Here is a 57671-nt window from a genome sequence, read left to right on the forward strand (position 1 = left end):
TTTGTCATTCTCAATGATCGGTTACGTCAAGTACCTTCGGAACAGCTACGAGATACGGCGACCTACAAATATAATCGTTATGGTGAGATTCATCCAGGGATGATGAGTGAACGTACGTATCAGGAGTATTACCGCGATAAATTCACGAAGATGAAAACCCCTGTAGGCGGATACAGTCTGCTGCTGATGCCGGAGCAATTACGTACGTTTATCGGACCCAAAACGAATATTCCGACGAACGCAAGTGCGGATGTACTCCGTGCAAATGCTGCCATTCAGCAGTGGTATGGAGAGTATAGTCTGCCCGCCGAGCCTTACGTGGTTCAAGCAGGAACCAATTTGGCAGAGTATGGGCGTACCCATGGTGGTTTGGATGCAAAGTCACCCATCTTCTTGAAGAACGGTTATATTGTTGTGAACTTTAACTTGGAGTCGATCCAGGAAGGGAACCTGGGGGCTCCGCATCTGCAATATATCCATGCACCGCTGATGAACCAATGGTTGCTGGAAGGATTTCAGCGTCAAGTCGAAGATAGCTACGGCAACTCGTTCACTTTAAGGGACGGAGACGTGGTGTTCTACCATGCTGATCGTTCCAGCCGAGATGATTTCAGTGCACAGGTGCCACATTAAGCGAGAATATACAGTTAAAATAAGCCCGAAATAGGCTGAACGTTTAGAACACAATAGGTTGAAATAAGCAAGAAATAGAGTCCGGCATCGGACAGATGGAGAACGCGATGAGTAGAATACAAGTAACCCCGGAGCGTTTGTTTGAAGCCTCACGAGAGGTTGAACGGACTCGCGCGCAAATGGGAGATACACGAGAGGAACTCGTTCGATTGATCCGCTGGATGGAATCGATGTGGTCCGGGATGGTACGAGAACGGTTTTTAGAACGATTTGAAGAAACCCAGCCTCGCATGATCGAAACGCTGGAGCATTTGACCCACATCGCGAAAGAACTTCGAGACATTGGTGTCCGTTTTCAGCAGGCAGATGAGATGAGCGGGGCAGCAGTGGCAGGTAGCGTAGCTACGATGTCGATCGGGCTGAAAGCAGCGAATAGTCCTAGCAATAAGGGATATCGAATGGTGTATAATTCTCAGTGGCATATGTGGCTGCCGGTTAATGAGAAGGGTGTGACGGACCAGGCAGCTCTTCAGGCGTTTGAAAAGGATAAGGGTAATTTAGATATTAGTACGTTGAATCAAGGCCCCGGTCCTGTCGAACCAATAGATCAGGATCTGATCCAGTTACAGATTGAAGCACTGGAGTTGCGGGTTAACCCGTTTACGGGAGAGCCTGTCACGGACTCTTACGCTAAGATGATGATCGCATCTCTGAAATGGAGCCAAATCGTAGGCGGGATTGGGCTGGTCGTTGGAAGTGCGAAAGGCAGCAAAGGTCCATATAAAGGTCGCGGAACCAGTGCAGCATTGGACAAAGTGAAGCAAACGATTCGGGATGCGAAGGTTAAGAGAGAGAAGTCAAGCAAGGGTGCTAACGGGATGGGGAAAAGTGTAACTCCCTCCCCAGTGTATCAAAAGGTAAACTATGGCGATCAATTTACAAAGAAAGGTAGAAAAAAGGTTTTAAAAACGAATGTGGAATACACATCACCAGATGGTTATACTTATCGTACGGATAGCCAAGGGCGTATTATTGAAAGTGAAGGAACACTTGTGCTTGGCAAAGGAGACCGCAGCGAATATGCACAGAGGACAGTAGGAAAAGGACAAGGCAGACAGCTTGACGATGACGGTGGACATTTAATAGGAGCACAGTTTAAAGGACCAAAAGATATTGATAATCTAGTCCCGCAAAATAGTCAAATTAATAGAAGTGGTGGGAAATGGTATGAGATGGAGACTGAGTGGTCGAAGGCTCTTCATGAGATACCACCTAAGAAAGTTACAGTGAAAATTGAACCAATTTATTCAGGTAGTTCAATGAGACCAGATTCATTCAAAATTATCTATCAAATTGGTAACAAAAGGCCAGTTACTAAACGAATATTAAATAAAGTTGGAGGTTAATTAATGGAACAAAAAATGAACGAATTATATAGAACAATTGCAGAAATCATAGATCAAATGATACCAGTTAAGTGGGAGGACTTTTATTTTAATGGTGAAGTGGAAAATGGAGAAGGCGGAGTCTTTTTTTTCTTTAAGCCTGAAAATGGGAGAGAGTATATTTATTCTCTTGATATTTTAAATAGATACAATGTTAATTCAGAAGAATATAATCATTTAGAGACTAAATTGTTTGAAGTTACAAATGAGTTGAAAAATTTATTTTTAAACGAAGGACAGGATCCATGGTTTTCAATAACCATGAAGCTTACATCTAAAGGGAACCTAAATATAGAATACGATTACACGAATTGGGGCGAATCCAACTTTGGCCCTTCAGACAGGTTAGAATATTGGGAAAGTAAATATCTGAATCATATTCCACAAGAAGAGAATGACAGAGTGAAAATTGAGAAAATGAAAGAGTTCGAAGAAGTGAATTAGATTATTTTTCTTTGGTAGTAGGGGGTTACACAGTGCTGAGTAACTAAGTGTCAAACAGCAGTTTTAAATTCGATTGTGCGCACATCAAATCCTTTAAGTTTACAACATAAATAACGTTATCGTGCTTTATTAGCAGGTTAATTATGGTATTTAATACCGTGATTAATCTTTTTTATTTTGTATTTGGAAACAAGCACAACTTAAAAATATAATCGAATAGCGAAATTCCTCCGAGGATGATGAGTGAACGTATGTATTCAGGAGTATTACTGGGATAAATTTACGAAAATGAACCCCACGTAGAGATACAGTCTGCTGTTGATGCCGGAGCAATTACGTACGTTTATCGGACCAAAAACGTTGAAGGGACGGGAAAAGGCCATAAGCCCGACCTTTATGATAAGGATGGAAATTATACGGGCGGTAGAACGCAAAAGGAATTAGATAATTTAGCAGGCGATCCTTCACATGGCGGAAAAAATAGGGATCAGGGTTTGAAAGAAAGAGAAATAGGACTAGACTTGGCACAACGAGGAAAACTAGGGAAGATAGTACGTGATCCACAAGGAGACGGATGGGCAGAATTTATTGATACAACAAATAACGTTAAATGGGACGTTGTAAAGTTTCGTATCATTTCCAAATGGTCATACTTCACCTAAGGAAGGCGCTTTTACAGTAAATAACGGAATGAAGGCAATCAATAAAGAAATGAATAAAACTTACAATGTCATTGTGGATAGAAGAGACGTGATTCCTGAACATGTAGAACAGTTAAAAGAAGCAATTAAAAAGCTGGAATATCAGATAGGATTAGCTGGTATCCATAGGGGATTAGGTATGACAGATGATATTAAAGAAACTATGACTCGATTAGAATCACACCGCCTTTGGCTTGAAACTGTTGGGAAACAAGGCGAAAAACTAGGTATAGATGAAATTGATTTGCGAAATATGGATTTGTCACAATACCCATTAGACCAAGCATATATAACAGCTTGTACCTTTGATGGCATGAACTTAAATCACAAAGATTTCTCTTCATCTTTACTAAGTTCATCAACTTTTATATCTACATATTTGGAAGGGGCAGACTTTTGTAAATCTAATGTCTCGTATGCGGACTTCACAAATGCCAATCTTAAAGCTGCTAGACTTTCTGATAGTGAATGTATCGAGACTGTGTTTGTTCAAGCAGATCTATCAGATGCTAATTTAGTAGCTGGTCTTTTTGATGAGACAGATTTTCGCAATGCAATATTTTTTAATGCTGATTTGCGGTTAGCTACGTTTGAAAATGTATTGCTAAAAGGAGCTAAATTAACCGGGGTTCGGGGGCTGGAAGAGGCTTTTATAAAAAGCATCAATATTGGGACGCCAGAACAACCAAAAATTCTAGTAGGTGAAGAAGCTAGAAAATGGTTACAAGATAATAAGTAGACCCTTTACAACAGTAAAGATTAGTCGTACAATAAACGACCAACAATGCCATAATATGAGCTAGCCGCCCGTATTGTGGTCTTTTTTTATCCTCTATAAGCACTATAATGAAATTACTAATAACCTTATAGCATTGAACAGGTCAATTATAATTAGATACTCCCATAATTGACCTGTTTTAGTTAGCGTCGTTTTATACAAAACAAACTCAGCAAACAGCGTTTTGATTAAACTTTACTTTCACACAATGTAGCTGACCATGGCGACGATGGATATCTACTCAGTTACCCCATCTTCCGCCCAAGCAGCTCAATCTTATCCAGCCAATTCTTTCTCTGTTCATCTGACTTCTTACCGACTTGATCTACAGTTGTTATCTGCACAGGTTTGATGCCTGTCAGCGCAAAGGTGGAGATTTTCATCATTTTGTGTGCGGGCTCACCTTGGAACCATTTGAAGTACCAGCTAGGACCATCCATCGTGGTGATCATGCGAGCGGTGCGGCCTTTGAGCAGCTGATCCGGGAAAGGTTTTCCTTTTTGATACTTGAAGGCATAACCTGGCATAAAGATCCGGTCGATGAAACCTTTCAGCAGGGCAGGCGGTCCTCCCCACCATATTGGGAACACCCATACGAGATGCTCAGCCCACTTGATTGCATCTTGAGCTTGTAGCAAATCTGGTTCAAGTGGAAGTTTATTACGATATCCTCCCTCCAGATTCATGTTGAATGCCAACTCGTTCAGGGTGATCATGCGGACGTCGGCACCAGCCTGCACCGCACCTTTGCGGTACGCCTCGGCGATTGCGCCGTTGTAACTGGGTGAGACGGGATTGCCTTGAATAATTAATATTTTTTTCATGGAAGATGACACGTCCTGACTATTTTAGTTAATGAACACTAACCTCGTGTGCAAAAAGAAAAGGTCACGTATGACCCGGTGATCCATCGGTATATCCTGATGGTATGTTGACGATTCTCTTTTTATAACGTGCAACTCTGAACCTTACTTGGTGTTCTGCGAGGTCAGAATGGTTGCCCCTCTCCAGTTCTACTCTTGAGGTACTTGCCCCAACATCAATGAGAGTCGGTGAACGGTTTCCCCGGTGTAGGGTACCAACGACTCTGGCAATTCACCTTGCATACTCGAGACTGCCATACGTGTAATCGCACCGATCACCAGAACGGCTGTGAGCCGTGAATCCTGCTGAGGAAGTTCGCCCCGCATCATTCCCTGATCGATGAGATCCATTAACGCATCCAATGGTTGACGGTAATCATCACTGCTTCCTACTTCAATGAATATTTCATGATTCTGTGAAATCAACAGCAGTCCATAGGGATCTTCATCATGCAGATGGAGAACCTCAGTAACCAGTTGCTTGAAGCGTTCCAGCACCGGACCTTCCTGGCGAACATACCCGTCAATCAGTGAAGTATAGTCCGCGCAGTATTGGGTGAAGGCTTCCAGGGCAACGGCATCTTTGTTTTTAAAATGTTTGTAGATCGCCGCATCGGTCACTCCGGCGGCGTCACCGATCTCTTTGACGGATATGCCGTCAACGCCTTTGGTTGCGAACAAGCGCATCGCCGCTTGTAAAATATCTTTCTTTTTACTATCCACATGAGGTTTGTTCTTCATAATCGTATAGTAAGTGATTACTAACTAAAATGCAACAAGCAATATTGAAACTCTAAATGGAGACAATGAATAAGCGCTTACGAACAAAGCTTGCAGGCTTGAGAGAGGCAACGTATGATGAATAGAAATTAACATCGGAGCAGCAGGAAGAACGAAACGGATGGTGGATTGCGTGAACGAAGAGTTGGATGCATACAGCTGGGTGACGCCCGAAGGAATGCTGAATGATCACTATATAACAAGCCGCGAACAGTTGTATAAAGGAATGAACGGACGATATGTGGAGCGATTCACTATTCCTACCGGGGGGAGTTATATTTTCAAGCCGCTGACGAATCCTGCACAGCATGGACGGGAACGATGGATGTACGAGCGCGTATTATCAGGGTTAGCACAGATCTATCCGCAACTCATTGCAGCGTCGGATCTTACTATTGCACCGGCACAGAGTTGGATGATCTATGAGGATCTGGGGCAACTGGTGCATGATTCGCGAGAGGCGACGATGCTTGATGCAGCGGCACATATGGCAGCATGGCATGCATTGCCTGTTACGGATTGGAGTGAGCTGCCTCGCGTAGGTCAGAAACCGCCCATTCGCACGATGCTGGATGAGTTGCAAATGCATAGGCAATTTACCGATGAACTGTTATCTAGATTGGGTATGCAGCTATCCGCATCCGATTGGGACAAGATCTCAAGGTTGATCCTCACGGCAGAAGAAGAGCTTCCTACTGTTCTGTGTCACGGAGACCTGCATCCCGGAAATATGGCGGAGGTGGACGGCAGACTGGTCATATTGGACTGGGAGCATGCCCATCTGAATACGCCGCTGTGGGACATGTACCATCTGGTAGATCTCTCGCATCCGCTGTTTCCCAGAACGATTACGCCTGCTTTGCGAGAGCGGGTCATAGACATTTATTTGGACAAACTAGAGAGCCTGGGCGTGCAGATTGAACGGGATTCTTTTGCAGGATGGTACAACGCCTATGCTATTGTATTCTCACTCTGGATGCTGCGTTTGATTGATGGTGACCTGAGAAGTGAGGAATGTGTGTGGCCGAAGGAACAGTTGCGTAACCAGTGGCATGAGGCGGCAGCGACGCTGGAACAGTGCATGAAGCACATGGGTGAGGAATAGAAATGAGGGGTGAGAAGCTTGCGTAAAGTCGGACTTGTTATGCGTAAAATTCAATTCACAGAAGCACAGGGGCCGCGCGTATTTGCGGATCGACTGAAGCAGATTGGTCTGGAGCTGGGCGTGGATATTGTTTTCATCTCGCCGGAGCGTCATGTCAGCGGATACGACTGGTTGCCAGGTTACGAGCATGAGAAAGGTGACCTGGTGAACTACGATATCGTGCTGGATCAGATTCATAGCCAAAATATAGAGCATGTCATCTACACCGTATCCGGGTTTACGTTTTTGAAGATGTTCTTACCGAAAAGCGTGTTGTTCCCCCACAGTTTTCCCGATCCCGCGCTGACGGGATATGAGATGATGAAGCCATTTTATACGATGGTAGACAAAGCAATTGTGCAGACCGAGTTTTTGAAAACAGAACTGGGTCGCAATTTCGGTGTACATGACGTGAACGTCATCCCGATTGGTTTTAGCGAAGAGCTGGCGAACCGACATTATGACCCGAGCCAGGTCGTGCATAATCGGGTGCTCTGGATCGGGCGGGATGAGGCGAACCGTCGCCCGGATCTAGTTCTGGAATATGCTCGGCAGAACCCGGACAAGGAAGTATATATGGTGTTTGGCGGTGTACGCTATAAGGAAACCATGAAGAAGTACGACATTCCTGCCAACGTGAAGCTGAAGTTTGCGCTCACACAGGATGAGATATTTACGTTGATGAACTCATCCAAGGTGTATTGGAACTGTTCAGCCTTTGATACGTTTGCGATGCCGCTGACGGAAGCGATGGCGATGGGCAAAATGGTTGTGAAGCCGGAGCACGCTTGCTACGGTCACATTCGATCCACGCATGCCTTTGCAGGCAACGAGGATAACTGGTTTGAACTGGTGAACATGGCTGCGGCTGCGCCGCGCAGTGTGTCAGAAGACAACCGGGAGTATGCCTTTGGTGCTTTTTCGCGCACGAAGATGAAAGAAGGGTACCGCGAATTTTTTGCTAACTGGTTGAAGTGATGCCATATGTATGCAGATATAAACGGCTTGAGGCTCCGGTAAATCAACTTGAGTAATAAGGGTAGGACGAGCAACGTAACACATTCAGTCGGTGAATCGAAAACAGAGACGAAAAGGCTTCTAATCGGGTAGGTATTCCGATCAGGAGCCTTTTCGTTATACCTAAATCAACGGGTGCTCTGATAGCGATCAACAGGGGGGTATATTATTTTGACCCGAATGAAATGGACATATTTTAGTATTTAACAAAAAAAATACGAGTGTTATGCTGTGAGCGTAAGGAAGGAGTGATCCTCAGATGAAAGCGCTATCTCCGAGAGAATATCAGATTTTGCATTTTCTATTGGAGCGTAGGGATTTCGTTCCGGTCAAAGAAATAGCCGGTCACATGAACTGGTCGGAAAAAACGATTTACAGGGAACTAAACGCCTTGGAACACAATTTGCATATTCGCGGCATTCGCCTCGAACGGAAGCCGGGAAGAGGTATTGCGCTGGCTTTAACCCAAGAACAGACGATGGAGCTGAGAAGAACGCAATGGGCTTCGGGAAAAAGGGTGGTGACAACCCTTTCCGTAGAGGCGAGGAGAATCAAAATATTGACGAATTTATTATATGATTCTCCTGAGGAAACCTCGATTAACAAGCTGTCAGAAGAATACTTTATCGGCAAGGCATCGATTGTGAATGATCTCAAGGCCATTGAAGAACGAATTGAACCCTTTCAGCTCCGACTGGAAAAAAGCCAGCTCGGTACCCGTCTGATCGGTTCAGAGATTAACATTCGCAAAGCCATGGCTTCTCTCATTAATGAACTTGTGAGTGAAGAACGGGCGGGAGAACAAGAGCATGAATCTCGGATTGATGGTAACACACTAGTTGAGTTGATAGAACATTTTGGCTGCGATTCAGTTCAAGGGATTCAACGTATTCTGGAAGAAACCGAGCAGCAATTAGGATATACCATAGGCGATCCATATTATATCAACCTGCTGACTCACCTGCTGATTTGTATCCGCAGACTGAAGAGTGGCAAGGTCATTCGATTGGCTGACGGCATTCCTGATCATCCCGTAACTGATCCTCATGTGCATTCCATCGCAAAAGCCATGGCCAAGCGAATCAGTGAGCTATGCGGATTGGAATTACCAAGTGAAGAGATCTATTTCATCTATCAATATCTGATTTCATCAGGCATGAGTGTTCCGTCCCTTAATCTTGAGTTGTCTGGTCTGATGGACAAGGTTTGTCCAGAGTCTAAAGTGATGGTCAAGGAATTAATTCAGACTGTATCCGGGATGATCCGGCGTGATCTCACAACAGACGAACAATTGTACAAGGGTCTGATCATTCATTTCAAACCGATGCTGAATCGTCTAAAATACAACATTTCCATTAATAATCCTCTGCTGGAGGATATACGTAAGGCGTATGCCGAGATATTCTCTCTGGTCCGTTTGGGGATGCTGCCCATGGCCCAAGCCTGCGGATTGAATTCGTTTAGTGATGACGAGATAAGTTACCTGGTCCTTTATTTTCAGGCATCCATTGAGAAAAGCAGTAAAAAGAAAAGAGTTATTCTGGTCTGCTCCACTGGAATAGGGACATCTCACTTGCTGAAAAGCCGGATCAATCGTTCATTTCCCGAATGGGAAGTCGTTGATGTCATTTCGACAAGCTGGTTCAAGCGTATGGAGGATTGGACGGACATTGATCTGATTATATCAACCGTGAAACTGGAGCATCATGACTTGCCAGTTGTGTATGTCTCGGCGCTATTAAATGACGCGGATGTCAGCTTAATAAAGGCGAAATTTAACGAGGAGAGGTTGAATCAACATCAAAACAGGGTGTTTTCGTTTCCACTGCTCAGGGCCTACATCCACCCATCTTATGTACAGATTGAAACGAATACGAAGGAACAATATACAGAAGGTACAGCATCCCGTCTGAAGCTGTTTGCATCCATACTCCAACACGTAGGCGCTAATCTGGAGAACCGGACATTTGCCGAGGCTAAGCTGAATAACCATTTGTCGGTTTTCCTGATCCGCAGTGATGTGAATGTCAATCCCATCGTCGGTTTTAATGTCATTCAAGGCGAACCGACCAATTGCAAATTGGAAATTGTAATCGCTTTCTTCCAGGATGGGCCACTAACTGAATTATTGATAGAAATACAGAGCTTGTTGATGTGCAGGCGCATGTATGAACAGATCATGAGAGTAACTACACCACAGGAGCTTTTCGAGATATTACAGTCCAAGCACGATCAGGAGGAGGACCATTATGGATATAACCAAGATTATCAACGAACGGTTGATTAAGCTGGATCTAAAAGCACGAACCAAGGATGAAGCCATCGAGGAATTGGTGGATTTGCTTGCAAAGGAAGGTGTCCTTTCCTCCAAAGAAGAGTTTATCAAAGACGTCTATTTAAGAGAAGAAGAGGGTCAGACTGGCCTGGAGAACCACGTTGCTATCCCTCATGGCAAATCGGCGGCGGTCCTCAAGACCTCCCTCACCATCGGACGAACAGAGCATCCGCTTGAATGGGAGACCCTGGACGGCAAACCTGTCCATGTCGTTATTTTGTTTGCTGTAAGGCTTGTAGACCGGAATACAACCCACATGAAGCTGTTGGTCCAAGTTGCGAGTATGCTCGCTGATGAAGAGGTACTGGAACGTTTGATGCATGAGTCGGACTCGGCCCAGATTATGGAGCTGTTTGCTAGCAGAGAGAGCGTATCGTAGAACATGGCAATTCAGGATTTTAATATGGAGCACAATACATCATTTGGAGGGATTCTGATGAACATTGTAGCCGTAGCCGCGTGCACTGCTGGTATTGCCCACACGTATATTGCCAAGGAAAAATTGATCAAAGGTGCAAAAGCGCGTGGTCATGAGATTAAAGTAGAGACCCAAGGCACCATAGGAACAGAAAACGAGCTTTCCAGGGAAGAGATTGGGGCAGCTGATGTTGTCATTGTGGCTGCAGATATCAAAATCGGTGGAGAAGAAAGGTTCAAAGGCAAACGGATCATTCGAGTCAAAACCGAGACGGTCATTAAAGCCCCGATTAAATTCATTGAAAAGGTGGAGCAGTCTTTAGGGGTATCCTCATAACAAGGGAGGCAGGGCGATGAGCGCAAAATCCAATCACGCAGGTTCAGTCATCAAAGGTCATCTGTTAACAGGCATTTCCTATATGATTCCTTTGATCGTTGCTTCAGGGCTGTGTATCGCGCTGGGACAAATTCTGGGAGGAGCCGATGTGGGCAAGGCGGAAGGTACCATTCCGTATATGATTAACCAAATCGGCGGTTGGGGCATGGGGCTGGTTGTCCCTTTAATTTGCGCAGCGATTGCTTATTCGATCTCGGACCGTCCCGGAATTGCTCCAGGATTAATTGTTGGTTTTATATGCAGTCAGATTCAAGCGGGGTTCATTGGTGGGATGCTGGGCGGATTTCTGGTGGGTTATGTCGTACTCGGTATCCGTAAATATGTGAAGCTGCCAAAGTCCATGCAAGGATTAATGCCTGTTCTCGTTATTCCGTTTCTGGCTACATTGATCTCTGGTTTAGGTATCTTTCTTGTCATTGGTCAGCCAATTGTCTGGTTACAGGACAGTCTTACCCATGTGCTTGAATCGATGCAGGGGGGGTCCAAATTTGTTTTAGGTGCCATTCTGGGCTTGATGGCCACCTTTGATTTCGGGGGGCCTGTTAATAAAACGATGTCACTGTTTGCTGATGGGATGCTGGTCCAAGGTATCTATGGGCCTGAGGCTGTCAAGTTTGTCGGCTCCATTATTCCACCATTAGGGATTACCCTATCGTATTTCCTGACGAGAAACAAATATACGGCAGCAGAAAAAGAATCGTTAAAGGCCGCATTCCCGATGGGAATCTGCATGGTCACGGAGGGTGTCATTCCGATTGCGGCAAGGGATCTGATCCGGGTGGTGACTTCCTGTGTCATCGGCTCAGCGGTAGCTGGTGGATTGATTATGATCTGGGGCGTTGAGGCTCCGGTGCCACACGGGGGATTATTCGTTGTTCCCCTCTTCACCCATCCATGGTTGTTTATGTTGTCTCTTCTCATTGGAACCGGAATCTGCGGTGTAACCTTATCTTTATTAAAGAAGCCAGTTACGGTGATGGATGAAGAATTCGACGATACCGAAGACGAAAGCGTAACCTTCGATGACATTGTGTTCAAGGTGGAGTAATACCCGCCATATAGATAGCGCTTACATTTTATTAAACCAATCTAAAGGAGATGTGTTTCATGTTGATTACGATGAAGGAGCTACTTAAAGTAGCCAAGGAACACCAATTCGCGGTGGGAGCATTTAACGTGGCAGACAGTACATTTTTGAGAGCTGTGATTGAGGAGGCGGAGCACTCCAATTCCCCGGCAATCATCGCCATTCACCCGACGGAGCTTGAATTTTTGACGGATGAATTTTTCGCATATGCCAGCCAGCGTGCACATGCCAGCCATGTTCCACTGGTGATCCATCTGGATCATGGGGGGTCCATTGCTGATATCATCCGGGCGATCAAGTGTGGATTTACTTCTGTCATGATTGACGGTTCTCTGCTCCCTTATGAAGAAAATGTGGCTATTACTAAACAGGCGGTGGAGCTTGCACACGCCGTCGGCGTATCTGTTGAGGGGGAATTGGGAACGATTGGGCAGACCGGTAATTCTATCGAGGGCGGTGTATCTGTAGTAACTTACACAAATCCGGCCCAGGCGGAAGATTTTGTGGCACGTACGGGTATCGATACATTGGCGGTGGCCATCGGTACAGCCCATGGCATATATCCCAAACATATTAAACCGGAGTTGCAAATGGATATTCTGAGAGAAATCAATCAATTGGTAGATATCCCTCTCGTTCTGCACGGGGGATCCGCAAATCCTGATCAGGAGGTTTCCGACTCTGTTCAGTTGGGGATATGTAAAATCAATATTTCCAGCGATATGAAACATGCATACTTCAAAAAAGCCCGTGAAATTCTAAGCACGACGGAATTATGGGACCCAAATGCCATTTACCCGGACTGCATTGTTGAGGCTCAAAACGTCATTCGTTATAAAATGAATCTGTTCAATTCCGTGGGTAAGGCAGACTTGTATAAAGGACTGCTTTATGAGCAACGTCAGGCTGAAAGTGTGAGCCTTTACTAAGCCTGCTGGCAGGAACAAGGCATCATAAGAAATATGCCAATTGGATATCATGAAACCTTCCTGAAGCCCACCATTTACGAATTTCATTTATCGTGAATGGTGGGCTTCATTATATGATAAACTCTACACGTATCAGAATGCCCAGCGTCCATGTGTATTCGGAGAATGTGTGAAGAAGGAGGGGAGCATGAGTGAAAGGCCTTATTATATTAACACTCCTTGTTTGGGTCGCATTATTGCTGATTGAATGGCTTATCTACCGGTTGCAAGGACGCCGAATGACGTGGGTACAATATATATTGCCATGTGTGGCCTTGCTCGGCGGTGCCGTCGTAATCATGATCAGCATCGATATTGGCGGGTGGAACGGCATCGGATATGCCCTGCTTGGCGTATCGCTGGGTACGGCGGGAATGTTAACACTCATTACGGTGGCGATCAGGGATGTGGTGCTTCGGCGACGGGGCAGAAATTAATCAGAGTAGTAGCTGCTGTGCAGTACGGATGAATTGGGCGATGGGATGGTTGCAGGAATGCATTCGTCTGTGATATATTGACATTAATTATGACAAGGGAGGTGAAGACAGGTGAATCACGAGATGCTTAACAACCGTATTAGCCAGCTGCCGATTGCTATGGCTGGCATTGTTCATACTTTTCTGACCAACGGGAGAAGTCTGTCCAATTTTGAATATACGGAAGTTAACATTTGCGAGAAGATGCCTGCCTTGACCTCATTCGGACGATAAGCGATATTGCTTGAATTCTGAAGGGCCGCGGAGCTAACCTCCTGCGGCTCTTTTTGTGTTGCGGTCAGGATCTTCCATACCATAGGAGGAACCTTATTATGATGATGATTAGCGCGCAACAACTGACTCAATACCACGGAGCACATCTGGTGCTGGATGGCATTACGTTTGAAATTATGGAAGGTGACAAGGTCGCCCTGATCGGCCGTAACGGAAGCGGCAAGACCACACTTATGCGCCTGATGGCAAGACTGAACAAGCCGGATGAAGGGCAATTGATGATAAAGAAAGATACACGAATGGGATATGTGGCTCAGGTTCCAGAAGGATTGGATGAACATACCGTACTGGATGTACTGAGTCTTGGATTCAAGGAGCTTATGATATGTCGCACGCAAATGAAGGAAATGGAGCAGCAGATGTCCGATCCGGCATGTGCAGCAGACCCTAATCAATTGGAGCGCTTGTTGAAACGTTATGCGGCACTGCAAGACCAGTTTGAGCGTGAGGGTGGATACGAAATGGATGCCCGGATCGATCAGGTGGCGAACGGTCTGGATATCGCCAAGGCACACTATGGTTGGCGCTTCGGTTCCTTGTCCGGTGGGGAGCAGACTCGGGTGGTGCTGGCCTCGCAGCTAATCGTAAAACCCGATCTGTTATTGCTCGATGAGCCAACGAACCATCTCGATCTGGAGCGGGTCGAGTGGCTGGAAGGATTTTTACGAGAATATCCCGGCACCATTGTCCTGATCTCGCATGATCGCTATTTTCTGGATCGGGTCGTGAATCGAACACTGGAGCTGGAGGATGGAGAAGCGGAAACGTCTGCTGGCGGTTATACGGAATATATGAAAGTGAAGGAACAACGGCTGTTGCAGCAATTCGAGGAGTTCAAGGAGCAGCAGAAGGTTATCAAAAAAATGAAGGAAACAATCCGCCAACTGGAGGAATGGGGTCGTGTGGGCGGCAATGAAAAGTTCTTCCGGCGGGCCGCTTCCATGCGCAAGGCGCTGGAGCGGATGGAACAGGTGAAGCGTCCTGTCCTGGAGCGCCGCAATGCCGAATTCGATGTGCGTCCTACGGATCGAACGGGTAAGCGGGTAGCGGTATTGGAACAGGTCGAGAAGAGCTATGGTGAGCGTGAAATCCTGCGCGGAATCTCGGGTCTGCTGGAATATGGAGATAAAATTGCACTCATTGGACGCAATGGCTCCGGCAAGACAACCCTGTTCAAGCTGTTGCTTGGTGACGAGCAGCCCAATGCGGGCAGGCTGGAGTGGGGGGCACGCGTGGATGTAGGGTATCTGGCTCAACAGGAGGAACCTACGAATCCGAAGTTGAACGTACTTGAATACTTCCGTCTGGAAGCAGGCGTGGAAGAGGGAGAAGCTCGCGGAATACTGGCTCGATACCTGTTCTATGGAGCAGATGTATTCCGCTCTGTCGGGCAATTATCTGGTGGGGAATGGACGCGTCTGCGGCTAGCTCTTCTGGTGCAACGCAAACCCAATGTACTGCTGCTCGATGAGCCAACCAACCATCTTGATATCGCATCGAGAGAAGCGCTGGAAGAGTCGCTGGGTGATTTTGAAGGTACCGTACTTGCCATCTCACATGATCGGTATTTCGTCAATCGCCTCGCTTCCCGTGTCTGGGAACTGGAGGACGGTCAGATGACCGCTTATCTGGGAGATTATGAGGCGTATCGTGAGAAGAAACTTGATTTGCAAGCTCGTGCGGCGGCGACAACTCAGGCTACAGCAGGCGTGGGCGTTTCTTCTCGTGGGAACGCCAAATCAGAATTGAAGTCAGGTTTAACGTTCGCGTCGAGCGGGACTGCCAGATCAGGGAAGCAACCAGAAGCAACCTCGACATTGAACGGTTCCACTGTTGCGGCTACCGATGGAAGTCGTGATTATGAAGTTTCTACTAAATCAGGTAAGGCGTTGACTCCTTCAGCAGCAGTATCGAAACATAGAAGTGGCAATGGTAACAACCAGTCTGCAGAGAAGCTGGAACAGACGTTGGCTCGTCTTGAGGCAGAGATTCAGGTGCTGGATCAACAGTTGGAAACGGTGCAGAACAATCCGCTTGAACTGGAACAAATCTGGAATGACCGGGAGCAATTGTCCACTGAATACAATAATGTATTGGCCCAGTGGGCTGAGTTATAAGTCCGAATGGCATGAGCATAAGATTGAACAAGCGAGGTCGGAGAATCTTCTCCGGCCTTTTTGAACTGAATTGCGTACCAAAAGTAGAAAACAGTATGTTATTTCCTGCTTCGTTAATCGGAGAACGAAGGTAGCCAACATGTTCTTTATTACATGTCATAGTGAATAGTGTAACTTTTTTCCTTCTGATGCGTTAAATACGTTTGTATGAATTGAAACGGCTCACCTAAGAGCTCGCAAAAAGGGAGGTTAACGGTATCTATTATTCATTGACGTATCGGAGTTGGTCAGATGATCGACAGGCGGAGACAGGGGTGCTGGAACAGACTTCAGTCACGCGTGATGAACTATTCATGCGCAAACTGGTGGATGCCACCTTGGTGAGAAACAAACTCTGGGCGCATCTGTCCAATGAATGCCAGGATGGGCGGGAACATGCAGTATATGTAACGGCATATGAGCAACAGATGCCGGACGAGTACGGTGCAGCCATTGCGGATGCTGCGCTGGCCATGTGCAAAATGTCTTCCATGTATAGTGCAGAGTACATGTTGTGGAATGGAAGTTCATTTCAGGAGTTGGAACTCACAGTATCCTCCACCTATACGATGGAGCTTGCAGAGCAACTGCTGGATCATTACATGGTTCGCGGTGGCAAGACGTATGAATTCCTGTATTCCGTGCTGGATGCGGATCGCAAGAAAGTGTTGTTTTATATGAAAGAGGTGGATCTGTAATGAGTGACCAAGAGCGGGGGCAAGCATCGAAACCCGGATCAAAAGCAAAACTGGTTGCTTTCTCCCTGATGCTGGCGGTTCCTGCCGTGTTATCCGGTTGTGGCAGCAACAATGATGAATGTGACCCGGAATATGATACCGGATGTGAATATGATTCCAGCAGTGGGCACTATTACTACGGCGGGTCGTCGTATCGAAGCAACAAGGACAGTAACAGCTCCTATAGCAAATCCAAGTCCAAATCAAGCGGCTTCGGTAGTTTCTTCCGCAGTTCGGGAGGATAACCGGATGAGGCAAGTGGTTCAACTGCCGTTTAGTCACGAAGAGGTATTTCAGGGCGAAACGGAACAACAGATTCCATATCATCGAATGTATGGGAAGCAGTATTGTGTGCCTGCATTGACGGTCTATTCTCCCTCGGAGGTAGAAGAGCTGCGTGCCGCAGCCGAGGCGGTAGACGGCATTTACTGTAAAGTGATGCGATTTATCCAGCAATATATGCCGGATTCCTTTTTGGAGCATCAGCTGGGTATCCATCCCGGGCTTATTCCGACGGCACGTATGGAGATGGTGACTGGAGGAATTACCCGCCAGGACTGGATTATCGGAGAAGCTGGGCCCAAGTGTATTGAAAATAATACGGACACTCCAACGGGCATACCGGAGGCTGCTGCATTGGAAAATATCCTGGTCGGTCTTGCTGAGCCTGCCGCGTTGATTGCACCATCTGCCGAGATGGATGCACGTATTCAGGCGTGTTTCAAGATGTGGCTGGAATTCTATGCAGAGCAAGGATTGCAGGGTCCGGTGACGTTCACTTCTTTTGGTGAACATGTCGAAGATCGAACAAATACGGAATACCTGATGAGACGTTGTCAGGAAGCGGGATACGAAGTTTTCTATGCTCCACTGGAGGAACTGGAGATTGTCCCTGGGGAGGCGCTTTACCATCAGGCTCGGGAGATCAACCTGCTATACCGTCTCTATCCGCTGGAGTATCTAATCGATGATCGGGATGAGACGACAGGCGTGGAGATTGGTGCTGCGCTGCTTGATCTTGTACGGGAGGGACGACTAGGTCTAATGAATCCGGTTCAGCATGTACTGATGCAGAGCAAAGGCTTCATGGCGGCAATCTGGTCGCTCTACGAGCGTAACGAGCAAACCCCGGAATATTGCGGGTTTACCCTCTTTAATGAAGCAGAGATGGACGTGATTTCCCGATATCTGCTGCCCACCTATTTTTCAGCTGAGCCTTTCGAACTGAACGCTATACCATATGTAGCCAAAAGCTATTGGGGGCGCGAAGGCAGAGGAACTCTTTTGCTGGATGGAGGAACGAACAATGCCTTTGGAAAGCAGGATATGGAGCATCCTCTTAACGAGACGCTGGAATCCAATCTTGCAACTGCGACAACAGACGAGGATGAAGAGGTTACAGCTTATTACGAAAACCAACCCAAAATCTATCAGCAGCTGGTTCCGATGGAACAGGTCGTGATTGAGACGGAAAATGGAGCGTACAGCGGTTATCTGCTTACAGGGGTGTTTGTTATCGGTGGGCGTTTGGCTGGGGTGTTACCCAGGGTCGGGGAGAAAGTAACCGGAGATATGGCCTATTATTGCGCGGCTGCGGTTCGTGAACGGATGAATGATGAGGAGGAGAAGAAGGAATGGAGAACTTGGGATTGAACTTGCTGAATGTTGTGGTGGGTATAGGCATTTTGCTGGTGGTATTGGTATGTGGATATTTTGCTTTTAGCAGATTGACCCGGTATAACGATAGTGAAGAGATCGCGAAAGGAAACGAAGCGGCAGGCATGTACATGGGCAGCAAATTGCTGGGACTGTGTATTATTGTGGGCATGGTATCTTTCTCAACGCATTCGTGGTTGGATATGCTGCTGTGGTCGGCGTTTGGAATTATTGTGCTGTGCCTGGTCTATATTATATTTGACTTCCTCACGCCCAAAATGCGAGTTTGCGATGAAATCGCACGAGGAAATATGGCGGTAGCGCAGCTGCTGCGTTCGATTATCATCGGCGTTTCCATCGTCATTGGTACGTTTTTGATGTAAAATAAGACATAGTGTTTTATAGAATGTACTATATAAATGGAAGAAGGAGCGCGGCATCATGAGAAGAGTCATCATCGATACAGATACAGCAGGAGACGATACGATTGCGATCCTGACGGCATTGCATCACTTTCAGGTGGAAGGCATCACGATCACGGGCGGTAACGTACAATTCGACCAGGAGGTTGAAAATGCCCTGTACACGGTACAGGTTGCTGGACATGGCGGCAAGGTGCCTGTGTATAAAGGATGCGAGCGTCCGTTAATGGCCTACGGTAAAGCTCAGCACCGCACAGTGGAAGACGTGCATGGCGATGATGGCATGGGCGGCGCGCATTTCCCGAAGGCGGATCAGCGTCCCGAGAGCGGGCATGCGGTTGATTTTATCATTGAGAAGGTGCATGCACATCCGGGTGAAATTGAACTTCTGGCAATTGCCCCGCTGACCAATATTGCGATGGCGATTCAGAAAGACCCCACGATTATTCCGGAGATTGCTCACCTGTACATCATGGGCGGAACGAATAATGCACTGGGCAATATCACACCGGCGGCGGAGTATAACTTCTACGTGGACCCGGAAGCAGCGAAAATTGTACTGCATGCAGGGATCCCGATCACGATGGTTGGCTGGGAGATGTGCACGCAATATTCAGTGATGGATGATGACGATCATGCAGAGATTGCAGCTCTCGGTACATCAGGTGCAGATTTCTTTACAGCCATTAACAAAGTGGTTATGCAGTTCAACAAGTCGGTACATAAACTCAATGGCACCACTCATCCCGATACGTTGCTGATGGCTGTAGCCGCGGATGAATCCATCATGACCAAGTCGGGTCAATATTATGTGGATGTCGAAGCGGCAGGAGAGCTGACACGCGGATACAGTGTGGTTGATATTAACGGACGTTTTGGCAAAGAGCCGAATGTACGTGTCTGTGAAGCCATTGATCGGCCGAAATTCAAATCTATGCTTCTGGACGTTCTCTCAGCGATCCAATAAACGCAGTAATTAAACTGCAGGAAAAAGAAGAAAATCCGTGCCTATCCCAGGTACGGATTTTTTTTGCTCATTTTAATCTAACCTTGCTGCAACAAAAACGTGCGAATTCCTGTCGTGACCAGATCATGGTCTTCCTCATCAGGCAGACCCGATACTGTAATGGTGCCGACCTGTCCCTCATTTTCCAGAATCAGCGGGAAAGCGCCACCAGCCAGGACATAATCAGATGCAGGCAGATTGAAGTCTTGCTCAAGTGTCTGATTTTCGCTTCTCAACCGCAGAGCTGTATGCCAAGAGCTGGAGGAGAAATGATTCACCACGTTGTTCTTGCGGCGAATCCAGTCTTCGTTGTCGGGATGAGTGCCTTCCATAGCATGCAAAAAGAGACGATGTCCTTTCAGGGTTATGTCGATGGTCACGGCTTGGGAACGACGCTTCCCTTCTTCGACCAGATGCAGGCCAAGGTTAAGCGCCGTTTCAGAATCAAATGTGCCAAATACCAAGTTCTTTTCTTCCTGCTGCATTTCCTTTAATTTCTCTGTCATGATCAGGTTCAAATTACAGGCAGCCCCTTTACATATTGATTGATGTCTACATTCGACATAGATTGGTGTAGTCCCTTCTGGATGCAGTCTGATCGATGTTAGTGGACGTTATTTGCGTGGTTGAAGACGGCTCATTTGGAGACCGTACATCGGCTGTGTTAAAGTGAAAGGAACCTAATATACTCAAAACTCTTAAAGTTAAAATAAGTTATCGCTAAGTAGGCAGGAGGAGAAGCGCGATGCTGTTTTATTTTGTAGCACTGCTGGTGACTTTGGTGGACCAGGGAACCAAGATTGCAGTGAGGATGTATATGGAAGTTGGCGACGTCATGAGACTGGGTAACTCGGGCATGCAGTTACAGCATTACGAGAACAGTGGAATGGCGGGCAGCATGTTTCAGGGAAATGCGCGTTTGTTCGGTGTGATTGCTGTTATGTTCATAGCGGGCATGCTGTATTATCGGAGTAAAGGTGAGATTCGCGGTTTCTGGATGCAAGCTGGCGCGGGTTTTATGGTCGGTGGGGCTTTAGGAAATGCGATCGATCGATTTATCTATGCGCGGGTAACGGATTTTCTCGTGTTTCCGTCAGGACGCGGGATTTTGAATCTCGCGGATGTCGCAATTAACATCGGTGTGGTCATGATCATCATCGGCATGTTGATTCGTGCATATCAGAGTTATCGAGCCAAGCGTTTACGCAATGCTTTGCCGAAAGCAGAACGTTCGTAACACGTGGATAAAAGCGTTACAGTGGGTGAATATAAGCTTAATAAATAAGGGACATTGGATATCATCCAGTGTCCCTTATTTATGCCCAATTCAGGTCGTGGGAAGAAATGCCTTGATTCATTTTTACCGAAACCGTTTTAGGAATAATAAAGGCTTGTATAGCCAACGCTCATAGTATGAGTTGGTGGAAGGATTAACCAAATGGTTATTTCACCACCTGAATGGGTAAATCTTTACGTATATAAAGTGAAACTAAGATATACACGAACACGGAGAGTGCAGAACCAATCTGAAGAAGCGAAGCGTGCGTGTTTATCACCGGATTTTCCCTTTGAGGAAGGGAATCAAAAAAATCTGGTGATAACAACGATCGGAAGATGGTGCTGCAATCGGAGTGACACCGTGTAAATCACATTAGTTCAATTTTTAAAGCTGAGGGAGGTACAACATGAGAACAACGCTTACCAAGGCTCTCGGGACAATGTTGCTATGCGGAATGATGGCTGTACTTCTATCTTCCTGTACCAGTGGGGATAGTGCGAATGGCAAAGTGCAGATTGAATTTTTCCAGAACAAGCCTGAAGCCAAAACAACCTTTGACGAATTGATCAAAACGTTTAATGCCGAGCATGACGATATTCAGGTGACACAGGTGAATCCGCCAGATGCGGAGACGGTCTTAAAAACGCGTGTCGTCAAAAATGATATACCGGATATTATGGCCATGGGTGCAACCGACACCTATTCCATTCTTGCCCAGAGTGATATTTTCACCGATCTGACGGATAGTTCATTACTCCAGACGGTTGATCCGAACTACATACAAATGCTGAAGGATCTCACAGGCATGGACGAAGTGACAGGTATTCCTTACGCGACTAATGCAAACGGCATCATGTACAACAAAACGTTGTTTAAGGAAATGGGATTGGACGTACCCAAGACGTGGGATGAACTCATTGCGACCGCCCAAAAGATCAAGGATGCAGGTGAGATTCCATTTTATTTCACATACAAGGATGATTGGCAGACGAGTCTGCCCTTCAATGCACTGGCCTCCAATCTGGTCGGTATTGATTTCTACCAGGAGCGGCGCGATAACAAAGTGACGTTCAAGGAGAAGTACCGCGAGGTAGCTGAGAAGCAACTGGAACTCATGAAATACGGTCACGGCGATAACTTTGGTAAAGCTTATTCGGACGGTAACCGTGCTTTCGCTAATGGTGAAGCTTTCATGTACATCCAGGGAACCTGGGCCATCTCGGAGATTCGCAAAGCGAACCCAAATGTAGACATCGGTTTCTTCCCATTCCCAACGGGCAACGATGCAAGCGAGATCAAGCTGGTGAACGGGATCGACTCCCTTTTTACCATTGCAGCAGATACGCCTAATCGCGAGCAGGCAGAGACGTTTATTGCATTTCTATTAGAGCCTGAAAATATCGGAAGATATATTGACGAACAGACGCTGTTCTCTGCGGTAGAAGGCGTGAAGCAGGATGATCCTGCGGTACAGGAATTGATGCCATATATCGAGCAGGGCAAGGTTATTGACTTTCCCGATCACTATATTCCGGCTGCGGTGCAGCTGAATTCCATCGTACAGTCCTTTTTGCAGAACCAAAACATCGACAACTATCTAGATACACTCGACAAAGAATGGGACAAGGTTGCTAATCGGCGCTAAGCCTTGTCTGAAGGAGGATGGAGTATGAACAAGCGTATCGCACCTTATTACTGGATGACGGTTCCGGCGGTTGTATTGTTCTTTGTATTTATGACCCTGCCGGCCCTCCAGGGCATCTATTATTCATTTACGAATTATAACGGATTCGGGAAAGAGTATGATTTTGTTGGTTTTAAAAACTATTTCAACTTGTTCCAGGACGACAATGTAGGTAACGCCTACTGGTTTACGTTCAAATTCGCGATCGTTGTGACGATCCTGACCAATATTCTGAGCCTGCTCATTGCACTCGGGCTGAATGCCAAGATCAAGTTCCGTAACTTTTTCCGCGGCATCTACTTCCTGCCCAATATTCTGAGTGTACTGATCGTAGGTTACATATTTAACTACCTGTTCTCCAACGTATTCCCGATCTGGGGACAAAATCTGGGCATCAACGCGCTATCCACGAACATACTCGGCAGCGAGAGCCTAGCTTGGATCGGTATCGTCATTGTTGCAGTATGGCAATCGGTGGCCCTGAATACGATTCTATATTTGGCTGGTCTGCAAACGATACCAACGACACTATACGAGGCATCCAACCTCGACGGCGCAGGCAAATGGCGTGAATTCTGGAGCATTACTTTCCCGCTTATTGCCCCGTTCTTCACCATTAATATGGTGCTGGCGATGAAAAACTCACTTATGGTCTTCGACCAAATCGTAGCCTTGACTAACGGTGGTCCCGGACGGGCGACGCAGTCCATCTCTCATCTGATCTACACCGGAGGATTTGAAGGCGGCGAATATGCATATCAATCTGCGAACTCGGTTATTTACTTCATCGTTATTGCGGTGATTTCAATTCTGCAAATCCGGTTCCTGCAAAGAAGGGAGATGGATCTGTAATGAGAAGCCGTACACGAATCAATTGGCCCGTTATGCTGCTCGTTGTGCTGGGTACCCTGTTTATCCTGTTCCCACTTTATATGACCGTTACGATTGCTTTGAAAAATCCGGAACAGATGACCCAATCGGTCTTTGCCATTCCGACCACACTTCACTGGGAGAATTTCGCGAGGGCCATCGACATGACAAACTTCTTCCAATCGTTCCGTAACAGCGCAATCGTTACCGCATCAACCGTGCTTTTGACGTTGCTCAGTAACTCGATGGTGGCCTATGCCATTGCACGGAATATGGAGAAACGCAAGTTTTTCAAAGGGCTGTATTATTACTTCGTTAGTGCGATGTTCATTCCGTTCCCGATCATCATGCTGCCGATTGTTAAGCTGACCGCATCGCTGGAGATGACAAATCTGGTAGGTCTGATTCTGCTGCACACGGTCTATGGTCTGGCATTCAACGTATTTGTGTACGTTGGATATATCCGGTCCATTCCGGTAGCGCTGGAGGAAGCGGCATTTGTAGATGGGGCGACAACCTGGGGTACATTCTGGAAAATTATTTTCCCGCTCATGGCGCCCATCAGTGCCACGGTTGGTATTCTGACCTGTCTGTCCACGTACAACGACTTCTTGCTGCCACTCATTATTATCAGTGATCCGGGACAGTACACGCTGCCGCTGGTACAGTATGTATTCCAAGGGCAGTTCAATACCGAGTTTAACCTTGCGTTTGCATCCTACCTGCTCGCGTTGCTGCCGATGATTATCATCTACCTGTTTGCACAGAAGTGGATCATCAACGGGGTTACACAAGGGTCTGTAAAATAACCGAAGTTATGCTAAAGAAAAGATTATGTGTGAAGGAATATGAACCAAGAGAGTGGACTCTAAGAGTCCACTCTCTTTTTTTGATTCTTGTCATTTGGCGTTTGGGAACTGTCAGAAGGATTGATTAACCTGTAAAACTATGCTATTTTTTAGTCGTTAGTTTAATCGATAAACAAAGACGATGAGAAGAGGGGATTCTGGTTTCTTTTTTTTGCAAGCGCTTTAATAAGAAAAACTGAATACGTAGATAAATCCGGCATCGTTTGTACCCAGTCTTCAAGAGCACGGGCGAAAAGTGGTGGGTTCTTTTACATGCCAAAAAGAGAGGAGAATGGGGAAGTTGCATTGGAAAAAAGGACATTTTAACTCCCTCCGCAATCAGATCTTCATTGGTTTCGTTCTGGTGATGCTTGTTGTTCTGCTGCTCGCAGGCATATCGGCTTATGATCGGGTAGCTGCTCTGCTAAAAAGCAATGCGGAGAAACATATTCATCAAACTGCTGTCCAAGCCAGCGGCAGATTGGATGCACTCATTGCACAAGTGAACTCGCTGACCGCCCAGGTTGCGGATGATTCCTATGTGCAGCGCCTGCTCAGCGATGAGAAGCTAGGCAACCCGGCCACCTTTAATCAGCGCCAAGCTCTCTTGCAGATTGCAGGCAGTTATCAGTCTTTCATCAACGGAGCGCAAAGTATGGAGATATACACTACGAGTTATAACCGCATCTTTCCGATGGATGACCGATCCCTCGATCTCAGAGTGGAGCGCAACTGGATCAACCTGGCGGATGAAGGAAAAGGCAGACTGGTATGGGCAGGCGCTGACCCTGAAGATCCGGGTGTGCTTCTGGCTATTCGGCGCATTAACCTGCTGGAACATTCCTTTGAGCATGGAGGCTATATTGTGGTGCGGATGCAACGCAGTTTCTTTCAACTCAATGATTCGAATGGGGCAGATGGTTCGCAGGACTCGATCATGCTCTTGGATGGGGCAGGCGAAGTTGTGACTTCTGATCTGGAGATTAATCTCGATCCCAAAGCCATATTGGACAGTGGATCCGTCGTGCAGAACGGGGAGGAATCCTATATCGTTGTCCGGCAAAAGTCTGAATTAACGGGATGGACACTTGCTGTGCTGACTCCGCTGCGGGAGACAACGGAAGGGGTATCCATCCTGAGGACGGCGCTTCTCATTTCGGGAATCATTGGTGTTGCTCTGTTCCTGATCATGTCCTTTTTTCTGTCCACGATGATTACACGTCCGCTCATACGCCTGATGCGGGCCATGCGTAGTGCACAACCGGGAGCCATGAGACCTAATCTAATGGTCAGCGCTACGATGGAGATTAATGAACTCAACAACGTGTATAACCAGATGGTCTACAGACAGAACGAATTGACCCGTGTGGTTCATGAGAAGGAAGTCATGCAGTCCCGGGCGGAGTTGAAGGCGTTGCAGTCTCAGATTAACCCCCACTTTCTATTTAACACACTGGAGGCGTTCTATTGGTCCCTGGAGGAGAAGGGAGACGAGGAGATGGCACGTATGGTTGTGGCGATGTCCCGATTGTTTCGTTACATTATCTCCAGCTCTCAGCAGGATGAGTGGGTTACGATTGCCGACGAGCTGGAACACGCAGAGCGGTATCTTCGCATTATGCAGATGCGGTTGGGGGATCGAATGCAATGGGAGATTCAATTGAGTGATGCGGGTCGTAAGGTCCCCATTCCGAAACTGCTTATACAGCCCTTGGTGGAAAATGCGATCCTCCATGGCATTGAAAGTAAACTGGGACCCGGCAAGATAAGCATCCACGTGGATGTTTCAATCGATGAGAGTCTGGTTCGCATTGAGGTTCGGGATGATGGTCCCGGTATGGATGAATTACGGCTTCAATCTGTCATTCATGCTTTACATGGTGGTCCCACTGTATCCAACAAGGGGTCAGGCGTAGGTCTGATCAACGTACATCGACGGCTGAAGCTCTACTTTGGCAGCCAACTTGGCGAACGGTGCAAGCTCTCCTTAACAAGTAAGGTTGGGGAAGGGACCGTCATTGGCTTTGAGATTCCCATGGGAACGGAGGGTGCAATATGATTCATGACAAAACGATTCTTATTGTTGATGATGAGCCACGTACAAGAGAGGGTATTCGCAAGACATTGGAGGGATGGTCAGCAGGACGAAATCACATTCAGACTGCAGAAAGTGGCGTCGAGGCTGTCGAATGGCTCAAGAAAAAGCCGGTGGATCTGTTAATAACGGATGTTCGCATGCCGGAATTTTCCGGTTTGTCCCTCATTGAAGCCATTCAGCATTTTGCAAACAAACCTGTTGTCCTGATTATGTCGGGACATGCCGATTTTCAATACGCCCAGCAGGCCATTAAGTTGGGTGTTGTGGAGTATATGTTGAAACCGATTGATAAGGAACAATTGCTACAGACCGTCGAAAAAGCCCTAAAGTTCAGCGAACAGCAGCGACGTATTCAAACGATGCAAGAAATGGTTGACCCCAAGCTGCTGGATGTTAAGGAGCGAGGGGAACAGAGGCTAAATAGCCAGATCAGTGAAGCTTTGACCTATGTGGATACTCACCTGGGTGAACATGTGACCATGCGTGAAGTCGCTGATTTGCTCCATCTCAACTCCAGTTATTTCAGCGTATTGTTTAAGGAACAGATCGGCATCAATTTTAGTGAATACCTTACCCGCAAACGCATTCAGCGCGCGAAGGAGTTGCTTGTGCAGACAGCCCTGCCGATCTCGGAAATTGCGGAACAGGTGGGGTATCAGACGGATAAGTATTTTATCACGGTATTTAAAAGTCTTGAGGGGCTTAGTCCAAGCAAATATCGGCATTCCCTATCTGAACGAGATAACAAATAACCTCAAAAAAGTGGAGTTTTTCCAAATTGTTCTGGTCTTATAGAGGCAATAGACCCGTGCTACAATTTGGTTAAAGCGGTTACATTAACCGAAAAAACCAAGGGGGTCTGGAATAATGAGCAAAAAGACGATGGCCATTCTTCTGTCATGGACGCTGGTTCTCGCCGTAATTTTATCCGGATGTAACAGTTCAAGTTCGGAGCAAGCGGGTGAAACGGGCAGCAACGGCACAGATGGGAAAGTAACCCTCAAATTCATGCACCTCTGGCCGGCAGGCAGTTCTGCACAGCAAAATAAATTGGTCAACGATATCATCAAGCAGTACCAGACGGATCATCCGAATGTGACCATCAAGCAGGAAGTGCTGGAGAATGAACAATACAAGAACAAATTGAAAATCCTGTCTGCATCCAATGAACTTCCCGATATTGGTGTAACTTGGGCTGCTGGTTTTCTGGAGCCTTATGTGAAGGGGAACCTGTTCGCACCGGTCGATGATCTGCTGAGCGACTCGCTGGGCGAAAAGTTCATAGCTGGCACAACAGAAGCCTATGCGATTGACGGCAAAACATATGCCCTACCTATCGAGTTAAATATCTCCCCCATTTATTATAACAAAGCCATTTTTGCGAAATATAACTTGCAGCCGCCAGCAACGTACGATGAATTCCTGAGTGTGCTGAAGACACTGACCGAGAACGGTGAGGTTCCGATCGCACTGGGCAATAAAGACCGCTGGACTGGCTCACTCTGGTATATGTATCTGGCAAATCGGTTAGGTGGAGATGCACTGGAAAAGGCAATCAATGGCACCGGCAAGTTTGACGATCCTGCTCTGACTCAAGCTGCTGCCGAGGTACAAAAGCTGGTGGATATGAATGCCTTCAACAAAGGTTTCAACGGGTTGTCCAACGATGAGGGCAAATCCGAATTCATGAACGAAAAAGCTGCCATGTATCTGATGGGTACGTGGGAACTGCCAAACTTCACGACTAACCCGGATATCCCACAGGAATTCAAAGACAAGATCGGATTTTTCAAATTCCCAACGATGGAAGATGGCAAGAGCGATATTAACAGCTGGGTAGGTGGTCCAGGCGTAGGGCTGTTCGTGGCCCAGAATTCCAAAGTGAAGGAAGAAGCGGCGAAGTTCGTGCAATACTTTGTGGAAAAATGGGGTGAGAGTTCGGTGACTGAGGCAGGCGTCATCCCGGCAACCAAAGTGGATACGGCTGCAGTACAGCTGCCACAGCTCTACATCGACCTGCTGAACGAATTGAATCAGGCCAGCAGCCTTACGCTCTTTGCAGATGTACAGATGAAACCGGCAGCCGCTCAGGCCCATCTGGACATGATTCAGGCGTTGTTTGGCAAAGCGGTGACACCAGAGGATTTTGTGAAGAATCATCAGGCTGCAATTGATAAGGGCAATTGACGTACACGTGCTTGAACGCTTGAAGGGAGGATAATGTGATGGACAAAGTCATGTCCAACCGTCTCGTTGCTGCGTTGTACGTGCTACCTGCACTGCTTCTGCTGCTGATCTTGGTTTACATCCCGATTGTGCTCACCGGGTATTATGGGTTGATGCAATGGGACGGGATCGGTGCAATGACCTTTATTGGATTGGATAATTACGCCAGACTGCTTCAGGACGGAACATTCTGGCAGAGTGCGAATCATACTTTTTTGCTTGCTTTGTTCTCCGCGCTGAGTCTGATCGGTTATCTGATGATTGCTTTGGTGCTGTCAGGCAAGATCAAGGGTGCCAATCTGTTCCGCAAAATATATTTGATCCCGATGCTGCTGTCTTCGGTCGCGATCGCCCAGTTATGGCTGAAGATCTATCATCCCAGCAATGGTGTGCTAAACACTTTTCTGGAAGCGATCGGCTTCAGCAATCCGCCAGCCTGGCTGGCGGAGCCATCACTGGTGCTGTATGCACTGTTCGTACCGATTCTATGGCAGTATGCAGGCTTCTATATTTTGATCTATTATGCGGCCCTCAAAAATATTCCGGAATCTCTGGTGGAAGCAGCCCGGATTGATGGGGCAAGCCCTTGGCAGATCGCTTTTCGAATTAAGTTGCCGCTAATTACTGAAGTCATCAAGGTGACTGTGGTACTGGCTGTGGTAGGCTCACTCAAGTATTTTGATCTCATCTACGTGATGACCGATGGCGGACCGAATGGCTCCAGCGAAGTGATGGCCTCCTATATGTATCGTCAGGCGTTCCGTAGCTTCGACTTTGGTTACGGCAGTGCTGTAGGGTTCTTCCTGCTCTTGATCTGTCTGCTTGTTACCTGGCTGCTTCGTAAAGCGACGGCATCCAAAGATACGATCCAGTATTCCTGACGCTAGTTCGTGTCTGAAAACTCGCTGAAGTGCATCTTTTACCGCCTTTTCGCCCCCTGCTGCGTCACTTTCCCTTGACGTGCCCCGGCACGCCTGCGGAAAATTTCCTTGCTTGGAACGAAAATTCGGCAAAATCTGCCACCTTCGGAGTTTCCAGACACGCCCTAGTGAAATGAAAGGAGGTCCATCCCGGTGAAGACGGATACGGCCGTTAGATTGCCAACTTACCCGGGGACAGGCCGAGGCTCGGCATGGTTAAGGAGATTCGGATATGTTCTGCTATATTTCCTCTTGTCCCTGGTAGCTTTGCTGCAAATTTTACCCTTGGTATGGCTGCTGTTATTCTCGCTTAAAAATAATCAGGAAGTATTCGACATGGCGCCTTTTTCCCTTCCTGCTACCCCGCGTTGGGAAAACTATGTCAAGGTATGGACAGAGGGAAATATCAGCTTGTACTTCTTCAACAGTGTATGGATTACCGTGGTCTCGGTGGTGGTTACCGTGCTGTTTGCCAGTCTGGTGACCTTTGCCATTACACGTATGCGCTGGAAGGGCCGTTCGCTGGTGCTGGGGCTATTCATGGTGGGTCTGATGATCCCTGTACACTCCACGTTGATTCCGCTGTTCAGCTTGTTCCTGAAGCTTCATCTCACCGATCATCCTTTGTCAGTCATCTTGTCTTATATTGCTTTTAATATGCCAATTACCATTATGATTTTACTCGGATTCTACTACGCGCTTCCCCGGGAAGTGGAAGAAGCCGCAGTGATGGATGGCTGCTCCGTGCATCGAATTTTCTTTCGGATTATCTTGCCGATGACAGCTTCGGTTATCTCCACAACGGCAATCATCAACATGATCTATAACTGGAATGAGTTCATCTTTGTTAATACGTTCATCAGTACGGATTCATACAAGACCCTGACCGTTGGGGTGCAGAACTTTATCGGTCAATATACAACGGACTGGGGAGCCATTGGTGCAACGCTGATGATCAGCATTATGCCGATTCTGATTGCTTTTCTCATCCTGAGTAATCGAATCGTGGAGGGCATTGCTGCTGGTTCGGTTAAAGGTTAAAAGGTTGAGTTGAGGGTTAGGGTCCTTCCATTACTTGCTTAAAAGGCAAGTTGGAAGGGTCCTTTCTTGTCTTCTGAAACCTTTGGTAAGTGTACGGAAGATGGGCTTGATGAAAACAGTGAAAATTCCTATTTATGGTATTACAAAAAACTTTCAACTATTTTCGCAAAACTACTGCATTTTCAAACCACCTGTGCTAACATACCCTAAGAATTAAAGCCCACATGGGAAAGGTGAGAAAATGACAGCAATATCCTCAACCAAAGAGTCCCTTCGTTCTGATGCCAAGGATCTGAATCTGATTCGACTGACATGGCCCATTTTCCTGGAACTCTTCTTATTTATGTTGATGGGGAGCGTGGATACGCTCATGCTCAGCTCGGTATCCGATAATGCGGTCTCCGGCGTTGGAGCAGCCAATCAGATTATTTCTATCGCTATCCTTGTATTGGAAGTCATTGGACATGGTGCTGCGATTGTAGTAGCACAATATATCGGATCGAAAAAGTTAAGTGAAGCAGCCCAAGTTACGGGTAATGCGATTACACTGAATCTTATCGTAGGTCTGGTCCTGAGCGGAATCTTCCTTCTGTTCGGCGGACAATTGCTAACCCTTCTGAATATTCAAGGCGAAATTTATGATTTTGCCCGTTCGTATATAAATATCGTTGGTGGCGGGATCTTCCTCCAGGCACTCATTAATGCGCTGGCTGCGACGATTCGTACACATGGTTACACCAAAGAAACGATGTATGTTGCTGTATTCATGAACGTGATTCACGTTGTTGGTAACTATGCATTGATCTTTGGACACTTCGGCCTGCCGAAACTTGGGGTGGAAGGGGCAGCCATCTCCACGGTAGGAAGTCGGTTTATCTGCCTGCTGATCTTCTTCTGGTTGTTGTATCGTGTGAGCGAGGTACGGGTGGATTTCGAATACTACATTAAATTGTCCAAGAAATTCATTGGCAAAATTCTGCGGATTGGCATTCCGTCTGCGATGGAGTCCATGGTATATCATTCCTGCCAGCTCGTGTTCACGCTATATGTGACCTATCTGGGCGCAGAAGCCATGGCAACCAAGCAGTATGCGGGTAATATCTCCAGCTATATCTACTTGTTCAGCATGGCGATTGGTATGGGGACATCGATCATTGTAGGCCGGCTTGTGGGTGCGCGGCGCAAAGACGATGCGTACAAACGTGTTTTTGACAGTGTAAAATGGGCCCTTCTGGCCACGGTTATCATTGATGTAATCATCATATTTTTCCGCGTACCGCTGATGAGCATATTTACGGATAATCCGGAAATTATCAAGCTGGGGGCTCAAGTGATCCTGCTCAGTCTTTTGCTCGAAACAGGGCGTACCTGCAATATTGTGATCATTGGTTCCCTGCGTGCGGCAGGGGATGCAAAGTTCCCGGTATACATGGGTCTGATCTCCATGGTCTGCATGAGTCTGCCTCTGGGGTACCTGCTCATATTCAAGCTTCATCTGGGGCTCGCTGGTGTGTGGCTTGCCATTGCGGCGGATGAGTGGACCCGTGCGGTCATTATGTTCTTCCGCTGGAAGAGCAGAGCTTGGGAGAAACATGAACTGGTGGAGCATGATGACGAAGATGTTGGTGCACAGCCGGTACCGGCTGTCTGACGAAGAATGTTGTGCAAATAGATAAAAGGAGAGTCAATTACGGAAAGCATTCCATTCGTGATTGGCTCTTTTTTGCGTTCCGAGATAGAGGCCAACCGAAGTGAAGATAGCAAAAATGATCAAAACGGCGGTTACACCATTCACGTATAGTAAGGATATGGAAGGGGGCTTTACCTCAGTTGAGCCGTTATCGTGCAATGATTCAGCAAAGTTTGTTTTATATCGAGACTCATCTGCATGAGCAGATTGGGCTGGAAGAAGTGGCATCCGAGGCGTTGTTGTCGCCGTATCACTACCATCGAATTTTCCGTAATGAGGTGGGCATGACCATCGTGGATTATATCCGCAATCGCCGGATGAGTCTGGCGTCCACGACCTTGCGATCGACGGATGCGGGCATTTTGGACATCGCGCTGGCATGTGGTTTTGAGAGTCAGGAAGCCTTCACCCGCGCATTCCGCAAATTATATGGCATGCCACCAGGACGTTTTCGCAAATTGTTCGATCTGAAATTATTCGAAGGAAGAACCAGAGGAGGAGAAGTACAGATGAATCAGACGTCAACAGTTACAGGTTGGATGTTAACGGGAAGTCATCCGCAGAATTATGAGATGGGCATTGATCCTGCCGAAGTGCATCAGGGAAAAGCATCAGGATATTTGAAGGCAGTTACGCCGATGGAGCCTAACGAGTTCGCAACGATGATGCAACAGTTCAGAGCGGACAAGTATGTGGGTAAGCGGATGAAGTTATCGGGATTCGTGAAGACCGAGCATGTGGATGCGTTCTGCGGGTTATGGATGCGTGTTGATAATAACGTCCATGATGTACTTCAATTTGATAACATGCATGATCGGCCAATTACGGGTACGCAGCCATGGAATCAGTATAGTATTGTGCTTGATGTGCCGGAGGGCAGTGCGGTCATTTCATTCGGGGTTATTTTGAACGGTAAAGGAAAAGTGTGGGTCGACAGCTTCCGCTTCGAAGAAGTTGATCTGAACACACCGCTGACGCATATGGAGACAGAGTACGAGATGTCAGACGAGCCGCTCAATCTGTCATTTGAGGAGTAGATGTAGAGGATAACCCAAAACGGCTGACTTAAGCAGTAACATGATTCGGAATCTATAGACCAAGGGCTGATCCAATCACGGGTTGGCTCTTTTTGTTGCCTTTGGGGTATAAAGAAAGTAAAGCGAAGTCCAAGCTGAGAGGAGGACACCTTTCATACAAATTACAACTCATCCATAGCCAATTAACATAGACCTTGCTAACATAGACCCATAAACTAACCCATGACATAGATAAAGAGGATGAATCCCATGAATAAAAAAGTGCTCGTGGTAGATGACGAATCAAGCATCGTCAGTGCCATTGCTTACGCGCTGCGGCGCGAAGGATATGAAGTAGAGACCGCGAGTGACGGCGAAGAGGCCTTGGTCAAGGTTGCATCCTTTCACCCGCAAGTCATGATTCTGGACGTCATGATGCCCAGGCTCGATGGATACGGCGTATGCCGCAGGCTGGAGGACCGGGAGGATATAGGCATTATTTTGCTGACCGTCAAAAATGATATCGTGGACAAGATCGTTGGCCTGGAAATGGGTGCCGATGATTACATGACCAAACCATTCGAGATCCGAGAATTGCTCGCAAGGGTGAAAGCGCTCATGCGTCGTGTTGAGAAAAGCAGTCCACCGCCTGACGATTCGAAGAATCAGGCCATCGTGAATGGCACACTGCGTATTCATGTTGCTCACCGCACGGTGACCGTGAATGAGGAAAAGCTGGATCTGACACCAAAAGAGTTCGACCTGCTGACCATTCTCATGTCCAATCCCGAGCGTGTGTACACACGAGATGATCTGCTGGATCGGGTCTGGGGCATGGAATATGCAGGTGGCACACGGACCGTGGACATTCACATTCAGCGTTTGCGCAAAAAAATCGGAGATACGGATCAGCAAAAATTGCAGACCGTATATGGGATTGGCTACAAAGCATCTGCACCTGAACCAGGCGGGGTTGTATGAGAGTCAGCATCAAGCTGAAGTTCAGTGTTTTTCTGGCAGCCTTGCTTATCCTGACCGTGGTGGTGCTTAGTTCACTGGTCCTGCGCGGTATTGAACGCAATCAGCAGTCACAGATTGAAGGTATTCTATCACAGCAGACACGGCTGGTGAATCTGAATGTGCGACAGTCCTACTACACCGAGTCCGTTCATCTCGATCAGGACGTTTTTTTACAGCGAAATGGCCGCAGGCTGGCACAGGAACTGGCCAACTCTACCGGATTGCCAATAGCACTCTATAACATGACAGGTCAGCAGGTGGGAGCATCCTTCGCCTCCGGTGAGAGTGAACTCGTTCAGGAAACGTTAGACTATGCGCTGCATAATAAAATTGCCTATCATGAACAAGGGGACACCCTGCTCTACGCTGCGCCATTGGACGGTCCGGATGGGCAGATGGGTGCCGTGTGGATACAGTATCCTGTCCAGAGTTACCAAGATTTTTATGCCCGTATCCTTCAACTATTTATGTGGGCAGGGATTGCGGTTGTGGCGCTTAGCTTCATTCTGGGGTATCTGTTCTACAATCGGTTTGCTGTCGCGATTACCCGGCTGAAAAAGTCTGCAGATTTCATTCGCGAAGGGAACTACATTACGGAGTCTCCTTTAAAGCGCAAGGATGAGTTGGGCGAGCTGGGGCAGGGCATCTATTATATGAGTACATCCATTCAGCAAAATATCACAGCCATGCATGCGGAGCAGCAGAAGCTGCAACTAGCGATTGAGAAACTTCAGGCGCTGGAAAAGCAGCAGAAACAATATATCGGTAACATCAGCCATGAGTTCAAGACACCGCTGACATCGATCAAAGCTTATGTGGAGCTACTCGACATGTACAAGGATGATCCGCAACTTCTTGATGATGCCACAAGTAACATTGGCAAAGAAACGGAGAGGCTGTACGAGATGGTGGAGAAAGTACTACATTTATCTGCTCTGGAGAAGTATGACTTCGAGAACCAGGCCGAAGATGTAGAGGTCAGTGCTCTACTGGAGGATGCCTGTGGCCGGATGCGTGGGAAAGCGGAGAAGTTTGCGCTGAACATGGAACTGGATCTTGAACCGGCGGTGATCCGCAGCGATCGGGAGAGTCTTATGCATATTTTCATCAACATGCTGGATAATGCCATCAAATATAACATTCCGGATGGTGTGATCCGGGTGAAGAGCGAACTACGGATGCAGGAGCGTCAAGCGATCATTCGCATCTACAACTCGGGTACGCCGATTCCGGCAGAGGCGCGGGAGAAGATTTTTGAACCCTTTTACACCGTAAACAAAGACAGAGCCAGAAAAACCGGTGGAACCGGACTGGGGCTATCTCTCGTGAAGCAGTTTGTTGAAAAACAGGGCGGTACAATCACCCTGCTGTCGGGCGATCCAGAAGCTGGGGAAGGTGTGACGTTCCAGCTCATGTTCCCTTTGGCTGATTCAAGTTTACAAGTTCGAAACAAGTCTGAATAACTTTGGAAGTATGCGATGTGTATGCTTGGTCTATAGCAAGAGAAACCAGGGGGGACCATCATGAAGTGGAAACAAGCAGCTTTGGGCACGTTCGGAGCCATTGCCCTGTTAACGACAGCGGCATGCGGGGGAACAACGGAGCCGGGGGGCAACGCACAAGGTGGGAAAACGGGCACCGACATTACAGTAAAAGATAATACCAACACGTCCGTGTACCAGAGCTTTAAGCTGGAGAAAATCGATAAACTTCCAAATATGCGCGGGATCGCATGGCTTAGTGATGATTGGATTGTATCCGACAAAGAGAACAAGTCCTTGAAACCCGTCACGGTTGAAGGTCAGGAAAGATACCCGCATAACTTATATATGTATGATCTGACGAAAGGCACAGACACGCCGCTCAAGGAAAGTGAAGCCAGCCTGGGTGCACCGCTGGTGTCACCGGATGGTCAGTACTTATTCTATCGGGAGCCGGAGGAAAATACGGGCAAAGGCTACTTCCTGAACTTGCATAATGGGGAGACAACTCCTGCTGGTAAGGAGGATGGCTTCATCCAAGAGGGTGCATGGCAGGATAATGAACATGTCGTTTTCCCCAATATGAAGGGTGATCTGATCTCGGCAAGTGTGGACGGTACAACAAAGGTACTGGTGGAGACGGGTAATTTCAATGTGCGGAGTATCGAGGTGTCAGGCAATATGCTCTATTATATTACGGGCGAAGACGGCCAGTTGAATGCATACGATGCGAAGACGGGTGACGTGAAACAGGTGCTGAAAAGTGTGGAGTGGGTCATCCCTTCTAATGATGGAACAAGGCTTGCGATTGTGAAAAGAACAGCGGATACCAAACGGGCGCTGGTGCTCACCGATCTGGAAGGCAATGAGAAGGCTACGCTCGCCAGAGGCACGCAGATTTTCGGCACAAGCTGGTCGGGTGATGATTCCAAGATTGCATACACCATCAATTCCGAGAATGATAATGAGAAAGGGCTGTTTGTCTCCAACACGGAGTCGGCAGAACAGTTCCAGATCTCGGCGGATATGGACAACGCCTCTGACCCGCTCGCCTGGAGTCCGGAAGGCAATAAAATCCTGTTATCGCAGGCGGTATTGGAGAACGGATTGTATCACTTTGTAACCTCAGTCATTACGATCTCCGAATGAAACAATCAGAAAAGCCTGTTCCCGGGAAGGAACAGGCTTTTAGATATGCACTAATTCTTTGTGTTCAACAGTAATTTGACCGCTTCTGCACGCGTAGTTTTATCACTTGGAGCAAAGGTATTCAGCCCTTTACCGTTCAGCATCCCGGCTTTTTGCATGCCAGCGACAGCTGCTTTGGCCCAAAGCGGAATCTGTGCGTCGTCAGCAAAGGTTGAGCTTGTGCCAGTTATCGCTTTTAATTGAAACGCATCGGCTACCATGACAGCCATCTCGGCACGGGTTACAGCGTCATTTGGGCGGAAAGCCCCCTCAGTGTCCCCCTGAATAAATCCTGCTTTCACTGCACGAGCTACAGCAGACTGTGCCCAAGCTCCTATTTTTGCATGATCGGTAAAAGATATTGCGGCTTCTGTGTATTCTGTTTGCAGTGCATTCATTAGCATCACCGTAAATTCAGCACGCGTAACGGATGCATTAGGCTTGAATGACCCATCGGAGAATCCACTTACGATACCTTCACGGACGGCTTCCTGAATGAAATCTTCCGCCCAGTGCCCGTTGACATCGCTAAATGCAATCTCTGCTGGAGCCTTGGGTTGTTCAACCGAAAAAACAGCAAATTTGGTGAAATGGTCTACGTCTACGTTGACTTGATTGTCATGAATTGAAGCTTCTCCCGCAGAGATCCACAACTTGTTTTGTTCATCAAAGTAGAATAGCCCAGCCTGTTGATTGGTTGGCAAGCTTGATGTATCAAATGCCAGATTCAAGGTTACGTATTTAGTGAAGTTCTGTTGAACATTCTTAAGTAACTCATATACCGGGCTGATTAGTTTAGTCTGATTAGTTAGCAAGTCCGAAGAATCTGTAATCTGGTCAATCGTGATCTTCATTTCTTGATTAGTTGCTCCAGCCGGGATGGTTACAGTGATGCCATCACCCAAACTCACCTTCCCAGCCTGCCCCGCAGCAAGTGTTAAACGTCCATTCGTGGACGAATGGGTTATGGTATTAGGCGGCGAAGGGGTAACGCTCGACCCGTTGTTATTCTGGTTACCAGAGCCTCCGCCGCTGCTGTTACCATCATTACCACCTGCTGGTGGCGTGGAATTAACACTCCATTTGGCATATAAGATCAAATCGGCTGTAATCTCTGTTTGAGCAAAGTTGAATGGAGTCTTCAACTCGGGGTCTGCGTACCAGCCTGCAAATGTATAGCCGGAACGGCTTGGCGAAGCAGGTGCTGAAAGTTTCTTTCCGTATTCAACAGCTGCATTGGATACTGCTGATCCTCCAAGTGTATTGAACGTTACCTTATATGTGTTTGGTGCCCATTTTGCATACAATGTGGTGTCCTGAACAATCGATCTAGTATTCAGGTCAAATGGCGTACTCCATTCAGGCTCAGTATACCAGCCTGCGAAAGTGTGTCCTGCTTTGGTTGGAACGTCAGGAGCTGCCGCCAACTCACCATACGTGACTGTCTGATCAGGAACGACTGACCCACCATTAGTTTCGAAGTTAACGGTATAGGAGTTGACCGTCCATTTCGCATATAAAGTGAGATCATTGGTTACGGCGGTAGTGTCGAAATCAAAAGCCTGACTCAATCCTGAATCGGTATACCATCCACCGAAAGTGTGTCCTGCTTTGGTTGGAATGTCAGGTGCAGTCGCCAAGTCACCATGTTGAATAGACTGATCAGCAACGACTGAACCACCGTTAGATGCGAAGTGAATGGTATAGGAGTTGACCGTCCATTTTGCATACAGAGTGATATCGTTGGTTACAGTTGTATTGTCAACATCGAAAGCCTGACTCAATCCTGAATCGGTATACCATCCACCGAAGGTGTGCCCTGCTTTGGTTGGAACGTCAGGAGCTGTCACCAACTCACCATATGGGACCGTCTGATCAGCAACGAATGAACCACCATTAGGATCGAAATTAACAGTATAGGAGTTAACCGTCCATTTCGCATACAGAGTGATATCAGCGGTAACGGTGGTATTGCCGAAATCAAAAGCCTGACTCAGACCTGAATCGGTATACCATCCAGCAAAGGTGTATCCTGCTTTAGTTGGGACTGCTGGAACAATCACCTTGTCACCGTAAGACACCTTTTGTTCGTTTACTTCAGAACCGCCGTTACTGTTAAAGTTGATCGTTCGCGGCGTATAAAAGCTGAAATGTAAGGTTGTGGTATTGCCCGCACTATCGGTAACAATCAGTGCATATTCTCCTTCAGATTGAAGCGTTTCTCCGCTGCTGAAGGGTGAACCGTTCAGAGTGGCTGTTCCTTCATTAAAAGTGATTGTTGGGCTTTCATTGTATTTTCCATTATCGGTGACACCCGATACAACGGGAGCTACCGTATCAATGGCAAAATTCAAAGTTGTACTGCCAATACTGTTGGTTACCACCAATGTATAAACCCCGTCAGCCGTAACTGGAGTGCCACTCGGGAATGCAGCGCCATTCAGAAATGCGGTACCACTATTAAATGCAGGTGTTACCGTTTGATTATATATTCCACCGTCAGATATGCCGTTGACTATAGGAGGAGTGGTTTGCTCAATCGTTATGGTCACTGACACCGGAATACTTGTACCCCATGGATTGCTGGCACTATAGGTAAAGCTGTCACTTCCCACATAATTGGGGTTCGGAGTATAAGTAAATGCCCCGTTAGCATTCATTACCAATGTTCCGTTCATCGGCCCACTTTTCAAAATAGTAGTAGAACCGTCGCTATCATTGGAAAGCACGCCTGGTGCAGACTCAGCTAAAGTGGAGTTTTGATTCGTGGTATAGGTGTCTTCGATTGCTTCCGGAAGCTGCCCACCGTCCAAGTTGGGGAACGCTCCTGCGTTAGCAACATAATAAACCAAGTCGGATTGGCTGCTGTTCAAATTAGGTACTTTAAAGTTCACCTGACCATCGCCCCCAAACCTGGTGCTCAACAGACTAAACAGGGGCTGATTACCGTTGGTGGGGAGTGTCGTACCATTCGCTAATATCCAATTGTTCGTCGAAAGATTAACGAGCATGGGAATGATCTCACCAATGTACTCGTTACCTGTACCATTCTCGGCATGGTTAGCTGGGTTCGTAAATATAGCATAATGTACACCATTCATCTCTGGGAGGTTAGGCAACTTGAATTCATCCGATTTGTCTGATCCGTAGGTTGTACCAATCATTTTATATAGATCCGAATATACGGAGGTATTAAGGCTCTGCCCTTCAGCAGTTAACCAACCCGTGGGAGAGAAGAAATATGGAAATAGGCGAACCTCGCCTAACACAGCATTTCGGGTATATAAACCATCTGGGTCTCGGGAAGGGAATATACCATCCATAGCTATGTAATAGCCCATCCCTTCTGGTGCAGCATGGGTAAGGTTAGGTAAGGCAAATGTTGATGTGCCGTCCCCGCCATACTTAATGCCTAGCAGCGAGAAGAGTTTTGAATTTTGGCTTATAGAGAGCGTCTGTCCTCTGGCAGGCATCCATCCTGTGGGCACCGCGCTGTAAGGGAATAATCTGATCTCACCAAGGTAGGGATCTGCGGCTGCGGCATGCGCTTGTTGTACTATGCTGATATTATTCCAGAGACCACTTAGTCCGATCAGGAATACCAACCATATGATGCTTACTTTCCTGAATAGTGTTAAACTCACGATCTCATCCCCATTTTTCATTTAAATATGTTACGTTATGCTTATTCCTGATCCACCTTATCTTTCTAAATCACAGGGGGAAGTCATATAATGATGAGCATAGTTTAATGGATATGAAAGCAAAAATGAATACGATTTTAGTTCAAATTCGAAATATTTTTTTGGATTTTCCAGAGACAAATCATTTATGGTTGAAATGTTCCATATCTTTCATCCCTTTCTATACATTTATATTGACTAAGCTATTCCGCTTCCGATAAACTAGAATGCAGGAATAAAAGTCGAATGTCAGGCAGCAGTTCGAGACGATGTTTCGGGCGGCTGTTTATTTTCTTTTTAACAGTAAGGGTGCAACGTAGTCGTCTTGCCGGATGATCCGGCTCATAACAACATGGAATAGGAACAGGTGATATACATGTGTAACAGCGCGTATCGCGTGCTTTTATATTATAAGTTCGTGAAGATTGAAGACCCTGAGACGTTTACACAAGAGCATCTGCAATACTGTAAGGACCTCGGTGTGAAAGGCCGTATTCTGATCGCATCCGAAGGCATTAACGGTACGGTATCCGGAACTCCTGAACAGACGGAACAGTATATGAAAGACATGCATGCCAACCCGCTGTTCAGCGATATGGTGTTCAAGATTGATGATGTGGAAGAGCATGCGTTCAAAAAAATCTTTGTTCGTCACAAAGCAGAGCTGGTTACGTTCCGCGTGGATGAAGATCTTGATCCGAATGTGATCAGCGGCAAACGCCTTTCACCGAAAGAGTTCCATGAACATCTGCAACGTGATGATGTCATCGTTATTGATGGTCGCAATGATTACGAATACGAAATTGGCCATTTCCGCGGGGCCATCCGTCCAGATGTTGAGTCGTTCCGTGAGTTTCCGGAGTGGATTCGGGAGAACCTGGGTGACATGAAGGACAAAACGATCATTACGTATTGCACTGGCGGCATTCGCTGCGAGAAGCTGACCGGGTTCATGATCAATGAAGGATTCCAGGACGTGGCTCAACTGGACGGCGGTATTGTCACGTACGGTAAAGACCCTGAAGTACAAGGCCATCTGTTCGATGGCAAGTGTTACGTGTTTGACGAGCGGATCTCTGTACCGATTAACCGGACAGAAGAGGATATTGTCATTGCCAGCTGTTATCACTGTGGAACGACACATGACCGATATATTAATTGTCCAACCTGCAACCTGCAGCACGTAAGCTGTGAGGATTGCGAAGAGACGCATAACCGCTTTTGCTCGGATGCCTGCCGGGAGGCAGCACCGGTACACGCATAAGCAGGAGAGCAGGTGCTGATCGTGAAGCGCGAAGAGGAACGAACGACGCGTGAACGGATTTTGTTCATGCTGAAGCAGCAAGGTACATTGACCGCGAGGGAAATGACAGCTGATCTGGGTCTGACCGGCATGGCCATTCGCCGTCATCTGACGGCACTGGAGCAGGACGGCTGGATCGAGGTTCGGGAGGCCCGGGCTACGGCCGGACGTCCGTCCTCGGTGTACCAACTGACGGTACGCGGGGACAGCTTTTTTCCAAAATCATATTCGTCCCTTACGCTGGAACTGCTTGAAGAATTGTCTGACTCAGCCGGGAACGGTGTGGTGGACGCATTGTTCGAGAGTCGTCGGGACAAGCTGCTTCGCAGCGGATTGCCCCAGATGGAGGGCCAAGATCTGGCCGGACGAGTGGAGGAACTCGCGCGAATTCAGAATGCCAACGGATATATGGCGGATGCGTCCAGAGAAGAAGATGGAACCTACGTCATTACGGAAATGAACTGCCCGATTGTACAAGTCGCGAGTGTATACAAGCAGGCTTGCCGCTGTGAACTGGAACTGTTTCGCTCGCTGCTTCAAGCTGAGGTAGAGCGTACCGAATGTTACGCCGATGGCGGCAAAAGGTGCAAGTATGAGATTCGCGAAGCGTCGGGGAATTAACTGGTTTAGGAAGAAAAATAAGCTATCTATACTAGGCAACTTGCATAACTTGCGAGTTGCTTTTTTCTGTTATGTAATGTTTTCTATCACACTCATGCGATGAAAGTAAATTGGAAGCGGTTCAACCATTGACGGATATCGGGACGCCCCTTAATATTAGGGGAACAATAAAACACCAACACGGGCCATGGACTTCAGTCGCATGACAAAAGTCTATATTTGTCTGCTTTTGTCGATCAAAGCAACAATGCGTTGAAGCGTTTGTTTTGTCCCACCCTATCGTGTCAATGGAATAGCGATAAGGGTAACCAAATTTTATAAGATGGAGAGGGGTTCTCACACATGAAAAAGAAATTTTGGATGTCACTGATGATGGTTGCTTCAATGATCGTTGCAGCAGGTTGTGGAAATAACAGCGGTACAGGCTCGGAATCCGAAGGATCAGGGACTACAACAGGTGGAGGAAGCGAGGAAAAATCATACCAGATTGCCATCTCGCAGATTGTTGAACATCCATCTCTGGATGCTACACGTGAAGGATTCATTGCAGCCCTGAAGGAAGCGGGCATTGAAGAGAACAAGAACCTCAAAATCGATTACAATAACGCGCAAGGTGATTCGACGAACAACCTGTCCATTGCACAGAAAATCTCGGGTGATTCCAAAAATGATCTTGTACTCGGCATCGCAACACCATCTGCGCTGGCGCTGGCTCAACAAGTGAAGGACAAGCCATTGCTGTTCGCAGCGGTAACGGACCCGTTGGGTGCCAAACTGGTGACCGATATGGACAAGCCGGGCGGCAATGTTACAGGTGCATCCGACACGAATCCGGAGGCTATCGTACAATTGGCTGACTTTATCGCTAAAAATTTGCCGGATGTGAAAACGGTAGGCTTGGTCATTAACGAAGGTGAACCAAATGCGGTGGTTATGGCAGATAATGCAGAAAAAGCACTCGCAACACATAATATTAAGCTGGTGAAAGCACCCGTTACGAATACATCTGAAGTAAAACAGGCAACGGATTCTCTGGTTGGCAAAGTAGATGCCTTCTACATTACACTCGATAACTCTGTCGTGAGTGCGGTTGATACGATCATTCAAACGGCGAACAGTAATAAAATTCCGTTCTTCTCCAGTGATCGGGATACCGTTGAAAAAGGAGCTTTTGCAACGGTAGGCTTCAAATATTATGATCATGGATATCAGGTGGGTGAGATGGCTGCGGACATTCTGAAAAATGGTACAAAACCTGGTGATATGAAAGTCACCGTTCCGGACAAACTGGATCTGATCCTGAACCTGAAAGCGGCTGAAGCCCAAGGTATCACGGTTACGGATGAGATGAAAGCGGAAGTAAAAGACCAGGAAAACAACATTATTCAATAGAATCAATTCATAAGTTATGAGATTGATTCAATAATCTGACCGGAGTGTAATCCGGCAGTATGGATGCGAGGCGAACATGCAACGGGTTCGCCTCATTCTTTTCGATAGACAGGGAGGAAGTAGTGTGAGTATAAGCTGGAATTCAATTGAAGGGGCGATCGAGCTGGGGCTTTTATATGCACTGATGGCACTTGGTGTATATATTACGTTTCGCATACTCGATTTTCCTGACCTTACCGTAGACGGAAGTTTTACAACAGGGGGCGCAATCGCGGCGGTGATGATCTCCAATGACTTTTCTCCTTGGCTCGCCTGTCTGGCGGCAATGGCTGGCGGTATGGTAGCCGGAGCTTGTACGGGCCTGCTTCATACCAAAGGCAAGATTAATGGATTGTTATCCGGGATCTTGATGATGATCGCGCTCTACTCCATTAATATGCGTATTCTTGGCGCACCGAATAAATCCATTATGGGTATGGATAATCCATTCTCAGGTGAGCATGTCATGGTACTAATTATCATCGTGGTGCTGGTGTTTAAAATCATGCTCGATCTGTTCATGAAAACAGATGTTGGACTGGCACTCCGCGCGACAGGTGATAACAAACGCATGATTCGCAGCTTTGGTGCAAATACGGATGTGACTACGATTGTAGGTGTCAGCTTATCCAATGGATTGGTTGCCCTGTCTGGTGCATTCATTGCACAGCAATCCGGCTTTGCGGACATCACAATGGGTATTGGTATGATCGTCATCGGACTGGCTTCAGTGATTATCGGTGAGGCCATTCTTGGAGCAAGAACGGTATTCTGGGCTACACTTGCAGCGATCGTTGGTTCAATCATTTATCGAATTGTGGTTGCGCTTGCCCTACAGGTCGAATGGTTTGATACATCTGATCTGAAGTTGATCACCGCGGTGATTGTCATTATTGCTCTTGTATTCCCAACGATGCAGCGCTCCATGAAGCAGCGCAGTCTGGCTCGCAAACGAACGGAAGAGTTAATGCGATCCGGGGGTCATCAGGCGAAGGGAGGTATGTGAGCATGCTGGAGATTACGCAAGTAACCAAGCTGTTCAACCCAGGCACAACGGACGAGAAGACCGCGCTGGTTGGCGTGAATCTGACGATGAATCCGGGAGATTTTGTGACGGTGATTGGCAGTAACGGAGCCGGTAAATCCACGCTGATGAACATCATTTCGGGTGTGATGAAGCCGGATATGGGCGATGTACTAATCAATGACCGCTCCATTAAAAACCTGCCGGAGCATAAGCGTAGCAGCTGGATTGGCCGGGTGTTTCAGGACCCAATGGCAGGAACAGCACCACATATGTCCATTGAAGAAAATATGGCAATGGCATACAAACGTGGAAAAGGACGCGGACTGGGCTTCGGAGTTACCCGTGCCAGACGTGAGATTTTCAACACGCAATTGGAGAAGCTGGGAATCGGACTGGAAAAGCGGCCTAACGCGAAAGTCGGTCTCTTGTCAGGTGGGGAGCGGCAGGCACTTAGTCTATTGATGGCGACCTTTACCCAACCACAGATTCTACTGCTGGATGAGCATACGGCCGCACTTGACCCTTCACGTGCTGAACTGATCACGGAACTAACGGAGACACTTGTGCGTGAGATGAGACTGACTACATTGATGGTGACGCACAATATGGAGCAGGCCATTCGTCTGGGTAACCGTCTGATCATGATGGACAAAGGCCGAATTATTCTGGATGTCAGCGAAGAGCGCAAGCGTACGTTGACTGTACCTGAGTTGCTTGGTGAATTCGAACGGATTAGCGGCAAAAAAATGGCGGACGATCGTGTCGTGCTGGGTTAAGGCAAGGTAATACAATATACGTAGCGTCTACAATCTAGCTATCTATAAGATAGACGATAAAAACCTTTTGCGTTCTCGCAAAGGGTTTTTATGGTATGTTGAACACGTTGAAAAAATGGAATGAATCTATACGATTTCGGATTAGCGAATTATACATAGTAGGAGGAACCAGGCATGTCTTTGCAATTGGATGAAGGGACATATACGGTAACACGGCGAACGGAATCCATTCGTCTACTCGCCAAGGAATTTGCACTGCTGCATTTCCTGTATGAAAACAAGGAAAAAGCCTTCACCCGCAGCCAACTGCTGGATCGGGTATGGCCACTGGAATATCCGGTTGAACGCACCGTGGACGATCATATCTATCGCCTGCGCAAGAAGCTGAAACGCTGGGATGAGATCCGTCTGGATACAGTACGGGGCTACGGATATCGGCTTGCTGTGCATGAGAACAAGTCCGCTCTACCCGCTAGCCCTTCTGCTCAGGACCCAGAAATGCAGGAAGTCATTCACGGATTACTTCGTAAATATCACTTGTTTGGGCAGGGAAATGCCATACAGACCCTGGTTCAACAGCAGGAAGCACTCGGCATTCAGATCGCCCCTTATTATCAGTTGTATATCCGTTTTATACAGGGAGATCTGGAATGGCTGATTACAACAAAGGAAATTCCCTTTGAGGAGCGACTATACTGGCTACTAATTTTCGTGCACCCCCTGATTGAGCCAGCGGATAGTATTCAGTTGTATGAACAGGCGCTGAATTCATCGGCATTGTCTGCCGATCAGCTTCGCGAACTCCGCATTCTGAACATCATTGAAGTCTATGTAGAGGTGGGCCAATATCAACGGGCCAAAGCACAACTGGAGGAAACGTATCGTGTAATAGAGACTGACGAGCTCAAGAATTTCAGACTGCCTGTAGCACTTGCAGCGTTGTATGTGGAACTGTGGGGTGGTAGCGGTGAAGCTGTTGAGGCCCAGATGGCAGTTCTGCGGTCAGGATTAAAGGATGCGCCCTATCTGCGAGAGATCGGACGTTTTCAGGTGATGGAAGGATTATGGTTACTTCGGCAGGGACGGATTCGTGAGGCAGAGTTAAGAATGGATGACGGTCTGGATGTATTGAAAATGTCGCTGAACGCACCGCTATATCTGAATGCTGCATATCAGATTCTCCTATTCCTGGGTCATCATCGAATTGAAGGCAGACTTCGGAGTAAGTATCGTCAAGTGTATGCTGAGATCGGCAAAAGTTACGGTGTTCCCGCATATGGACATCAAATTGTAGATGAAATACGTAACTTTTTATCCCCTACCTCCCCATCCTCTGATCTTCCTCTGATATAACTTCTTTATGATTACAGCCAAGGAACAGACAGACCGCTAACGGCTGTAATCAAGGGAGGAAGTACATGTATGACCGTCATTTCTAATGAATCCACATCCAATGAATCCACCGAATCGCAAGCCTCATCTGCGCAATCTTCCAAAAGCTTATGGACTAACCTCCGGTTTGTCCGCATGTTTATCGCATACTCGCTGGCTACGTTTGGAGATTGGTTCGATGCACTTGCCATCCAGGTGATGGTGGCCTACCGTTGGGGTGCTGATCCGCTGATCATTGCACTTATTCCTGTATGTATGGCTGTCCCGGGTATACTGCTTGGCTCCTTTGCAGGTGCTCTGGCTGATCGATTGCACAAAGTGAAAATCATGATTTTGTGTGATGTAATCACCGTGGGATTAACCGTTGCTATTTTATTCGCACCAAGCCCGGCATGGTTGCTTCCACTGCTCGCTCTGCGTGCCATGATGGGAGTGTTCCACGTTCCAGCTCAGCAGGCGTTAACCCGTCAGGTGGTGGCAGAGGAGCATCTGTTTCAGGCATCGTCCCTAAACGGTTTTGTGAGCCAGTGTTCGAAAGTAGCGGGACCACTTCTGGGTGCAGTCATTTTGGCCTTCTTTTTACCACAAATCTGTATTGTCATTAATGCCTGTACCCGCCTGTTGTCAGGTGCGGTATTATGGCCCTTGCGGCGTTTGGTGGAGAAGTCGGAGTCCGTTGAATCAGACGGAAGTGCTACTAATGAAAAGGATGGATCGGAATCTTTGTTCTCCCAGTGGAAGCAAGGCTGGCGTTTTATACGGAGCAGTCGCACCGTGCTGAGTACGATTCTGTTCGGCTGTTTTGGGCTCATGGCCATTCTCATGATTGATTATCAGTTTACGACCCTGTTTCGGGAGATCAAGCCAGGTAATGAATCACTGCTCGGCTGGTTGGGGTCGTCGGCAGGAGCCGGGGCAGTCGTCATCATTTTGTTGTTAAATCGCTTGCCGAGAATTGGGTATGGGTTGGGACTGGGTGGAGGATATCTGTTCGTGGGTGCCGGAATCGCTGCGCTGGGGTGGATTGGCCCACAAACACCTGAAATTTGGGTCATTATCTGGGGCCTCTGCATTGGGCTGGGCAATGGACTCTTTATGGTAACACTGAATTATTTGCTGCAAAAGGAAACCCCTCCTGCCTATGTAGGGCGCGTCTTTGGCATTCAAAATTCACTATCCAGTGTTGTACTGGTCGTAGCTCCACTTGCAGGTGGAGCGCTCATTCGAGTTGTAGGGCCGAGCCCCACCTTCCAATATATCGGTCTCGCTACGCTGGTAATTGGTTTTGCCGGCATACTGCTGCAACGAATCTTGTGGGAAGGGAAGCAGCCTCTCGTGTCTGAAGCAAAAGAGACCATTCCGCAGGAATCGGTCTGACAGCCTTTGCCCGGACATTTTAATCATCATTATATCTACAATATAACGAACAGCCGCTTTCGGTACTCATCCGAAGGCGGCTGTTTGCACATTGCATTATTAAGCACGATTAAGCGAATCACACTTCCCACCAAGCAAAATAAGCAGTAGAGGCCATCAGTCCACCAACCGAAAGTGATCCGCTGACAGAGAGGTTAATGGCTTGACCCGGAGGAACCACGTAACGGCCAAATTCATTGGATAGAAACGGCCCTGCTTGAAGGGGCATAGCCATCAATGGGGTCGCTCCTGAAGGTGCAGCAGCAGAGAACCGTACCGTGGCTACGCTGGTATTGCTGCTGGAAAGGTTGCTGTTGACCGATGTTAGTGTGGTGGGCGATGTCAGTGTTCCATTAGCGCTCAGACTCATGGAACCGCTGAAGGAAGATAACAGATTAAGTGAGACCGTAATTCCGCCGGAGAGCCGCGATACGTATAGGGTTTTCCCGCTCCCTGCGGGATTGGCCAATTGTACGGTGGCAATAACCGTTCCTCCCAGCAACCCCAGTGTTGTAGAGTTGGTGGAACCTGCATTGTACAGATTGCCTGTACTGCCAGCATTATTCTCCGGAGGTGCAACAATGCCAGGAGAAATATACGTGTTGGTGTTGGACGTATAGACGGGCTGGCTTAATGGGTTGAATACATTATTATTCGGCACAGTGTGCACCTCCTTTTATCAGGATCAAACTCAGAATTCCCACCAGAACAGATTAATGGCTGCGGTCTGGCTCCCCGTACCTACGCTAATGGATAATGTTTGTCCCGGTGGAACAATAATGGAGCCATTCAGATCCAGTGAATACATTCCTGCGGTGAGCGGAATACTTGCAATGCTCGTGAAGGCTCCCCCCAGGGTACCTGTATTTTGTCTTGTGGTAACTACACTGGCGTTGGTATTTCCAAGTAACGTATTGACGGGTACTGGTGTGCTACCAACAGTCACGGTTCCTCCTGAATAGATAACAAGAGTAGCTGCCGCTGTTGTGCCTCCTGTGAGGCTGGATATGCGTATTGTTCGGCCGCTGCCGGCCGCATTCGAGATCTGTAGAAGAAGATTCTGGTTGGAAGGAATCGAGGTATTGTTGGTCGTCAGGGCAAAAAAACTGCCTGCAGCAGCTGCTCCGCTGTCTGGTGACGCTTCAATGCCCGGGGCTGAGAAGGTATTGGTCAGTTGAGTAAACAGGGGACGATTGGATTGGTTGAATACATTATAGTTGGTCATCTCATCCACCTCCCATAGACCAGTTCATTTGAGCAACATTCCGGTTGATTCGCATTTCATTGTACTTGCAGTGTATGTGAAAAGAAGCAAAATGGATTGGGGACTGAGCCGTATATCTGGAAATAACGGCGGTTGCCGTGCCCGTATATCCAATCCGGGCATACGATGCGTAAGCACATTTTTTAAGGGGAAATCGAGATGAGTCGAACAGCAAAGCAAAGCAAGAAGAGAACAAAGCAACCAACTAAATATGTCAGTCGCCGCCGCTCCCGTCATTCCTGCCGCGCTAAATTGCTGAAACCCCCTTGTTCCCGGATTACTCGTCCCCGGTTCAAGCAGGGTGTTTCCTCACGTACGAAACTCCCTGGTGCTATTCATTGTTTTACAGAGCATACGTATATCGGAGCCGAAACCAGTAGCAGCATGGATTCACTCCCGGCACAAGACACCTCATCACTCAGCATGTATACCTATGGCGTTGTGAATCGGGGAAAACATCCGGCTCTTGTACAGATCCAGATCAGCCCAAATGCCGTGGATTATGCTGTGGACAGCCAGGAGGTGGTCGCGGGAGGCCAGACCAAAGCGCTGGTACCATTGCGATTTTTACACTATACCCGGCTTGCAATTCGATCCGTTGAACCGGATCAACCGACCCGGCTCGATGTTTACTTTCAGGCACAGCGTATGCCGTAAGGGAGTATGATCTCACAGATTTGACCAGGGAGGAGGACGAGGCACATGCCTAACTTTACAACGTTTAATACGAATCCGGATAATCTGAGAACGTTGATTTTTGGCCAGGATAGTACAGGCACAGCCCAGCCTGTCAGAACGGATACGAGCGGGAACGTGGTTGGTATTATTTTGGACGGAACCATCAGTAACATCTCAGGTCTGACCACGGTTACAATTAACGCCGGAACGATTACCAACATTCTAAACGGAACCATCACGAGTGTACTTGGAGCGACGATCACGGCAGGTACGATCAACAGCGTGCTTGGAGCCACAGTTACAGCGGGTACATTAACGAACTTGCTAAATGGTACGATCACAAGTGTATTGGGAGCAACGATCACGGCGGGAACGATCACCAGTGTGCTCGGCGCAACCGTAACAGCCGGAACACTAACGAACTTGCTGAATGGTACAATCACGAGTGTGCTCGGAGCCACGGTGACCGCAGGAACGTTGACGAACCTGTTGAATGGTACGATTACGAGTGTATTGGGAGCAACGATTACCGCCGGAACGATCACGAGTGTGCTCGGAGCCACGGTGACCGCAGGAACGCTGACCAACTTGCTGAATGGTACAATCACAAGTGTATTGGGAGCGACGATTACCGCTGGAACGATCACCAGTGTGCTTGGAGCAACGATTACAGCGGGTACCATCACAGGTATACTCGGAGCGACAATTACAGCCGGAACACTGACGAACCTGTTGAACGGAACCATTACTAGTGTACTCGGTGCAACTGTAACAGCGGGTACGTTGACGAACTTGCTGAATGGTACGATCACGAGTGTATTGGGAGCAACGATTACCGCAGGAACACTGACAAACTTATTGAACGGAACCATCACAAGCGTACTTGGCGCAACCGTGACTGCAGGGACGTTGACAAACCTGCTGAATGGTACAATCACCAGCGTGCTAGGTGCTACAATTACCGCGGGAACACTTAGCAGTGTGACGTCCATTTCACAGAAGAGTTTTCAGGAGTCCCAACTCATAAGCACCCCGACCGCAAACACCTTCACAGCGCTCCCGGCGGTTACGACCAGTGTATTTGGCACGTATTCTTTCTTTGTATATAACCGGGGGCCGGGTGTAAACCGGGTAGATGCTCTTGTTGAGATCAGCGCCAACGGAACGAACTGGTACACGGATGTGACGACGGTAACGGGCATTTTGTCCGGGTCAGTCGATGTATTGGTACCGCAGCGTTTTCTCAAATACACGCGTCTTTCCTACCGATCCAGCCTAATCGGCGCACCAAGCACGATTGATGTGTTCTTCAATGGACAAGGCACATAACCCGTTTATTTGTCATATAGGTACATGGAGTTCCTTTGGTGGACTTCATGTACTTTTTTGTATTGGAGGTGTTTGCATTGAAGAACCGTTTACTTGGAATTCATATGATTGTGCAAAATGAAGAACATCACCTGCCCCGCTGTCTCGACAGCTTGAAGCATATCAGCACGGAATGTTTTATCACCGATACTGGGTCGTCCGACCGTACGGCTGAGATCGCTAGATTATTCGGAGCAACGGTATTGCACGCCTGTTGGCAAGACGACTTTGCCCATGCACGAAATATCAGCCTGCCTCTGGCAAGCACGGAATGGGTCCTGTATTTGGATGCGGATGAGTACGTTACGCAGGGATTGGAAGAACTGCTGAATTTTTTACCTAAAGTCCATAAAAGCATTTCGAGATTACGTATTACCATAGAGAATCGATACGGCGAGGGGGTAGAAGAGAGTGTTATCTCTCAGCCAGTGAGGCTGTTCCGTGCTCATCAGGGATATCGATACAAGGGGCGTATTCATGAGCAATTGGTTCGTAGTGGCCCAAGCGAGATTGTCCAGGAAGAGGCTGGTGATATGGATAAGAGCGAGACCTTTACAGGTGAGGAACATATGTTGATCGAAACAGAACCGCTTGCTCCACTATGTCTGGTTCATGATGGATATCTGGTCTCAACGATTTCGAAGGAACATAAACCAAGACGTAATTTAAAGCTGATTGAGCGGGAACTCGCAGATGAGCCTGCACAGCCTTTTCACCTGTACAATCTGGGAGTAACGTATTGCCAGCTTGGTCAGATCGAAAAGGCAATTGAAGCGTTCCGTGAATCATTACACCTGACAGAGTTGCTCGCGCCATATCGACCAACACTGGTTAGAGATTTTGCAAAGACCCTTGTGGGATCGGAACATTACGACGAGGCGCATGCAATTCTGGCTGTGGAAAGACAGCGTTATCCATCCTATGCTGATCTGCGCCTGTTGTATGGGGAGACGTTGGAGCAGCAAGGTTTGGAGGAGCGTGCATATCAATCGTATGCCCGAGCAACGGACTGCCGGGAGAGAACGAACTGTGTTGGGCAGAGTGATGGCGGTGGCATGTTAGACGCGTCATATGTAACGGAAGCGGGTTCTGACAGTTACAGAGCCTATACTGCCATGGCAAGACTTGCACAGAAACGGGGATTCCTGAATGAGTCTGCACATCTGTACGGGCTGGCTCTGGACAGTATGTTCACATATGCTCCGGCATGGGCCGGGTTGGCAGACGTGCTGCAACAATCCGGTGAAACCGATGAGAACATAGCAGAAACATTACTTTCCAGAAGCAGAGGAATCGAGGAATCGGTTCACGGTGACTTGATTCGTGGTGGAATGTCCCATCCACACGACATGAAGAATGAGGATCACCTGGTGCAAGTGATTCATGTTCTAACAGGCTGTGGAGCATATGAGCAGGCATTGAAAATGCTGGATACAGATGCTCGTACTGCTCGTATCCATGTTGCGGATCGAATACATTGGATGTTATGTGTGAATAGGGTTTCCGAAGCACTGCAACTGGCAGAAGAACACTGGAGCGTGGGGTGTGTGCATGAAGTAAATCTGCCGGCTGAGCACAGAATGGATTGGGCACTGGCTTGTTGGACCAACGGATTACGATTATCCGAGGCGTTCCTCGCAACTACGCTTCCACAAGAAAAGAACGTTTGGAAGGTCATGGATCGACTGCTGAATCAGTTAACCAAAGAGCCGCGAAGCATGAAACCTGCTTCACATGAACAAAAGCTTATGCAATGGGGTCCGCATTCAGAGATGGTAGCAGAAAAGGTTGTGCGACAAGCCATAAAGACAGGACAGCTTACACTTGCTGAGCAACTGCATGAGTTGCGGGCCATGATGATGTGTGACCATTGGGGAACGGCTATAACTTTACGACGGGAGTTTGCAAGTCTGCTGTATCGTCAGGGGTATACCAAGGTAGCCGCGAACATCCTGATTCAGTGCATGACCGAGAGTGAACTGGATGCTGAAGGTTTATTCTGGCTGGGTGAAACGCTGTATGCCAAAGGCCACAATGATCAAGCGCTCTCTCTGTTCGAGCAGGCTCTGGAGCGGGAGCCTGATATGTGGAAGGCCCGAGCTGGAGCAGCTGTATGTTACATGCGATTGGCAATGGAGGCGATTCGGCAGGAATTGGTTCGATCTCCGTCGGCAGGGTCACTCGCGGCACAACATGCTGCACTGGAACAAAAGCTGCGAACGACGGAAGGCATCCCATGGCGTACGCTTTTCCATGCAAAGGAAAGGAGGAATCAGCTTGCGAGCGGAACGAATTTCCCTATGCATGATCGTGAAGGATGAGGAAGAGTTACTGCCTCATTGTCTTGCCAGTGTCGAGGGATCGGTGGACGAAATTATTGTGGTGGACACCGGTTCATCGGATCGCAGCGCGGAGATTGCGCAGCAATATGGAGCGGTGGTTGTGCGATTTGAGTGGTGCGAAGATTTTGCCGCAGCACGGAATGCTGGCCTGGAGCGCGCTTCCGGCGACTGGATTCTTTTTCTTGATGCGGACGAGGCACTCGATAGGGCTGCGCGGGAGCAGATTAGGAGCTGGACGGCGGTCAGCGGATGTGACGGATTGTTTTTAAACATTCATAACTATACAGGTACGGGTCAACAGGGGGTTACCGTGAATCCGGTTTTGCGTCTCTTCCGTAATGCCTCGGAGCATCGGTTCGAAGGTCGAATTCATGAGCAGATTGCGACGGCGATTTGCCGTAGGAATCCAGAGGCGGCTTTTCATGTGACGGACATGGTCATCCATCATTATGGGTATCAGACGGCGATTGTGGAGCGCAAAGATAAGGTGAACCGCAATGTTCGCCTGCTGCAACAGGCAGTGGAGGAAGAACCGGATCAGCCGTTCCATCACTATAATCTGGGTGTCGAGTATTTGCGTGTGGGGGAAGCGGAGCGGGCCTTGGAGACGTTTGGTGTGGCTCGGATGGGGATTGATCCTGCGGTGACCAGTTACGCGCATTTGCTGTACAAATATGAAGTTCGTTGTCTCCAGCATCTGAATCGCTGGCAGGAGGCATTGGATCGCATTGATGCTGCGCTTGAACTCTTTCCAGAGTACACGGATCTGATGCACCATCGCGGGGTATGTGCAGACGCATTGGGTGATGCAGATCGGGCAGAATATTCGCTGCGTGAAGCTGTCCGTATGGGACCACCTCCACCCATATATCATACGGAAGAAGGTATCGGCACCTATCAGACGTGGTATACGTTAGGACGATTGTTGGAAGGAAGGGCAGATCTGGAGGGTGCGGTGGATGCTTACGTGGAAGCGGTACGTGCCAAATCGAGTCTGTTACCACCGCTCTATCGGATATTCCGAATTATGCGAGTCTCTGGGCAGGAACATCAGATTCCAGAGCTGGTGAGGGAGCGCTTTGCACTCAGTTCGGAAGAGGCTACACACAAAGTATTGGGCATTTTGGAGCAAAGTCGTTGTTATGAAGCGGCTCTGCAATTGTTACTGGGTGTATCCTCACAACCCTCCGCAGAGATGAGGGAGCGTTTATCTGTGGCGGAGGCGATGCTCCAAATCCAACAGGGAAGATGGAACAAGGCGCGCCTGAAACTGGAACCTGTGCAGCGGAAAAAAGGGCTGCTCGCGATCTCGTCTGCACGATGGCTCGAACGTTTGGAGTGGATCGAGGGTAAGGAAGTCAACGGAGATGATCCATTGACCTTGTGGTTGAAGCGTAGTTCTCAGGGAGGTGCAGCAGTAACTAATGATGAGGAATCTACTGTGCAGACAGGGCGAATTGCTGGTCTGAGAGCGACAAAGAAGAAGGACATGGACTCCGGTATGGACGGAACGGTTGCAGGAACAGAGTATGATGGCTGGCAGGCCCTTGGACTGATAATGGAAGGATGTGTACAGTCAGGGAGATGGAAAGAGCTGCATAGTCTGATTCAGATGTGTCGACAGCAATTGGCGGGAGAGAGCGTTCGAGTGGGAGAGAAGGAGAAAGAGGAAGGGAAGAGGAGCGAGAAGGATAAGGATAAGGATAGGGATAGGGATAGGGATAGGGAAAAAGGAGAAGATATGGGACCATTCCCTGGATCTTTGGATACGCTGGTGGGAACCAGTTGGTTGGTGAAAGGATTGGTTAGTGCTGCGGATCATCATATGGAGGTGTTCGCTCGGCATGCAGCTGGACAGAGGCACCGTTGTTGGCCTGTCGTTCAGCATATTCGGCTGGAGTTGCCGGGAGCGGACGGGTTTGAGAGCTGAGAGGGATTAGGCAGGTCCAGGGGTTGAACTTAAATCAGCGGGCTAATGAGTGGGGCTGAACTCCGTTGGTGAGGGGTCGTGATGAATATGGGTATAGGGATTAGCTTGTGTATGATCGTGAAGGATGAAGCACTGTCACTCCAGCGATGCTTGAATGCAGTCAGGAATGTTGTGGATGAGATCATCATCGTGGATACCGGATCGGTAGATAATACAATCGAAATTGCGCGTCTCCATGGTGCCGTTGTAATTCGGACGGAATGGAACGGAGATTTCAGTGAAGCCCGTAATCTGTCGCTGGCCGCTGCTACGAAACCGTGGATTCTGGTGCTTGATGCGGATGAAGTATGGGTACAGACTCCGCAGATGAAGGAAGAACTCGTGCAGTTGTTAGCGGCAAGCAGAGACGATGTATGGGGATATTGGCTACAAGTCACGAGTCTGCTGGGTGTGTCCGGTGAAGAACGTGTGACGGATGCGGTATGTCGATTGTTCCGAAATGATCCCCGAATTGCCTTTCAGGGCAGAATTCATGAAGAGATTGCTTCTTCCATCATGGCACTGGCTCCGCAAGGTGTGCTTCATTCTGGACTTGAGGTCATTCATTACGGATATCTGGAGCAGGCGATTACCGCCAAAAATAAAGGTGCACGCAACATGCAGTTGATACGTTCCGCATTGAATCAGGAGGTAGATCAACCGGAGTTGTTGTATGCTCTGGCTGCCGAGTGGTTTCAGCAAGCGAAGTATGATGAAGCACTACGGTTGTTACAGCCATTATTGGCAAAACTTATGCCGGAGTGTGGATATCACTCGGATTTGGTGCTGAAAACGGCTTACGCCTGGCGAGAGATTGGTAGTCCAGAACGGGCACTTGCTGTAGTGGAAGCATGGGCGCCCGTGTATGAGGATTTTCCGGATTTGTTGGAGCTTGGTGCTGTACTCGAACTGGATCAAGGGAGAGAGGATGTGGCCTTAGACTGGTTAAATCAGGCTAAATCAACTGCCTCCACAGCCAGCAGGTATACATCAGTCTCTGGTGCCGGGACCTATCGCAGCCTGACGCTGGAAGGCATGGCATATGAGCGGGCTGGCCGCTGGGCAGAGGCAGAAGCCGCGTACATAGCGGCGCTGGGCATACAACCCGGCAGCTTGCCTGCATGGCAGCGGCTGTTGTTGCTGGCCGCAGCCACAGGGCGGCCGCATTCCATCGCCAGCGTTGCCGCTCGGGTAAGCTTGCCGCCTGCGGCATGGCAAGCGCTGATCCCGGCCGCGCTTGCCGCGCATCGGTCGGAGTGGCTGTTGCGCCATGCGGCGGCACTT

51 protein-coding genes and 1 pseudogene (1 of these 52 running past the window's edge) are annotated in these 57671 nt (G+C 47.9%); 45 read left to right on the top strand and 7 right to left on the bottom strand.

The window, feature by feature from the left end; translation table 11 throughout:
• The 4 genes and pseudogenes from FE296_RS01810 to FE296_RS01825 all read left to right on the top strand — a co-directional run.
• A pseudogene (locus tag FE296_RS01810) lies at positions 1 to 633 on the top strand (DUF5704 domain-containing protein); the annotation flags it as partial.
• 107 nt (positions 634 to 740) lie between these two features.
• Positions 741 to 2039 (top strand): WXG100 family type VII secretion target, encoded by a 1299-nt coding sequence (locus FE296_RS01815; RefSeq protein WP_223868737.1) that lies wholly within the window; start codon positions 741 to 743, stop codon positions 2037 to 2039.
• Positions 2040 to 2042: 3 nt separating this feature from the next.
• Positions 2043 to 2522, top strand: a complete 480-nt coding sequence (locus FE296_RS01820) for an immunity protein YezG family protein (protein ID WP_150364116.1) — start codon at positions 2043 to 2045, stop codon at positions 2520 to 2522.
• A gap of 690 nt (positions 2523 to 3212) precedes the next feature.
• Positions 3213 to 3962 carry a pentapeptide repeat-containing protein gene (locus tag FE296_RS01825; RefSeq protein WP_223868738.1) on the top strand — a complete coding sequence of 250 codons (750 nt, stop codon included), beginning with the start codon at positions 3213 to 3215 and terminating at the stop codon, positions 3960 to 3962.
• Between the two features lie 284 nt (positions 3963 to 4246).
• On the opposite strand, the gene FE296_RS01830 is transcribed toward FE296_RS01825, so the two are convergent.
• Positions 4247 to 4825 carry an NAD(P)H-dependent oxidoreductase gene (locus tag FE296_RS01830; RefSeq protein WP_150364117.1) on the bottom strand — a complete coding sequence of 193 codons (579 nt, stop codon included), beginning with the start codon at positions 4823 to 4825 and terminating at the stop codon, positions 4247 to 4249.
• Between the two features lie 189 nt (positions 4826 to 5014).
• Positions 5015 to 5605 (bottom strand): TetR/AcrR family transcriptional regulator, encoded by a 591-nt coding sequence (locus FE296_RS01835; protein ID WP_124116720.1) that lies wholly within the window; start codon positions 5603 to 5605, stop codon positions 5015 to 5017.
• A gap of 172 nt (positions 5606 to 5777) precedes the next feature.
• On the opposite strand from FE296_RS01835, the gene FE296_RS01840 reads away from it, so the two are divergent.
• The 15 genes from FE296_RS01840 to FE296_RS01905 all read left to right on the top strand — a co-directional run bounded on the left by FE296_RS01840 (position 5778) and on the right by FE296_RS01905 (position 19717).
• Complete coding sequence (locus FE296_RS01840) at positions 5778 to 6749, top strand: aminoglycoside phosphotransferase family protein (protein ID WP_223868739.1); 972 nt, start codon at positions 5778 to 5780, stop codon at positions 6747 to 6749.
• An 18-nt stretch (positions 6750 to 6767) separates the two neighbouring features.
• On the top strand, positions 6768 to 7766 hold the full coding sequence (locus FE296_RS01845) for a glycosyltransferase (protein WP_124116718.1): 999 nt from the start codon (positions 6768 to 6770) through the stop codon (positions 7764 to 7766).
• A 298-nt stretch (positions 7767 to 8064) separates the two neighbouring features.
• Entirely contained in the window at positions 8065 to 10092 is a 2028-nt protein-coding gene (locus FE296_RS01850; protein WP_150364119.1) for a BglG family transcription antiterminator, read from the top strand.
• Positions 10055 to 10519 carry a PTS sugar transporter subunit IIA gene (locus FE296_RS01855; RefSeq protein WP_124116716.1) on the top strand — a complete coding sequence of 155 codons (465 nt, stop codon included), beginning with the start codon at positions 10055 to 10057 and terminating at the stop codon, positions 10517 to 10519. The genes FE296_RS01850 and FE296_RS01855 overlap by 38 nt, the downstream gene beginning before the upstream one ends.
• Positions 10520 to 10576: 57 nt before the next feature.
• Entirely contained in the window at positions 10577 to 10894 is a 318-nt protein-coding gene (locus FE296_RS01860; RefSeq protein WP_124116715.1) for a PTS fructose transporter subunit IIB, read from the top strand.
• A gap of 16 nt (positions 10895 to 10910) precedes the next feature.
• Complete coding sequence (locus tag FE296_RS01865) at positions 10911 to 12002, top strand: PTS fructose transporter subunit IIC (RefSeq protein ID WP_150364120.1); 1092 nt, start codon at positions 10911 to 10913, stop codon at positions 12000 to 12002.
• 59 nt (positions 12003 to 12061) lie between these two features.
• Positions 12062 to 12970, top strand: a complete 909-nt coding sequence (locus tag FE296_RS01870) for a ketose-bisphosphate aldolase (RefSeq protein WP_150364121.1) — start codon at positions 12062 to 12064, stop codon at positions 12968 to 12970.
• Positions 12971 to 13161: 191 nt separating this feature from the next.
• Positions 13162 to 13446, top strand: a complete 285-nt coding sequence (locus FE296_RS01875; RefSeq protein ID WP_124116712.1) for a YesK family protein — start codon at positions 13162 to 13164, stop codon at positions 13444 to 13446.
• A gap of 111 nt (positions 13447 to 13557) precedes the next feature.
• Positions 13558 to 13719 carry a hypothetical protein gene (locus FE296_RS32600; protein WP_017691697.1) on the top strand — a complete coding sequence of 54 codons (162 nt, stop codon included), beginning with the start codon at positions 13558 to 13560 and terminating at the stop codon, positions 13717 to 13719.
• A 98-nt stretch (positions 13720 to 13817) separates the two neighbouring features.
• Positions 13818 to 15896: a ribosomal protection-like ABC-F family protein gene (abc-f, locus tag FE296_RS01880; protein WP_150364122.1), complete on the top strand. Its 2079-nt coding sequence runs from the start codon at positions 13818 to 13820 to the stop codon at positions 15894 to 15896.
• A gap of 269 nt (positions 15897 to 16165) precedes the next feature.
• Complete coding sequence (locus tag FE296_RS01885; protein ID WP_150364123.1) at positions 16166 to 16633, top strand: hypothetical protein; 468 nt, start codon at positions 16166 to 16168, stop codon at positions 16631 to 16633.
• Positions 16633 to 16917, top strand: coding sequence for a hypothetical protein (locus tag FE296_RS01890; RefSeq protein WP_036671603.1), 285 nt, complete (start codon positions 16633 to 16635; stop codon positions 16915 to 16917). The genes FE296_RS01885 and FE296_RS01890 overlap by 1 nt, the downstream gene beginning before the upstream one ends.
• Positions 16918 to 16921: 4 nt before the next feature.
• Complete coding sequence (locus FE296_RS01895) at positions 16922 to 18325, top strand: glutathionylspermidine synthase family protein (protein ID WP_150364124.1); 1404 nt, start codon at positions 16922 to 16924, stop codon at positions 18323 to 18325.
• Positions 18307 to 18711, top strand: coding sequence for a DUF350 domain-containing protein (locus tag FE296_RS01900; protein WP_124116708.1), 405 nt, complete (start codon positions 18307 to 18309; stop codon positions 18709 to 18711). Before FE296_RS01895 ends, FE296_RS01900 begins: the two co-directional genes overlap by 19 nt.
• A 58-nt stretch (positions 18712 to 18769) precedes the next feature.
• The gene (locus FE296_RS01905) at positions 18770 to 19717 is read left to right on the top strand and encodes a nucleoside hydrolase (RefSeq protein ID WP_036671600.1); all 948 of its coding nucleotides are present in this window, start codon (positions 18770 to 18772) and stop codon (positions 19715 to 19717) included.
• 77 nt (positions 19718 to 19794) lie between these two features.
• Here the strand turns inward: FE296_RS01905 and FE296_RS01910 are convergent, their stop codons facing one another.
• The gene (locus FE296_RS01910; protein WP_150364140.1) at positions 19795 to 20262 is read right to left on the bottom strand and encodes a heme-degrading domain-containing protein; all 468 of its coding nucleotides are present in this window, start codon (positions 20260 to 20262) and stop codon (positions 19795 to 19797) included.
• A 239-nt stretch (positions 20263 to 20501) separates the two neighbouring features.
• Here FE296_RS01910 and lspA point away from each other — a divergent pair, with 239 nt between their 5' ends.
• The 8 genes from lspA to FE296_RS01950 all read left to right on the top strand — a co-directional run bounded on the left by lspA (position 20502) and on the right by FE296_RS01950 (position 29642).
• Positions 20502 to 20993, top strand: a complete 492-nt coding sequence (gene lspA, locus FE296_RS01915; RefSeq protein ID WP_124116706.1) for a signal peptidase II — start codon at positions 20502 to 20504, stop codon at positions 20991 to 20993.
• 496 nt (positions 20994 to 21489) lie between these two features.
• The gene (locus FE296_RS01920) at positions 21490 to 22680 is read left to right on the top strand and encodes an ABC transporter substrate-binding protein (RefSeq protein ID WP_411860553.1); all 1191 of its coding nucleotides are present in this window, start codon (positions 21490 to 21492) and stop codon (positions 22678 to 22680) included.
• Positions 22681 to 22704: 24 nt separating this feature from the next.
• A complete protein-coding gene (locus FE296_RS01925; protein WP_036606633.1) occupies positions 22705 to 23571 on the top strand; it encodes a carbohydrate ABC transporter permease in 867 nt (288 codons plus the stop codon).
• Positions 23571 to 24398 carry a carbohydrate ABC transporter permease gene (locus tag FE296_RS01930; protein WP_150364125.1) on the top strand — a complete coding sequence of 276 codons (828 nt, stop codon included), beginning with the start codon at positions 23571 to 23573 and terminating at the stop codon, positions 24396 to 24398. Before FE296_RS01925 ends, FE296_RS01930 begins: the two co-directional genes overlap by 1 nt.
• 340 nt (positions 24399 to 24738) lie before the next feature.
• Complete coding sequence (locus FE296_RS01935) at positions 24739 to 26496, top strand: cache domain-containing sensor histidine kinase (protein WP_124116705.1); 1758 nt, start codon at positions 24739 to 24741, stop codon at positions 26494 to 26496.
• Positions 26493 to 27287 carry a response regulator transcription factor gene (locus FE296_RS01940; RefSeq protein WP_150364126.1) on the top strand — a complete coding sequence of 265 codons (795 nt, stop codon included), beginning with the start codon at positions 26493 to 26495 and terminating at the stop codon, positions 27285 to 27287. The genes FE296_RS01935 and FE296_RS01940 overlap by 4 nt, the downstream gene beginning before the upstream one ends.
• A gap of 115 nt (positions 27288 to 27402) precedes the next feature.
• Entirely contained in the window at positions 27403 to 28722 is a 1320-nt protein-coding gene (locus tag FE296_RS01945; protein WP_124116703.1) for an extracellular solute-binding protein, read from the top strand.
• 38 nt (positions 28723 to 28760) lie between these two features.
• A complete protein-coding gene (locus FE296_RS01950; protein ID WP_124116702.1) occupies positions 28761 to 29642 on the top strand; it encodes a carbohydrate ABC transporter permease in 882 nt (293 codons plus the stop codon).
• 38 nt (positions 29643 to 29680) lie between these two features.
• Here FE296_RS01950 and FE296_RS33710 read toward each other — a convergent pair whose 3' ends face one another.
• On the bottom strand, positions 29681 to 29803 hold the full coding sequence (locus FE296_RS33710; protein ID WP_257467776.1) for a hypothetical protein: 123 nt from the start codon (positions 29801 to 29803) through the stop codon (positions 29681 to 29683).
• 55 nt (positions 29804 to 29858) lie between these two features.
• Between FE296_RS33710 and FE296_RS01955 the strand changes: the two genes are divergently transcribed.
• The 6 genes from FE296_RS01955 (at position 29859) to FE296_RS01980 (ending at position 37078) form a co-directional block, all read left to right on the top strand.
• The gene (locus FE296_RS01955; RefSeq protein ID WP_124116906.1) at positions 29859 to 30722 is read left to right on the top strand and encodes a carbohydrate ABC transporter permease; all 864 of its coding nucleotides are present in this window, start codon (positions 29859 to 29861) and stop codon (positions 30720 to 30722) included.
• Positions 30723 to 30963: 241 nt separating this feature from the next.
• Positions 30964 to 32373, top strand: a complete 1410-nt coding sequence (locus tag FE296_RS01960; protein ID WP_150364127.1) for an MATE family efflux transporter — start codon at positions 30964 to 30966, stop codon at positions 32371 to 32373.
• Positions 32374 to 32552: 179 nt separating this feature from the next.
• Positions 32553 to 33449, top strand: coding sequence for a helix-turn-helix transcriptional regulator (locus tag FE296_RS01965; RefSeq protein WP_150364128.1), 897 nt, complete (start codon positions 32553 to 32555; stop codon positions 33447 to 33449).
• Between the two features lie 249 nt (positions 33450 to 33698).
• Positions 33699 to 34409 (top strand): response regulator transcription factor, encoded by a 711-nt coding sequence (locus FE296_RS01970; protein ID WP_150364129.1) that lies wholly within the window; start codon positions 33699 to 33701, stop codon positions 34407 to 34409.
• Positions 34406 to 35911 carry a sensor histidine kinase gene (locus FE296_RS01975; protein ID WP_150364130.1) on the top strand — a complete coding sequence of 502 codons (1506 nt, stop codon included), beginning with the start codon at positions 34406 to 34408 and terminating at the stop codon, positions 35909 to 35911. The genes FE296_RS01970 and FE296_RS01975 overlap by 4 nt, the downstream gene beginning before the upstream one ends.
• Positions 35912 to 35971: 60 nt before the next feature.
• Positions 35972 to 37078, top strand: a complete 1107-nt coding sequence (locus FE296_RS01980; protein WP_150364131.1) for a TolB family protein — start codon at positions 35972 to 35974, stop codon at positions 37076 to 37078.
• 50 nt (positions 37079 to 37128) lie between these two features.
• On the opposite strand, the gene FE296_RS01985 is transcribed toward FE296_RS01980, so the two are convergent.
• Positions 37129 to 40761: an InlB B-repeat-containing protein gene (locus tag FE296_RS01985; RefSeq protein WP_190944990.1), complete on the bottom strand. Its 3633-nt coding sequence runs from the start codon at positions 40759 to 40761 to the stop codon at positions 37129 to 37131.
• A 415-nt stretch (positions 40762 to 41176) separates the two neighbouring features.
• Here FE296_RS01985 and trhO point away from each other — a divergent pair, with 415 nt between their 5' ends.
• From trhO to FE296_RS02020, 7 genes are all read left to right on the top strand, one after another.
• A complete protein-coding gene (trhO, locus tag FE296_RS01990; RefSeq protein ID WP_124116691.1) occupies positions 41177 to 42064 on the top strand; it encodes an oxygen-dependent tRNA uridine(34) hydroxylase TrhO in 888 nt (295 codons plus the stop codon).
• Positions 42065 to 42076: 12 nt separating this feature from the next.
• Positions 42077 to 42724: a helix-turn-helix transcriptional regulator gene (locus FE296_RS01995; protein WP_124116690.1), complete on the top strand. Its 648-nt coding sequence runs from the start codon at positions 42077 to 42079 to the stop codon at positions 42722 to 42724.
• 342 nt (positions 42725 to 43066) lie between these two features.
• Positions 43067 to 44116, top strand: a complete 1050-nt coding sequence (locus FE296_RS02000; protein ID WP_047840843.1) for an ABC transporter substrate-binding protein — start codon at positions 43067 to 43069, stop codon at positions 44114 to 44116.
• Between the two features lie 184 nt (positions 44117 to 44300).
• Positions 44301 to 45161, top strand: a complete 861-nt coding sequence (locus tag FE296_RS02005; protein ID WP_051154091.1) for an ABC transporter permease — start codon at positions 44301 to 44303, stop codon at positions 45159 to 45161.
• A gap of 2 nt (positions 45162 to 45163) precedes the next feature.
• Positions 45164 to 45958: an ABC transporter ATP-binding protein gene (locus tag FE296_RS02010; protein ID WP_036606660.1), complete on the top strand. Its 795-nt coding sequence runs from the start codon at positions 45164 to 45166 to the stop codon at positions 45956 to 45958.
• Positions 45959 to 46132: 174 nt separating this feature from the next.
• A complete protein-coding gene (locus tag FE296_RS02015) occupies positions 46133 to 47311 on the top strand; it encodes a winged helix-turn-helix domain-containing protein (RefSeq protein ID WP_150364133.1) in 1179 nt (392 codons plus the stop codon).
• Between the two features lie 69 nt (positions 47312 to 47380).
• Positions 47381 to 48727: an MFS transporter gene (locus tag FE296_RS02020; RefSeq protein WP_150364134.1), complete on the top strand. Its 1347-nt coding sequence runs from the start codon at positions 47381 to 47383 to the stop codon at positions 48725 to 48727.
• A 118-nt stretch (positions 48728 to 48845) separates the two neighbouring features.
• Here FE296_RS02020 and FE296_RS02025 read toward each other — a convergent pair whose 3' ends face one another.
• The gene (locus FE296_RS02025; RefSeq protein WP_124116687.1) at positions 48846 to 49427 is read right to left on the bottom strand and encodes a hypothetical protein; all 582 of its coding nucleotides are present in this window, start codon (positions 49425 to 49427) and stop codon (positions 48846 to 48848) included.
• Between the two features lie 30 nt (positions 49428 to 49457).
• Positions 49458 to 49991, bottom strand: a complete 534-nt coding sequence (locus FE296_RS02030; RefSeq protein WP_150364135.1) for a hypothetical protein — start codon at positions 49989 to 49991, stop codon at positions 49458 to 49460.
• Between the two features lie 198 nt (positions 49992 to 50189).
• Here FE296_RS02030 and FE296_RS02035 point away from each other — a divergent pair, with 198 nt between their 5' ends.
• From FE296_RS02035 to FE296_RS02055, 5 genes are all read left to right on the top strand, one after another.
• Positions 50190 to 50687, top strand: a complete 498-nt coding sequence (locus FE296_RS02035; RefSeq protein ID WP_124116685.1) for a DUF6385 domain-containing protein — start codon at positions 50190 to 50192, stop codon at positions 50685 to 50687.
• Positions 50688 to 50732: 45 nt separating this feature from the next.
• Entirely contained in the window at positions 50733 to 52037 is a 1305-nt protein-coding gene (locus FE296_RS02040; RefSeq protein WP_223868741.1) for a DUF6385 domain-containing protein, read from the top strand.
• A 77-nt stretch (positions 52038 to 52114) separates the two neighbouring features.
• The gene (locus tag FE296_RS02045; protein ID WP_190944992.1) at positions 52115 to 54397 is read left to right on the top strand and encodes a glycosyltransferase; all 2283 of its coding nucleotides are present in this window, start codon (positions 52115 to 52117) and stop codon (positions 54395 to 54397) included.
• A complete protein-coding gene (locus FE296_RS02050; protein WP_190944994.1) occupies positions 54354 to 56348 on the top strand; it encodes a tetratricopeptide repeat-containing glycosyltransferase family 2 protein in 1995 nt (664 codons plus the stop codon). The genes FE296_RS02045 and FE296_RS02050 overlap by 44 nt, the downstream gene beginning before the upstream one ends.
• Positions 56349 to 56429: 81 nt before the next feature.
• Positions 56430 to 57671, top strand: part of the annotated coding region (locus tag FE296_RS02055) for a glycosyltransferase family 2 protein (RefSeq protein WP_150364138.1) (this coding region is incomplete at its 3' end). 198 nt of the annotated region lie beyond the right edge of the window; 1242 of its 1440 annotated nt are in view.

The organism is Paenibacillus sp. UASWS1643 (assembly GCF_008693195.1).
GTDB lineage: Bacteria > Bacillota > Bacilli > Paenibacillales > Paenibacillaceae > Paenibacillus > Paenibacillus amylolyticus_B.

Coding starts and splice junctions, on each gene's coding strand:
- FE296_RS01910 (WP_150364140.1), bottom strand. CDS start 20,262: ATGACAGAGAAATTAAAGGAAATGCAGCAGGAAGAAAAGAACTTGGTA.
- FE296_RS02010 (WP_036606660.1), top strand. CDS start 45,164: ATGCTGGAGATTACGCAAGTAACCAAGCTGTTCAACCCAGGCACAACG.
- FE296_RS01940 (WP_150364126.1), top strand. CDS start 26,493: ATGATTCATGACAAAACGATTCTTATTGTTGATGATGAGCCACGTACA.
- FE296_RS01950 (WP_124116702.1), top strand. CDS start 28,761: ATGGACAAAGTCATGTCCAACCGTCTCGTTGCTGCGTTGTACGTGCTA.
- trhO (WP_124116691.1), top strand. CDS start 41,177: ATGTGTAACAGCGCGTATCGCGTGCTTTTATATTATAAGTTCGTGAAG.
- FE296_RS01865 (WP_150364120.1), top strand. CDS start 10,911: ATGAGCGCAAAATCCAATCACGCAGGTTCAGTCATCAAAGGTCATCTG.
- FE296_RS01855 (WP_124116716.1), top strand. CDS start 10,055: ATGGATATAACCAAGATTATCAACGAACGGTTGATTAAGCTGGATCTA.
- FE296_RS01970 (WP_150364129.1), top strand. CDS start 33,699: ATGAATAAAAAAGTGCTCGTGGTAGATGACGAATCAAGCATCGTCAGT.
- FE296_RS01905 (WP_036671600.1), top strand. CDS start 18,770: ATGAGAAGAGTCATCATCGATACAGATACAGCAGGAGACGATACGATT.
- FE296_RS02015 (WP_150364133.1), top strand. CDS start 46,133: ATGTCTTTGCAATTGGATGAAGGGACATATACGGTAACACGGCGAACG.
- abc-f (WP_150364122.1), top strand. CDS start 13,818: ATGATGATGATTAGCGCGCAACAACTGACTCAATACCACGGAGCACAT.
- FE296_RS01815 (WP_223868737.1), top strand. CDS start 741: ATGAGTAGAATACAAGTAACCCCGGAGCGTTTGTTTGAAGCCTCACGA.
- FE296_RS01920 (WP_411860553.1), top strand. CDS start 21,490: ATGATGGCTGTACTTCTATCTTCCTGTACCAGTGGGGATAGTGCGAAT.
- FE296_RS01960 (WP_150364127.1), top strand. CDS start 30,964: ATGACAGCAATATCCTCAACCAAAGAGTCCCTTCGTTCTGATGCCAAG.
- FE296_RS02000 (WP_047840843.1), top strand. CDS start 43,067: ATGAAAAAGAAATTTTGGATGTCACTGATGATGGTTGCTTCAATGATC.
- FE296_RS02020 (WP_150364134.1), top strand. CDS start 47,381: ATGACCGTCATTTCTAATGAATCCACATCCAATGAATCCACCGAATCG.
- FE296_RS01835 (WP_124116720.1), bottom strand. CDS start 5,605: ATGAAGAACAAACCTCATGTGGATAGTAAAAAGAAAGATATTTTACAA.
- FE296_RS01870 (WP_150364121.1), top strand. CDS start 12,062: ATGTTGATTACGATGAAGGAGCTACTTAAAGTAGCCAAGGAACACCAA.
- FE296_RS01830 (WP_150364117.1), bottom strand. CDS start 4,825: ATGAAAAAAATATTAATTATTCAAGGCAATCCCGTCTCACCCAGTTAC.
- lspA (WP_124116706.1), top strand. CDS start 20,502: ATGCTGTTTTATTTTGTAGCACTGCTGGTGACTTTGGTGGACCAGGGA.
- FE296_RS01825 (WP_223868738.1), top strand. CDS start 3,213: ATGAAGGCAATCAATAAAGAAATGAATAAAACTTACAATGTCATTGTG.
- FE296_RS01980 (WP_150364131.1), top strand. CDS start 35,972: ATGAAGTGGAAACAAGCAGCTTTGGGCACGTTCGGAGCCATTGCCCTG.
- FE296_RS02005 (WP_051154091.1), top strand. CDS start 44,301: ATGGCACTTGGTGTATATATTACGTTTCGCATACTCGATTTTCCTGAC.
- FE296_RS01930 (WP_150364125.1), top strand. CDS start 23,571: ATGAGAAGCCGTACACGAATCAATTGGCCCGTTATGCTGCTCGTTGTG.
- FE296_RS01975 (WP_150364130.1), top strand. CDS start 34,406: ATGAGAGTCAGCATCAAGCTGAAGTTCAGTGTTTTTCTGGCAGCCTTG.
- FE296_RS02035 (WP_124116685.1), top strand. CDS start 50,190: ATGAGTCGAACAGCAAAGCAAAGCAAGAAGAGAACAAAGCAACCAACT.
- FE296_RS01895 (WP_150364124.1), top strand. CDS start 16,922: ATGAGGCAAGTGGTTCAACTGCCGTTTAGTCACGAAGAGGTATTTCAG.
- FE296_RS02030 (WP_150364135.1), bottom strand. CDS start 49,991: ATGACCAACTATAATGTATTCAACCAATCCAATCGTCCCCTGTTTACT.
- FE296_RS01820 (WP_150364116.1), top strand. CDS start 2,043: ATGGAACAAAAAATGAACGAATTATATAGAACAATTGCAGAAATCATA.
- FE296_RS01850 (WP_150364119.1), top strand. CDS start 8,065: ATGAAAGCGCTATCTCCGAGAGAATATCAGATTTTGCATTTTCTATTG.
- FE296_RS01900 (WP_124116708.1), top strand. CDS start 18,307: ATGGAGAACTTGGGATTGAACTTGCTGAATGTTGTGGTGGGTATAGGC.
- FE296_RS01890 (WP_036671603.1), top strand. CDS start 16,633: ATGAGTGACCAAGAGCGGGGGCAAGCATCGAAACCCGGATCAAAAGCA.
- FE296_RS01860 (WP_124116715.1), top strand. CDS start 10,577: ATGAACATTGTAGCCGTAGCCGCGTGCACTGCTGGTATTGCCCACACG.
- FE296_RS01945 (WP_124116703.1), top strand. CDS start 27,403: ATGAGCAAAAAGACGATGGCCATTCTTCTGTCATGGACGCTGGTTCTC.
- FE296_RS01925 (WP_036606633.1), top strand. CDS start 22,705: ATGAACAAGCGTATCGCACCTTATTACTGGATGACGGTTCCGGCGGTT.
- FE296_RS02040 (WP_223868741.1), top strand. CDS start 50,733: ATGCCTAACTTTACAACGTTTAATACGAATCCGGATAATCTGAGAACG.